We start from the raw sequence: 57,671 nt of genomic DNA, 5'->3' as shown, positions 1-57,671 counted from the left end.
TGCCTGTTCCAGCCACAGGATGTCCTGGATCAGCGTGTCGCGACGCTCGTCTTCCCAGTCGCGCCAGACCGCCGCGCCCAGCAGGCCGAGCACCAGCAGCAGCACGCTCAGCGCCGCCGTCGGCAACCAGACCACGCCGCGCGAATCGGCCAGCGAGAACGTCGGGCGCCAGCGGCGCGGTTTGTTCTTTTCAGGCTGCTGATTGCTTGCATGGGGCATGGCGAGTCCATCCGGCCGGTGGCGACAGGCTGATCCGGCGTCGCCGGAGACAGGGGGCAACGGGACGGCGTTTCAGTGATCGGGGCGGCAATTGTAGCGCGCCCGGCCGCGGCGGGCAGGGCGGCAGCGACCAGCCCGGAAGCATAATTATTATTCCATTAGGGCATTCCCTAATAGCCATCCGGTCTTGTGCACACTATGTTCCGCCCAGTGTCCGACAAAAGGACACTCGCATGACACACAACAACAACACCCTGATAGTTCTACAAATTATGGAGACAGGAATGAAACTCAAACTAGCCGCCCTGACCGTCGCGCTCGGCCTCGGTCTGTCGCAAGCCGCCGTCGCCGCCGGCGAAATCGTCATCAAGTTCAGCCACGTCGTGGCCGTGAACACCCCGAAGGGCAAGGCTGCCGAGTACTTCAAGAAGCTGGCCGAAGAACGCACCAAGGGCAAGGTCAAGGTCCAGGTCTACCCGAACAGCCAGCTGTACAAGGACAAGGAAGAGCTCGAGGCGCTGCAACTGGGCGCGGTGCAGATGCTGGCCCCGTCGCTGGCCAAGTTCGGCCCGCTGGGCGCCAAGGAGTTCGAGGTGTTCGACCTGCCGTACATCTTTGACGACTACAACGACCTGCACAAAGTGACCCAGGGCCCGATCGGCAAGCAGCTGCTGGCCAAGCTGGAACCCAAGGGCATCAAGGGCCTGGCATTCTGGGACAACGGCTTCAAGAGCTTCTCGTCCAACCGCCCGATGAAGACGCCGGCCGACATGAAGGGCCTGAAGCTGCGCATCCAGTCGTCCAAGGTGCTGGAAGAAGAAGTCCGCGCCCTCGGCGCCATGCCGCAGGTGATGGCGTTCTCCGAGGTGTACCAGGCGCTGCAGACCGGCGTGGTCGACGGCACCGAGAACCCGATCTCGAATTTCTACACCCAGAAGATGCACGAAGTGCAGAAGAACCTGACCCTGACCAACCACGGCTACCTCGGCTATGCGGTGATCGTGAACAAGAAGTTCTGGGACGGCCTGCCGGGCGACGTGCGCACCACGCTGGAAGGCGCGATGCGTGATGCCACCACCTACGCGAACCAGATCGCCGAGAAGGAAAACAACGACGACCTGGCGCGGGTCAAGGCCAGCGGCAAGACCCAGGTCTACACGCCGACGCCGGCCGAACGTGCCGCGTTCAAGAAGGCGCTGGTGCCGGTGCATCAGAAGATGTCCGACCGCATCGGTCCGGACCTGATCAAGGCGATCTACAAGGACACCGGCTTCAACCCGGCGCAGTAAGCCCCCTGCCCCGGCGCCCCGACACGAACGGCGGACGGTTTTCCGTCCCGCCGCGGGCGCCGGCGTCCTCCGATACCCGCTCTTCGCAGTGATCTGCGACCGGATACCGTCATGCTCAAATTTCTCGACCACCTTGAGGAATGGCTGATCGCCTTTCTCATGGGGGCCGCAACCCTGCTCATTTTCGTCGCGGTGGTACACCGCTACGGCATGGGTATCGATGCGTTGCAGCCCTATCTCACCCACATTCATCTCAGCTGGGCGCAGGAACTCTGCATCTACATGTTCGTGTGGATGGCCAAGTTCGGTGCCGCCTATGGCGTGCGTACCGGCATCCACGTCGGCGTCGATGTGCTGATCAACAAGCTGTCCACGCCGAACCGCAACAAATTCGTGATCTTCGGCCTGATGGCCGGTGCGCTGTTCACCGCCACCGTCGGCACGCTGGGCGCGGACTTTGTCTGGGAAATCGGCCACACCGAACAGACCTCGGCCGACCTGGAACTGCCGATGTGGATCGTCTATCTGGCCATCCCGGTCGGTTCCTACCTGATGTGCTTCCGCTTCCTGCAGGTGGCGTGGAACTTCATCCGCACCGGCGAGCTGCCGCACCATGACCACAGCCATGTCGAAGGCATGGACGACGAAGACGAAGTCAGCATCGGCGAAGCGATCCAGATCGCCGAAGAACGCGAACACGGCCATGCCGGCCTGTCCGACGAGGCGTGGGACAAGCAGCGTCGTGACGACGACAAGGAGAACAAATCGTGAGCGCGCTGATTATCTTCACCTTGCTGATCGTGCTGATGCTGACCGGCATGCCGATCTCGATTTCGCTCGGTCTGACCGTACTGACCTTCCTGTTCACCATGACCGACGTGCCGATCACGTCGGTGGCGCTGAAGCTGTTCACCGGCATCGAGAAGTTCGAAATCATGGCGATTCCGTTCTTCATCCTCGCCGGCAACTTCCTGACCCACGGCGGTGTGGCACGGCGGATGATCCGCTTCGCCACCAGCATGGTCGGCCACTGGCATGGCGGTCTGGGCCTGGCCGGCGTGCTGGCCTGCGCCCTGTTCGCCGCCGTGTCCGGCTCGTCGCCGGCAACCGTGGTCGCCATCGGCTCCATCCTGCTGCCGGCGATGATCAAGCAGGGCTTCCCGCCGCGCTTCGGTGCCGGTGTCATCACCACCTCGGGCGCGCTCGGCATCCTGATTCCGCCGTCCATCGTCATGGTGATGTATTCGGTCGCCACCAACACCTCGGTCGGACAACTGTTCATGGCCGGCGTGATCCCGGGCCTGCTGCTGGCCACGCTGCTCGGCGTGACCACCTGGTGGCGTGCCCGCAAGTTCGGCTATCCGCGCCTGGCCAAGGCGTCGGCATCGCAGCGGCTGCACGCGCTGCGCGAGTCGATCTGGGGTCTGCTGCTGATCGTGGTGGTCATCGGCGGCATCTATACCGGCATCTTCACGCCGACCGAGGCCGCGGCCATGAGTGCGGTGTACGCGTTCTTCGTCGCGGTGTTCGTGTACAAGGACATGAAGCTGAGCCAGGTGCCGAAAGTGCTGCTCGACTCGGCCAACATGTCGGCGATGCTGCTATACATCATCACCAATGCCGTGCTGTTCTCGTTCCTGATGACCAGCGAGCAGATTCCGCAGAACATGGCGGAATGGATGCTGAACCAGGGCATGGGACCGATCGCCTTCCTGCTGGTGGTGAACGTGCTGCTGCTGCTGGCGGGCAACGTGATGGAACCGTCGTCGATCGTGCTGATCATGGCGCCGATCCTGTTCCCGATGGCCATGCACCTCGGCATCGATCCGGTCCACTTCGGCATCCTGATCGTGGTCAACATGGAAGTCGGCATGTGCCACCCGCCAGTGGGGCTGAACCTCTACGTGGCGAGCGGCATCACCAAGATGGGCATCACCGAGCTGACCAAGGCGGTCTGGCCATGGCTGCTGACCATGCTCGGCTTCCTGGTGCTGATCACCTATGTGCCGGCCATCTCGCTGTGGCTGCCGAGAACGCTGGGCATGATGTCGTGATCCTGCGCTGCCCGTCCCCGCCACGGCGGGGCTGACGCACAGTCCGGCGCGCGGGCGGTCATTTTTCTGGCCGCCCGCGTGCGTTATCTTTCATGCATTTTCAATATCTGACATTTGACGTTTTTCTGGCCATCCGGTGACCGAAATCAAAATCGGTCATACCAATGGCTTGTCACGCCGCTGAATGGCTATAATGGTCGGCTCGCGGCGAACTTGTCAGACAACAATACCACCGTGTTCACAACCGAAAAGCCTCAACCAGGAGTGTCTTTCATGGACGAGCAACTGCGCCAGAGCGCCCTCGACTATCACCGTTTCCCCACTGGCGGCAAGATCCAGGTCTCGCCGACCAAGCCGCTCGCCACTCAGCGTGACCTTGCGCTCGCCTATTCCCCCGGGGTCGCCGCCGCTTGCGACGCCATCGTGGAAAACCCGGCTGAAGCCAACACCCTGACCGCGCGTGGCAACCTCGTCGCCGTGATCTCCAACGGCACGGCCGTGCTGGGCCTGGGCAATATCGGCGCACTCGCCGGCAAGCCGGTCATGGAAGGCAAGGGCGTCCTGTTCAAGAAGTTCGCCGGCATCGACGTGTTCGACATCGAAGTCGACGAGCACGATCCGGACAAGCTGGTCGACATCATCACCTCGCTGGAACCGACCTTCGGCGGCATCAACCTTGAAGACATCAAGGCGCCGGAGTGCTTCTACATCGAGAAGAAGTGTCGCGAGAAGATGAACATTCCGGTGTTCCACGACGACCAGCACGGTACCGCGATCATCACCACTGCTGCCGTGCTCAACGGCCTGCGCGTGGTCGGCAAGGACATCGGCTCGGTACGCCTGGTGGTGTCCGGCGCCGGTGCCGCCGCCATTGCCTGCCTCGACCTGCTGGTGGCCCTCGGCCTGCAGCCGAAGAACATCATCGCCTGCGACTCGAAGGGCGTGATCTTCAAGGGTCGTGACGAGAAGCTCGATCCGTCCAAGGCCCGCTTCGCCATCGACGACAACGGCATGCGCAAGCTGGCCGACGCGATGGTCGATGCCGACATCTTCCTCGGCCTGTCCGGCCCGAGACTGGTGTCGCCGGAAATGGTCAAGACCATGGCCGCGCATCCGCTGATCCTGGCCCTGGCCAACCCGGAACCGGAAATCCTGCCGCCGCTGGCGAAGGAAGCCCGCCCGGACGCCATCATCTGCACCGGCCGTTCGGACTTCCCGAACCAGGTCAACAACGTACTCTGCTTCCCGTTCATCTTCCGCGGCGCGCTCGACGTCGGCGCGACGACGATCAACGAGGAAATGAAGCTCGCCTGCGTGCGTGCCATTGCCGATCTGGCCATGGCCGAGCAGAACGACGTGGTCGCCAGCGCCTACGAAAACCAGGAACTGAGCTTCGGCCCGGAATACCTGATTCCGAAGCCGTTCGACCCGCGCCTGATCATCAAGATCGCGCCGGCCGTCGCCCAGGCCGCCATGGATTCCGGTGTCGCCACCCGTCCGATCGAGGACATGGATGCGTACATCGAGAAGCTGACCCAGTTCGTCTACAAGACGAACCTGTTCATGAAGCCGGTGTTCGCCGCGGCCAAGAAGGACAAGAAGCGCGTCGTGCTGTGCGAGGGTGAAGACGAACGCATCCTGCACGCCACCCAGGAAATCGTGTCGACCGGCCTCGCCTTCCCGATCCTGATCGGCCGGCCGTCGGTGGTCGAACAGCGCATCGAGAAGCTGGGCCTGAAGCTGCGCCCGGGCATCGACTTCGAGCTGGTCAACAACGAAAACGATCCGCGCTTCAAGGAATACTGGAGCGAGTACTACGAGATCATGAAGCGCCAGGGCGTGTCGCACGAGCTGGCCCGTCGCGAAGTGTCGCGCAAGACCACGCTGATCGGCGCGCTGATGGTTCGCCGCGGCGAAGCCGACGCGATGGTGTGCGGTACCTTCGGCACCTACCCGATGCACCTCGAGCTGATCCGTCAGGTGATCCCGATGGCCGATGACTGCCCGACGCTGGGCGCGATGAACGCGCTGCTGCTGCCGACCGGCAACATCTTCGTCACCGACACCTACGTGAACCCGGCCCCGAGCGCGGAGCAGATCGCCGACATCACCCGCATGGCCACCCAGGCAATGCACCGCTTCGGCATCGCACCGAAGGTGGCCCTGCTGTCGCATTCGAGCTTCGGCAGCGGCACCCTGTGCTCGGCCCAGACCATGCGCGACGCGCTGGACCTGATCCGCGAACGCCAGCCGGACCTGGAAGTCGACGGCGAAATGCAGGGTGATGCCGCTCTGGTCGAGCACATCCGTGCCCAGGCCATGCCGGACAGCCCGCTGAAGGGCAGCGCCAACCTGCTGGTGATGCCGAACGTCGAGTCCGCCAACATCAGCTACAACCTGCTGCGCGTGTCGGCTTCCGACGGCGTGACCATCGGCCCGATCCTGATGGGTCTGTCGAAGTCGGTCCACATCGTGACGCCGATCTCGTCGGTCCGCCGCATCCTGAACATGGTGGCCATCGCCGCCGTCGGGGCGATCGAACAGGCGTAATCCTCGCCGGCCGGCACCAGGGCTATACTGAACGGGCAACCCCTTGCGGGTTGCCCGTTTTTCTTTGGTTCAAACTGCCTGGAGCCGTCATGAGCGCCGATTTCAATCCGTCCGATCCGTTTGCCTTCCTGCGCCAGTTCTGGCCGCAGGGCGGCAGCCCGATGCAGCCGTTCATGCCCCCGCTGAGCGAGGAGGAAATCGAACGCAAGATCGGTGAACTGCGCGTGATCGAAAACTGGCTGACCATGAGCATGGGCATGCTGTCGATGCAGATCAAGGCGCTGGAAATGCAGAAGGCGGCAATGGCGGCGCTGAAGCCCAGGGACGACGCCCCGCCGCGCTGACGCTCAGCCCAGTTGCTGCTTTGCCAGCTCGCCAACCCGCGCCAGCGCGGCGCTGTAGCGGGCGTCGAGCGGATAGCAGCACGACAGCCGCATCGCATTCGCGTAGCGGCCGGACGGCGAGTACATCGTGCCCGGCATGACGCTGATGCGTTCGGCCAGCGCCGCGTGGCACAGCGCCACGGTATCCACCTGCTCCGGCAGCGCCACCCACACCAGAAAACCGCCGCTCGGCGACGTGGCCCGCGTGCCGGCCGGGAAGAATTCGCCGACCATGCCACGCAGCCGCTCGACCTGATCGGCGTAGCGCCGGCGCAGATTGCGCAGGTGATGGTCGTAGCCGCCGGACTCCAGAAACAGTCCGATCGTTTCCGCCAGCACGGCCGGTTCCGCGACCGACGAGCTGAACTTGAGCCGGCGGATGTCGGCAGCGAAACGCCCGCCCTCGACCCAGCCCACCCGGAAATCCGGCGCCAGCGTCTTGGTATAGCTGGCGCAGACAATGATCCAGCCATTGCGGTCGAACGCCTTGGCCGCCGGGGCCAGCGCCGGCGCGAACTGCAGCTCGGCATACAGCGCATCCTCGATCAGCGGCACCCGGTAGTCGTTGACCAGCCGCGCCAGCCGCTGCTTGGCCGCCAGCGACATGCTGAAGCCGAGCGGGTTGTGCACGTTCGGCATGGCCACCACCGCATCCAGCCGCTTTTCCGACAGCAGCAGCTCCAGCACATCCAGTGACATGCCGTGTTGCGGATCGGTTGGAATCTCCACCGCCTTCAGTCCGAGACTGGCCAGCAACGGCAGCAGATTGAAATAGGTGGGCGACTCCAGCCCGACCGTCCCGCCCGGCCGGGTCACGGCGCGCAACGCCAGTTGCAGTCCTTCCATGCAGCCATGCGTCAGCACGATATCGTCCGGAGCCAGCGTCATGCCGAGGTCGAGCCCGCGCCGGGCAATCTGCTGCCGCAGGCGTTCCGACCCCGGCGGCATCGAATAGGTGCTGATCAGTTCCGGCTGCCGGCGCAGCAGGCCGGACAGGATGCGGGCGAGCTTGCCGCCCGGGTAGAAATCGCCGCCGCGCGGACAGGCCAGCGCCAGATCGATAAAGTCCGGCCGCTGCTGCGCGCCCAGTACCGCCCCGATCAGGTCGAGCACGTCGCCCGAGGTGGCCCGGGCCGGTTCGGCCACCGGCGAGCCGAGCGCGCCACGCGGCGACGGCAGCCGGGCACGCACGTAGTAGCCGGACTGCGGACGCGCCTCGACCAGCCCGCGATCCTCCAGCGTGCGGTAGGCAGCCACCACCGTGTTCAGGCTCAACTGCCGGCTTTGCGACGCCTGTCGCACCGATGGCAGACGGCTGCCCGGCGCCAGCGTCCCGCGCAGGATGGCATCGCCGAGTTCGTCGGCAACGCGCAGGTAGTACGGCAGGTCGGGGGTGGCGGTCGTATTCATGGTGACAATCCGGTGGCAAAACACGGGTTACAGTTGAAAACAAATGCAATTGGCACCAATACAATACGTTATTACTGGATCTGTAACCATCCGGCGGGGCCTTTTACCATGGTGTCCATCTACCAAAGGATCCCTGCCATGCTGGATTTCGCCCTGTTGAGCTATGTCGCGGTGATGTCGATCACCCCCGGCCCGAACAACCTGATGCTGGCCACCTCGGGAGTCAATTTCGGCTTCCAGCGTACCCTGCCGCACGTCTTCGGCGTCAGCATCGGCCATGCGGTGCAGGTCACGCTGACCGCCACGCTGCTGGTCTTCATCCTGGCCGGCATGGATTCGGTCCGCCTGCCGCTGGCGGTCGCCGGCTGTGTCTACCTGCTGTGGCTGTCATGGCAGATCCTGCGCGCCGGCAGCCCGGAAGCGCGCGACAGCGCCCGGCCGATGAGCCTGTTCGGCGCCGCCCTGTTCCAGTGGGTGAACCCGAAAGCCTGGATCATGGTGCTGAACGCCGCCATCCTGTTCATGCCGCGCGACGGCCACGACCCGGCGACGGCACTGTGGCTGGGCCTGGTCTGCGCGGCGATCAACCTGCCGTGCATCGCGGTATGGGCGCTGGCCGGCGACCGGATGCGCCACTGGCTGTCCAGCCCGGCCGCCCTGCGCGTGTTCAATACGGTAATGGCGACGCTGATGGCGGCAACGGCACTGTGGCTGCTGGTGGACGAGTTGCCGGCACTGGCCTAACCGGGCTGGCGGGACATGGCCGCCAGCACGCGCAGAATCTCCTCGGCGGTTCCCTGCGGCAGCTCCAGCGGAAACAGGTGACTGCCGGGCACCGGTTCGACGCGCATGCCGAACCGGCGCTCGACGAAGCGCAGATCGGCCGGGCCGATGACATCGGATGCGGCACCGGCCAGATACACCGCCGGCATGGCCAGCGGACGGGCGATGCGCGGGAAAATATGCGGCAGCGTGCAGTACACCTTGTGTTCGACCTCCGGGCGGAAGGTCAGCCGGACACCGTCGCCACTCGGTTCGCTGCCGAAGCGGACATAGTCGTCCAGCACCTCGGGGTCGAAGCGGGCGAACAGCGGCTTTCTGGCGAAGTGGGCATGCATTGCCTCGACGCTGTCGAACTGGTCGCGCCGCCCCAGCGCGATATGGGCCGGCGTGACCCGCTCGATCCGGCCCAGCCGCTTGGCCAGCCACAGTCCGCGCGAGCGCCAGCCCGACAGGATGGGCGAATCGAGGATCACCACGCCCGCGAACAACTCAGGCCGCTTCAGCGCAGCCAGCACGGTCAGGGCGCCGCCCAGCGAGTGACCCACGCCATAGACCGGCCGCCCCAGGCGTTCGACCGACTGGATCAGTTCGTCGGTCAGATGCGGCCAGTTGTCACTGACCGGAAAGCGCGGGTCGTGGCCGATGCGCTCGATACAGGCGATATCGTACTGGTGGCCCAGCGTCTCCAGCAGCTTGCGGTAGCAGCCGGCCGGGTAGCTGTTGGCATGGGCAAAATGGATCAGTTCACGCATGAATTCAAACAATCGTTCAATTATTGTCTGACAGTCTAGCACCCGGAATCCGGGGTCCGGCATGCCGGACCCGAAAAAACGGTCGCGCCGGTCCGGACAAACGGAATTAACCATTGAGCCGCTCTCCGGCTTTTGTCATGATCCGCGTGTCTTGGTCCTGTCGGAAGCCGTACCTGCATGGGCCCCCTGAAAAAGAACCTGCCACGCGACAGACCCGAACGTCCCCGTCTCGGCGAAGCCTTGCGGACACTGCCCACGCGCTACTGGCTGCTGGCCGGCGCAGTCTGGCTGGTCATGGAACTGGTGACCGGCATCGGCTGGTACAAGCTCGAACACCAGCGCCTGCAGCGCAAGTTCGTCCAGGACACGGAAGAGCTGTACCTGCAGCTGTCGCAACGCTTCGACCGCAACGAAGGCGTGCTCAATGGCCTGTCGGCGCTGTTCGGCACCTTCGACCGGCTGTCGTTCGAACAGGTCCGGCGCTTTTCCGCCGCCATGCTGCGGCTGAATCCGCACCTGTACACCATCGAGCTGCTGCGCCGGGTCGACGGCAAGGAACGGGCGCGCTTCGAGGCCGACATGAGCGCCGAAATCGGCCGGCCGTTCCATATCCGCGACTTTGCCGGCAAGCGGCCGTCACCACTGCGTGACGCACCGCCACGCGACCTGTACTACCCGATCACCCTGATTGAGCCGGACATCATTGCCGCCCGCCCGATCATCGGACTGGATGCCTATCACGACAGCGCGCTGCGCGATTCGATCACGGCCGCCCTGACCTCCGGCGTGATGGTGCCGTCACAGGGCTTCACCCAGATAGAAGGCGGCCGCAGCTACGCGTTCAGCAAGATCATCGAGACCCACGGCATCCCGCATTACTCGTCCAGCGGATCGGACAGCCTGCTGATGCTGCTGGTCAACACCGAGCGGCTGCTGGCCACGCTCGGCCTCGACCGCAACCAGGACCACATTGCGCTGTGGCATCACCAGCTGCCGAAAAGCCACCCCGGCGCCCTGCTGTACGACAACGGACGCCTGGCGCCGCCGGGACCGATGATTTCGCTGTTCACGCTGAAGTACAGCCGCAATCTGTCCAGCCGCCACCAGCCGTTCGAGCTGACCGTCAGCCGCACCATCACCCCGGTGCAGCTGAACATGCTGCCGTTCGCGCTGCTGACGCTGACCAATCTGACTGCCGTATTCCTTGGCGTGCTGTTTCTGCTGCAGCGTGCCGAGCACCGCCGCGTCGCCCGCCAGGCCACCGCCGAGCTGTTCAAGAGCCGCGAGCGGGCCAGCGTCACGCTGCAGGCGATCAACGATGGCGTGATCACCTTCGGCATCGACCGGCGCATCGAATATGTGAACCCGATGGCCTCGGCGCTGAGCGGGGTGATCGAGGCCGAGGCGGTCGGTCGCCTGGTCGATGACGTGGTGCGGCTGCGCTACGACTTTGCCCAGGCCATTCCGGCCAATCCGTTCACCCTCAGCCTGTCGACCGGCCATGCCATCGATCTGGCCGACAACAGCCTGATGATCAAGGCCAATGGCGAGGAATTGCTGCTGGAAGGCAATGTGTCGCCGCTGTTCGATCCGGCCGGCAATGTCACCGGCGCCGTGTTCGCCTTCCGCAATATGGGCCCGGTCCGCCTGCGCGCCCGCGCCGCGCTGGAAGAAAGCCAGCGCCGCCTGCGCGAACACGAAACCCATCTGGCCCATGTTGCCCGGCTGCATACCATGGGAGAAATGGCGAGCGGCATCGCCCATGAAATCAACCAGCCACTGACGGCCATCGTCAACTACAATCAAGCGGCACTGCGATTGCTGGCGGACGAGGAACCGGAGTTCGACACCATCCGCCATGCGATCCGCGCGACGGCCAACCAGGCACAGCGTGCCGGGGAAATCATCAAGCGGCTGCGGGCCTTTGTTTCGCGCCAGTCCACCCAGCGGGCAACACTGGACCTGAACCGCCTGATCAGCGACGTGCTGGCGCTGGCCGATTTCGACCTGCGCAGCGCGGCCGTCACCATCGATACCGACCTGACCGAGCCGCTGCCGCTGGTCGAGGCCGATTCGATCCAGATGGAGCAAGTCGTGCTGAACCTGCTGCGCAACGCACTGGACGCGATCAAGCCAATCGAGCCCTGGGGACGAATTTTCATCCGAACCCGAGCCAGCGCAAAGCATGTGCAACTGGAAGTCGGCGACAATGGCACCGGGCTCAACACGGAAACGCTGGAAAGCCTGTTCCATCCGTTCTTTACCACCAAATCGTCGGGGATGGGCCTGGGCCTGACCATCTGCCAGTCCATCGTCGAATCGTTCGAAGGTTCCATCAGGGCCAGCAACCGCAGCGCCGGTGGCGCCCTGTTCACCATTGAAATCCCGGTCGCCAGCCGACCATCAGCCGATTCCAGCCCGAATGCTCAGTCCAGCCTCCCCTACTCCACGTGATCCGACCATCCACGTCGTCGACGACGACCCCGCCGTCCTCGACTCGGTCACCCTGCTGTTGCGTTCCCACGGCCTGCAGGCCGTGCCGTATGCATCGGCGCGCCAGTTCCTCGATGCCTACCAGCCCGGCCAGATCGGCTGCCTGGTACTCGACCTGCGCATGCCCGGCATGGGCGGGCTGGAACTCCAGCAGGCACTGAACGAGGAAGGCATCGACGTGCCGGTGGTGTTTCTGACCGGTCATGGCGATGTCCAGCAATGCAGTCGCGCGTTCAAGGCCGGCGCCATCGACTTTCTGACCAAGCCGATCGACGAGCTGGCCCTGGTCAATGCCGTGCGGCGCGGCATCCAGAGCAGCATCGACCGCCACGTCAAGCTGACCCAGACCCGCGAAATCGAGGAGCAGCTGACCCGGCTGACCCGGCGCGAACTGGAAATCCTGCGCTATATCGTCGATGGCCGCTCCAGCCGCGAGATCGCGCTGATTCTCGACCTGTCGCCGCGCACGGTGGAGGCGCACCGCGCCAACGTCTACAGCAAACTCGAAGTGCTGACCCTGGCCGATCTGGTGCGGCTGTACCTGATGGCGCTGTCCGACCAGCGACTGGCCGAACGACTGGCCAGCGGCCCGGCTTGAGCCGGACCGTGCCGGACCGCGGCCGGCGCGTATAATGGCCCGTTTTGCCCCTGACTTTGCCGCCGATGTCCCGCGAACTGCTCGACCCGATCGACCGACTGATAGCCGATTGCACCGCCCGCGACCGCCAGGCGCTGACCCGTCGTCGCCGTGAACTCGCCGACCGGCTGAAGGCCGGCAAGCCCGCCGAACGCCTGGCCGCGCAGCTGCAGGCCGAGGCCGGACGCTCGGCCGCCCGCGTCGCCGAACGCCGTGCCCGGCTGCCGGAACCCGAGTTCGACCCGATCCTGCCGGTCAACCAGAAGAAGGACACGCTGCTTGCCGCCATCGACAAGCACCAGGTGGTCATCGTCTGCGGCGAAACCGGCTCCGGCAAGACCACGCAGATTCCCAAGCTGTGCCTGGCACTCGGCCGCGGCACGCGCGGGCTGATCGGCCATACCCAGCCACGGCGCCTGGCCGCACGCGCCGTTGCCAGCCGCATCGCCGACGAACTTCACTCCAGCATCGGCGAGCTGGTCGGCTTCAAGGTCCGCTTCACCGACCGCACCTCGGACGCCAGCTTCATCAAGCTGATGACCGACGGCATCCTGCTGGCCGAAACCCAGACCGACCGCTTCCTGTCCGCCTATGACACCATCATCATCGACGAAGCGCACGAGCGCTCGCTGAACATCGACTTCCTGCTCGGTTTCCTCAAGCAGTTGCTGCCGCGTCGCCCGGACCTGAAAGTGATCATCACCTCGGCCACCATCGACGCCGACCGCTTCAGCCGCCATTTCAATGGCGCCCCGGTCATCGAGGTGTCCGGCCGCACCTATCCGGTCGAGATCCGCTACCGGCCGCTGACCCAGCGCGACGAGGAAGATCGCGAACGCGAGATGGAGGACGCCATCGTCGACGCCGTCGACGAGATCGCCCGCCTCGGCGCCGGCGACATTCTGGTGTTCCTGCCCGGCGAGCGCGAAATCCGCGATACCGCCGAGGCGCTGCGCAAGGCGCGCATCACTACCCGCTACGACGTGCTGCCGCTGTTCGCCCGCCTCAGCAACGAAGAACAGAACCGCATTTTCAAGCCCGGCGGTGGCCGTCGCATCGTGCTGGCCACCAATGTGGCGGAAACCTCGCTGACCGTGCCCGGCATCAAGTACGTGATCGACACCGGTCTGGCGCGGGTCAAGCGCTATACCCCGCGCGCCAAGGTCGAACAGCTGCTGGTCGAAAAAATCTCGCAGGCCGCGGCCCGCCAGCGCGCCGGTCGCTGCGGCCGGGTAGAGGCCGGGGTGGCGGTGCGGCTGTACGACGAGGACGACTTCAACGCCCGCCCGGCATTCACCGACCCGGAAATCATCCGCTCGAACCTGGCGGCAGTCATTCTGCGCATGGCCGCGCTGCGACTCGGCGCGGTGGCCGACTTCCCGTTCCTGGAACCGCCGTCGTCGCGACTGATCGCCGATGGTTACGACATGCTGCACGAGCTGGGGGCGGTGACCGAACAGGGCGAGCTGACCCCGCTGGGCAAGGAACTGGCACGCATCCCGGTCGACCCGAAGATCGGCCGCATGCTGCTGGCTGCGCGCGACTTCCACTGCCTGCGCGAAATGCTGATCCTGGTCAGCGCGCTGTCGATCCAGGACCCGCGCGAGCGGCCGTTCGACGCCCGCGACGCCGCCGAGCGCGCGCAGGCCCGCTTTGCCGACGACAAGTCCGATTTCCAGAGCTATCTGGCGCTGTGGGACTTCTTCGACGACGCCCTGAAACACAAGAAATCGAACAAGCAGCTGGTACAGCTGTGCCATGACCACTTCCTGTCGCATCTGCGCATGCGCGAATGGCGCGAGCTGCACGGCCAGCTGTCGCAGATCGCCGGCGATCTCGACCTGCGCGCCAACGATACCCCGGCCACCTTCGAGCAGTTGCACAAGGCGCTGCTGACCGGCCTGCTCGGCAATATCGGCATGAAATCCATGGACGGCGACGATTACCTCGGCGCCCGTGGCATCCACTTTCACATTTTCCCCGGTTCCGGCCTGCGCAAGGCCAGGCCGAAATGGCTGATCGCCGGCGAACTGACCGAAACCAGCCGCCTGTATGCGCGCTCGGTCGCCGTGATCCAGCCGGAATGGGTCGAATCACTGGCCCTGCACCTGGTCAAGCGCCACTACTTCGAGCCGCACTGGGAAAAAACCCGCGGCGAAGTGGTCGCCAGCGAACGCGTGACCCTGTACGGCCTCAATATCGTGCCGCGCCGCATGGTCAGCTATGGCCGCATCGACCCGGCCGAAGCCCGGCAGATCTTTATCCGCGAAGCACTGGCCAATGGCCAGTTGAACAGCAATGCGCCGTTCTTCCGCCACAACCAGCGCCTGATCCGCGAGGTCGAGCAACTGGAGCACAAGGCGCGCCGCCAGGATGTGCTGGTCGACGAGGACACGCTGGTCGCGTTCTACGACGAACGGCTGCCGGCCGAACTGTGCGACACGCGCAGCTTCGATGCCTGGCGCGAAAGTGCCGAGCGCGACGACCCGCAGGTTCTGTTCCTGACCCGCGAATACCTGATGCAGCACGCGGCGGAGAACATTACCGAAGAACAGTTTCCGCCGACGCTGGACAGCGACGACGGCCCGCTGAAGCTCAAGTACCGCTTCGAGCCCAACCACCCGCTCGACGGCGTGACCGTCGACGTGCCGCTGGCGGTGCTGAACCGGCTGCCCGGCGCACGGCTGGAATGGCTGGTGCCGGGCATGATCCGCGAAAAACTCACGCTGCTGATCAAGTCACTGCCGAAGCAGAGCCGCCGTGCCTGCGTGCCGGTGCCGGACTTCGTCACCCGCTTCCTTGCTTCTCAGCCGGATCAGGACGCCCCGATCCTGCCGCAACTGGCGGCCTTTGTCCGCAAGGCGACCGGCCTGACACTGGAAGCGACCGACTTCGATCCGTCCGCGCTGCCGACGTACTGCCAGATGAATATCCGCGTGCTCGACGACGGTCGTCAGGAGCTGGGGCTGGGCCGCGATCTGCTGGCGCTGCAGAAGCAGTTCGGCGCGGCAGCGCAACTGACCTTCCGTGACTCGTCGGCCGAGTTCGAGCGCGACGACGTCCAGGCCTGGGATGTCGGCGATCTGCCGGAAAGCATCAAGTTCGCCCGAGGTCGCCAGCAACTGGAAGGCTTCCCGGCGCTGTGCTGCGAGGACGAGCGCATTGCCCTGCGCCTGTTCGACACCGCGCAGGCCGCCGAGAGCGCCCATCGGCGCGGCGTGATCTGCCTGCTGCAGCGTGAGCTGAAAGAGCACATGAAGCAGATGCAGAAGGGACTGCCCGGCTTCACCCAGATTGCCCTGCAACTGCGTGGCGTCGCCAATGCCGATGCGCTGCTGGATGATGCGATCCAGTGCATCTGTGACCGCGCCTTTATCGGCGAGGATGCGCTGCCGCGCAGCAAGAAGGCCTTCGACGAGCAGAAGAAGCGCGCCCGCACCCGGCTGCCGGCCGTGACCCAGGCGGTCACGCAGATGCTGAATGCCATTGCCGCCGAGTATCCAAAGACGGTACAGATGGCCGAACGGCACAAGCTCGGTCCGAAACTGGCCATCGAGCTGCGGGAACTGGTCTACCCGGGTTTCCTGCTGGCGACACCGTGGTCGCAACTGCCGCAGCTGCCGCGCTATCTGAAGGCCAAGCAGTTGCGCATGGAGAAGTATGCCGCCAACAGCCAGCGCGACGGCCAGCGCGGCGCGGAAGTCACCGGCCTGTGGAACCGCTGGGCCGACAAGGTCGCCGAGCTCGATGCGCGCGACGGCGCGCCGGAGCGGCTGCGCGACTACCGCTGGCAGATCGAGGAGCTGCGCGTGTCGCTGTTCGCCCAGGAGCTGAAAACGCCGTACCCGGTATCGGTCAAGCGGCTGGAGAAAAGCTGGCAGGAACTGAAACTCGGCAGCTGACACAGAAATGGCATGGCTTGCGCCATGCCATTTTTTCATGCGACTAACGGATTTCATCAAATGAAAACCGTAATCCATTGCTGGATGATCAGCCCTGTTACATGAAGGTTAAGAAGGGAAGTAAAAAATCCCAGCTGTTCAACCGTGCCACCACGAATTAACCCAAACATCCCACGGGTCCATTTTGACCTCCCGGCCTGAAAGATTAAGAAAACCCTGATCAGGGCTTTAATCATCAGCAACGACGGGCTTGAAGTCAATCCGCAACACAGTCAGATAATTCTGATTTATTAAACAGAATTATCCAGACCTGCATCTGCAATACTGTCCTGCATTGCAGACCATTTCCGATTTTCAGGCTGCCTGCCAGTAATCCACAAACAACTGCAATACCTGTTCTCCGCGCCATTCATTCGCATTGAGCTGGAATACCGCCTCGATCCGTTCCGGCAGCCAGTCACACTGGTTGAACAGCATGGCCTCGAACTCGGCGCCATCCTTGCCCAGCGTCAGCTTCAGGTGTTTTTCGCCGACAATGCGCTGGCCAAGCACGCGGAAGTGATCGCGGAAACTCGGCGCCGGAAAACCCTGGCCCCAGGCGGTCGACGCCAGCTGCAGCGCCGTTTCCAGCCGCATGTCGCAGGCGGCGATGGCGCCGTCGGTTTCAATGCGCCGGGTCAGCATGCTGGCGTCCAGCCACTCGCGTGCCACTTGCTCGAAAGCGGTGACGAAGCGGGAAAAATCGGCCTCGTCCAGCGTCACCCCGGCCGCCATGGCATGGCCGCCGAATTTTTTCAGCACCCCCGGTTCCCGCTTGCTGACCAGATCCAGCGCATCGCGCAGGTGGAAGCCGGGAATCGAACGGCCCGAGCCCTTGATCTCGCCGCTGTCACCGGGTGCGAACACCAGTGCCGGACGATGGAAACGCTCCTTCAGCCTGGAGGCGACAATGCCGACCACGCCCTGGTGCCAGTCGTCACGGTACAGCGAGATGGTGTAGTGCTCGGCCGGATCGACTTCGGCCAGTTTGGCCAGTGCCTCGTCCTGCATGCCGTGTTCGATCTGCCGCCGCTCCTTGTTCAGCCGGTCGAGCTCGCGCGCCAGTCGCAGTGCCTGTTCTTCATCGTCGCTGAGCAGGCATTCGATGCCGAGCCGCATGTCGTCGAGCCGGCCGGCCGCGTTCAGCCGCGGCCCGAGCATGAAGCCAAGGTCGAAGCTGGATGCCTTGTGGATCGGCCGGCCACTGGCCGTGAACAGTGCACGGATGCCGGGTGAGGCGCGTCCGGCGCGCATGCGCTTGAGCCCCTGCTCGACCAGAATGCGGTTGTTGTCATCCAGTCGCACCACGTCCGCCACCGTGCCGAGCGCCACCAGGTCCAGCAGCGGCGCCAGATTGGGCTGCCCGGCCGGATCGCCCCAGACTCCCCGCTCGCGCATCTCGGCACGCAGCGCCATCAGCACGTAGAACATCACGCCGCAACCGGCCAGGTTGCGCGACGGGAACGGACAGCCGGGCTGGTTCGGGTTGACGATCAGCGCATCCGGCAGTGTGTCGCCGGGCAGGTGATGGTCGGTCACCAGCACTTCAATGCCGCGCGCCCGTGCCGCATCGACCCCGGCCACGCTGGCGATGCCGTTGTCGACGGTGATGATCAGGTCCGGCTCGCGCGTCGCCGCCAGGTCGACGATTTCCGGCGTCAGCCCGTAACCGTATTCGAAGCGGTTGGGCACAATGAACTCGACCACCCCGCCCAGCAGGCGCAGGCCCTTGACCGCGATCGCACAGGCGGTGGCCCCGTCGGCGTCGTAGTCGGCCACGATCAGCATGCGCTGCCGCCTGGCGATGGCATCGGCCAGCCGGGCGGCCATGCGGGTGGCGTTCTTCAGTTGCCGGAACGGCAGCAGCCGGGTCAGGGTGTAGTCGAGCTGGATGGCGTCGTCGACACCGCGTGACGCATACAGCCGCGCCATCAGCGGGGACAGGCCCTGCCCGGCCAGGTGGCTGGCCAGTTGTTCGGGTACGGGACGGGTAACGATCAGGGACATAGGCTTTGCAGGCGCGCCACGCCGCCACGGAAGCGGACGGCGATGGCTCGCGGAAGAATTACAACAATCGGGCCAGCGTACGCGGCCGTTTCCAGCATTGCCAGCGCGCGGCCGGCGTCAGTGTAGCGCTGAAACCGCGCGGACCCGGCACCAGGATGCGCAGATGACCGGGCCGGCCGGCCCGCAGCGCGGCAGCCAGCGGCACGAACCAGTCGCGCTCCAGTGCCTGCAGCGCCTCACGCCAGCCCCAGGCATCGCGATACTGCGCCGCGCCCTCCAGCCGGTCGATCAGCACCAGCGTATCGCCGTCCATCGCTCCGGCCGGCAGTCCGGCAAAGGCAAAGGGCGCCGTACCGCTTTCGACTCCGGACAGCGAAGCCAGTCCGCGCAGCAGCGGCGCATCCGCCAGCACCTGCCGGTAGCGGGAGGTCGGCGTGACCGACGGCCAGTCGCCCTCGCCCCAGAACCAGACGCTGTTGATGACCGGCTCACCGGCGCTTTCGCGTTCGGCATTGACCGGCTCGGCAAACAGCAGCATCTGCACTTCGTTCAGCCAGCGGTGCCACTGCATCGCTTCGGCGCCACGCGGCAGGTGACGGTCGATATTGTCACCGATCACCGACTCCAGCCGGGTGAAGCTGGCGCCAAACGGCGATGGCCGCTCGACATACCAGCGATCCGGCGCCGGAGCATGAAAGACCAGCCCGTCCCCGACGAAGAAACGGTTCAGTGCCGCGACCAGTGCATCGGCCTCGCGCTGTTCGATATGCATGATCCCGCTGTCGGCCAGCACCAGTGCATCGCGTTCCGGCCGCAGGAACACCGGATCGGCCCGCAGCCAGTGCCCCTGCCGGGTGTCGAGACCGTCAGCCAGGCCGCCGATCCGCGCCACCGGTGCCTGTTCGAGCCCGAACAGGCCGGCGGCCACCTCCTCGAATGCCGTTGTCGCGTGCGGCGACAGCGTCGCCCGCGACAGCAGCCAGCCCAGTGCCGGCAGGTCGAGGTCGCGGGTGACGTCGCTGACATTGTCGGCCGGCCACGCCAGCCCGGGCAGCAGCAGGTCCAGCGTCATTGCTGCCCGTACGGCTGGCCGTTGTTCATGCTCGGATTCGGCGCAATGGCGCTGAAGTGGAACACGATGCCGAACACCACCAGCGGACCGGCGGTACGCTGCCAGCGCATGACGTAGCGCGGAATGCCGCCGCCCTTTTCAGGCGGAATGCGCTCGATTTCCGGCGCCGCCAGCGGCGGATGGCCGGCAGCCGGCGGCGGCGGGGCGAAGCGCTTCTCCAGCGCCGGCACCGTATCGCCGGCCACGACCGCCTGCTCGAACTGCTGCCGCATGACACCTGCTTCGTCATAGAACGGTTTTACGTAGGTGAAATAGGTCCAGCCGATGCCGAACAGCACCACCCAACCGGATGCGGTGACAAACAGGGCGACCAGTTTGCCGAGAAAAAGCAGGAGTTCTTTCATGGGATCCATCGACGCCGCAGACCGCGCGGCACAAGGGTTGATCCCCGCCACACGGGGTGCGGAGCGGGGTGGAGGGCAGGCCATTCTGGCCGCCGGCATATCGACAAGCACTTGATTTATGTAATTTTCATTGCAAAAATCCGGTTCACCATGCCTGCGATTTCTTATAGAATCGTGCGCTGTTTCGACCCCTACTCGACGGGTCCCGGCAAGCAGGGAGCGGCCGGGGCTCCCGGTCACCGAACCTTGGGCGCGTGCGGAGAGGCATGCAACCAAGCTAAAGACCAGCACAATGGATTATCGCAAACTGCTCAGATTCCCGCAAAACCACGAATACAACTTCCATCTGGCGCATGCCGGCTGGCTCGCCGTTGCGGCCATGCCGCTGCTGCTCGGCGTCGCCACCGCATTCGCCGTGGCGCCGGGCAATGCCAGCCTCGACGTGCAGGTGGAAACCGTTACCCAGTCGCTGGCCCTGCCGCGCTTCGAGATGCCGGCGTCCAGCGGCACGCGCTACTGGCGCGCCGACACCATCTCGCGCGGCGATACACTGTCCGGCGTCATGCAGCGCATGGGCGTCAGTGCCAGCGAAGCCATGGGGTTCATCAAGCAAAGCCGCGTCGGCCAGGGCCTGCTGCGCCTGCCGGCAGGCGAAACGCTGCATATCCAGACCGATGACGCCGGCGAGCTGTTTGCCGTCCGTTATCTGAAGGATGACCAGAACGGCGAAAAGAACCTCATCAACATCCGCAAGACCGCATCGGGCGAATGGGCGGTCAATGCCGATGCCATCGAGGCGGTGGCCATCGACACGCCGTCGTCGGTCCGCGTGCTGAAGTCGTTTGCCAGTTCGGCGGCCAGCAGTGGCTTGCCGAAGGATGTCCGCGCCCAGCTCGATGAAATTTTCTCCGACCAGATCGACCTCGACTCGCTGCAGCGCGGCGACGAAGTCAACCTGGTCTACCAGACCCTGTACTACGACGGCGAAACCATCGGCGCCGGCCGCGTGCTGGCCGCCGAGGTCAAGCGCGGCAACCGTACCTGGCATGCGTACTACGCGGCACACGACGACGAGTCGGGCAGCTATTACGACAGCAACGGCCAGCCGCTGCAGAAGGGCTTCGATGCCCGCCCGGTCGACAATGCACGCGTCAGTTCCGGCTTCGGCTACCGGCGCCACCCGGTGCTCGGCGGTCTGCGCCTGCACCAGGGCATCGACTACGCCGCGCCGTCCGGTACCCCGATCCGCGCGGCAGCCGACGGGACGGTCGCCAACGCCGGCACCGAATCGGGCTACGGCAATGTGGTGCGCCTGCGCCACAACAACCGCTATGAAACCGTCTATGCGCACATGAGCCGGTTCGGCAACTACCGCAGTGGCCAGACGGTAAAGGCCGGCGACATCATCGGCTATGTCGGCTCGACCGGGCGGTCGACCGGCGCCCACCTGCACTTCGAGGTCCGGGTTGGCGGCACGCCGGTCGATCCGACGGTGAATGCCGTGCCGGCGCCCCGTCTGACCGCCAGCGCGCTCAGTGCATTCCGCAAGGCCAATGTCGCGCTGAACCAGCAGATCGACGTCGTCGCCAGCGCGCCGAACACCATCACGCTGGCGCGGCTGGACTGACTCCGGCGGCCGGCAACCGCTACAATCACCCCGTTGCCAACGCGCGGGGTTTTTCATGTCCGGTCCTTCCGAATACTTTATCGGCCTGATGTCCGGCACCAGCATGGACGGCGTCGATGCCGTGCTGGCCGACTTCGCCGGCGGGCACCCCCGGGTGGTCGGCGATGCCCACCGGCCGTATCCGCCCGGACTGGCGCCGCGCCTGCTGGCGCTGCAGGCGCCGGGCGGCGATGGCGACGCGCTGGACGAAAGCCTGCGCCTGTCACTGATGCTGGGCGCGCTGTATGCCGACGCCGTCGACGCCGTGCTGGCACGCTGCGACATGCCGGCGACGGCGATCCGTGCGGTCGGCTGCCATGGCCAGACCGTGCGCCACGCACCACAGCACGGCTATACCCTGCAACTGAACGCGCCCGCCCTGCTGGCGGAGCGCTGTGCCATCGACGTTGTCGCCGATTTCCGCAGCCGCGATCTGGCGGCCGGCGGCCAGGGCGCGCCGCTGGTACCGGCCGTCCATGCCGGGCTGTTTGCCACCAGTGGCGAGTCCCGTGTCATTCTCAATCTTGGCGGAATTGCCAATCTGACCCGGCTCGATCCGGCCCGGCCGGTCATCGGCTTCGATACCGGCCCGGCCAACATGCTGCTGGACGCCTGGTGCCAGCGCCACACTGGCCGCAGCTACGACCAGAATGGCGACTGGGCCGCCAGTGGCCGGGTCGACGGCGCGCTGCTGCAATGGCTGCTGGCCGACCCGTATTTCGCCGCGCCGGCACCGAAGAGCACCGGCCGCGATCTGTTCTCGCCCGGCTGGCTTGATGCCCGCTTGTCCGGCACCGAAGCGCCGGCTGATGTGCAGGCCACGCTGGCAGAACTGACCGCTGCCAGCGTGGCCGACGCGATTCTCGCCTGCAGCCCGGACGTCGACGCGGTCTTCGTCTGCGGTGGTGGCGCCTTCAACCGCGATCTGATGGACCGGCTTGCACGCCGGCTGACGCCACGCGTGCGGCTCGAACACACCGGCCGGCTCGGCGTGCCACCCCAGCAGGTAGAGGCACTGGCCTTCGCCTGGCTGGCGCGCGCCTGCCTCCGCCGCGAGCCCGGCAATCTGCCCGGCGTTACCGGCGCGGCCGGCCCGCGCGTGCTCGGCGCGATTTATCCTGCCATGTAGTCTGGGTGCTGACGGATCGAGTGGCGCCGGTACAGGCCCGGCTGATTACGCTGGCTGCAGGGCACGGCAGGATCCTGATTCACCCCCACTCTCCCCGCTCTCGCCGCCGCGAGAGAGCCTCGCTTCGCTCGTCCGTTCTTCGTGGCATGCCTGCTGCGCAGTCCTGGGTGCTGACGGATCGAGTGGCGCCGGTACAGGCCCGGCTGATTGCGCTGGCTGCAGGGCACGGCAGGATCCCTGATTCACCCCCACTCTCCCCGCTCTCGCCGCCGCGAGAGAGCCTCGCTTCGCTCGTCCGCACGTCGTCATTGTCATACTGTGCAGGTTTGGGCGCAGGAGGGGCGCCGGGATTCCTCGCCGGCCTGCAGGGACTGGCGGCAAGCGTCGCGCTTTCGCATATAATCCGGGGGTTTTTTCCAGTCGGACCAGCATGCGCTTCTTCAAACGCAAGGCCGTCGTCAAAAATGCGCCGACCCCCTTACCCCCCCAGATTGCAGGCCTCCTGCAGGAAGCCTGGTGGCTGGCGATGGTCGCGTTCGGCGTCTATCTGGTACTGATTCTGGCCAGCTACTCGCCCAGCGATCCGTCGTGGTCACACAGTGCCAGCGGCCAGCTGGCGGCGACCAACTGGGGCGGGCAGTTCGGTGCCTATTTCTCGGATCTGCTGCTGTACATCTTCGGCCTGTCGGCCTGGTGGCTGGTGGTGTTCTTCGGCAGCGCCATCGTCTGGGGCTATCGCAAGATCCGCCGGCTGTCGCCGGCGCTCGACCGGGTGACGGCCATTACCTGCAGCGGCTTCCTGCTGGTCCTGATTGCCTCCAGCGGGCTGGAGGCATTGCGGCTGAACGGCGTGCATCTGGACCTGCCGCTGGCGCCGGGCGGCATGCTCGGCCACTTTGTCGGTTTTGGCCTGCGTACCCTGACCGGCCCGATGGGTGCCCTGCTGATCCTGCTGCTCGGCTGGGCAGTCGGCGTGTCGCTGTTTACCGGGCTGTCGTGGCTTGATGTCATGGAGCGGGTCGGCGGCGCGATCGAAGACGGCCTGCTGAAGCTGAAAAATGCGTGGGAAGCCCGCCAGGACCGCAAGATCGGTCGTGAAACGGCACAGCAGCGCGACGTCACCATCAAGCAGGAAAAGAAACGCCAGGAAGACAAGGCGCCGGTGCGGATCGAACCGCCGGTGCTGGAGATTCCGGTATCGGCCAAGGCCGTCCGCCAGGAGGAAAAGCGCCGTGCGCCGCAGCAGCAGGCACTGTTCGACCCGCCGGTGCACGATACCGGTTCCGGCGCGCTGCCATCGCTGTCGCTGCTGGCGCCCCCGCCGGCGGTGCAGGAGACCGTCAGCCCGGACACCATCGAATACACATCGCGGCTGATCGAACGCAAGCTGGCCGACTTCGGCGTCGATGTGAAGGTCATTGCGGCCTACCCGGGCCCGGTCATCACCCGCTATGAGATCGAACCGGCGGTCGGCGTCAAGGGCGCGCAGATCGTCAGCCTGATGAAGGACCTGTCGCGCGCACTGTCGCTGGTGTCGATCCGCGTGGTCGAAACCATTCCCGGCAAGACCTACATGGGTCTGGAGTTGCCGAATGCGAAGCGCCAGATCGTCCGCCTGTCGGAAATCGTCGGCGCCGACGCCTACCAGAGCGCCAGCAGCAAGCTGACGCTGGTGCTCGGCAAGGACATCGCCGGCAAGCCGGTAGTGGCCGACCTGGCAAAAATGCCACACGTGCTGGTGGCCGGCACCACCGGTTCCGGCAAGTCGGTCGCCATCAACGCCATGATCCTGTCGCTGCTGTACCGGGCCACGCCGGAAGAAGTGCGCCTGATCATGGTCGACCCGAAAATGCTGGAAATGTCGATCTACGAAGGCATTCCGCATCTGCTGGCGCCGGTGGTGACCGACATGAAGCAGGCGGCCAATGCGCTGAACTGGTGCGTGGCCGAGATGGAGCGCCGCTACCGGCTGATGTCCAAACTCGGTGTGCGCAACCTGGCCGGCTACAACCAGAAGATCCGCGACGCAGCCAAAAACGGCGAGTCTATTCCGAATCCGTTCAGCCTGACGCCGGAGCAGCCGGAGCCGCTGGATGTCGAACCGATGATCGTGGTGCTGATCGACGAACTGGCCGACCTGATGATGGTCGCCGGCAAGAAGATCGAAGAGCTGATCGCCCGGCTGGCGCAGAAGGCGCGTGCAGCCGGCATCCATCTGATCCTCGCCACCCAGCGCCCGTCGGTCGACGTGATCACCGGCCTGATCAAGGCCAATATCCCGACCCGGGTCGCGTTCCAGGTGTCGAGCAAGGTCGACAGTCGCACCATTCTCGACCAGATGGGGGCGGAAGCGCTGCTCGGCATGGGCGACATGCTGTTCCTGCCGCCGGGCACCGGCTATCCGCAGCGCGTGCATGGCGCCTTCGTCGCCGACGACGAGGTGCATCATGTGGTCGAATTCCTGAAAACCACCGGCGAACCCAACTATATCGAGGGCATCCTGACCGGTGAGGCGGCGATGGACACCGCGTCCGCCGTCGGCGACATTCCCGGCTTTGCCGCGACCGACGGCGACGAGGATGGCGAGAACGACCCGATGTACGATCAGGCAGTCGCCATTGTGCTGAAGACACGCAAGGCGTCGATTTCGTCGGTCCAGCGCCACCTGCGCATCGGCTACAACCGTGCGGCAAGACTGGTCGAGCAGATGGAAACGGCCGGTCTGGTCTCGGCGGCCGAGCACAATGGCAACCGCACCGTGCTCGCGCCGGCCCCGCAGGAATAAACAGCCCGATCATCATCCGGCGGGCTTTTTACCGGCAAATCAACTAGCATCGGGGCTTTGCCGCCCCTTCCCTTTCGTCATGAGCCAAGCGACCGAAACTTCCCGTTCCGCCGACAAGATCGGTGTGCTGCTGGTCAACCTCGGCACCCCGACGGCACCGACCGCCGCTGCGGTCAAACCCTACCTGCGTGAATTCCTGTCCGACCGGCGCGTGGTCGAACTGCCGGCGCTGCTGTGGCAGCCGATCCTGAACGGCATCATCCTGAACACCCGACCCAGGGCATCGGCGGAGAAATACGCGTCCATCTGGCTGGCCGACGGCTCGCCACTGGACGTCTACACCCGCGAGCAGACCCGCCTGCTGGCCGGGGCGCTGGCCACACGCGGTCATGACGGGCTGGTGGTCGACTATGCGATGCGCTATGGCGAGCCGGCAATCCGTTCCACCATTGCCCGCCTGCAGGCACAGGGCGTCGACCGGCTGCTGGTGCTGCCGCTGTATCCGCAGTACTGCGCGGCCACCACGGCGACGGTATGGGATGAGGTGTGCCGGCTGATGCTGACCCTGCGCGACATCCCGGCGCTGCGGCTGGTCAAGCACTATGGCGACGACCCTGGCTATATCGACGCGCTGGCACACGGCATCGATGCCTACTGGAGCGAGCACGGCCGCCCGGACGTGCTGGTCACCAGCTTCCACGGCATGCCGCGCCGCACGCGCGAACTGGGCGACCCGTATTACGACGAGTGCCAGGACACCGCCCGCCGGCTGGCCACGGCGCTGGGACTGGCCGACGACCAGTGGCGCTGCACCTTCCAGTCCCGCTTCGGCCGTGCCGAGTGGCTGCAGCCGTATACCGCGGCAACACTGGAACAGCTTGGCCGCGACGGCGTCGGCCGGGTGGATGTCGCCTGCCCCGGCTTTGTCGCCGACTGCGTGGAAACGCTGGAAGAAATCGGCATCGAGGGCAAGCAGATCTTCCTCGACGCCGGCGGCAAGGTGTTCCACGCCATCCCGTGCCTGAACGACAGCCCGGCATGGATCGCCGCACTGGCCGACCTGACCACTCGCGAACTGGGCGGCTGGTTGCCCGCCGCCTGAGTTCACACCACTGGCGAGTGCTCCGGCCGGCACGAGCGGGTCTGGGTCACGCGCCCGTCCGGATCGACGCTTTCCAGCCGTACATCAAAGCCCCACAGCCGGGCGACGTGTTTCAGCACCTCGTCCGCACTGTCGGTCAGCGGCCGGCGATTGTGCTCGAAGTGACGCAGCGTCAGGCTGCGATCGCCGCGCACATTGACCGACCAGACCTGGATGTTCGGCTCATGGGTGCTGATGTCGTACTGATCGGCCAGCGTCTGCCGCACCTTGCGATAACCATCCGCATCATGGATGGCCGGCACGTACAGTGATTCCTCGCTGTCGTCGTCGCGCACGGCAAAGAAACGGAACTCGCGAATCAGCGCCGGCGACAGGTACTGGGCAATGAAGCTTTCATCCTTGAAGTTGCGCATCGCAAAATCGAGCGTCTCCCGCCATGGCGTGCCGGCGATATCCGGGAACCATTCGCGATCCTCGTCGGTCGGGTGTTCGCAGATGCGCCGGATGTCGCGGTACATGGCAAAACCCAGCGCATACGGATTGATGCCGTTGTAGTAGCGGCTGGTCACCGGCGGCTGGTACACGACATTGGTGTGCGACTGCAGGAACTCCATCATCGCGCCATCGGTCAGCAGGCCCTTGTCGTACAGGCGATTGAGAATGGTGTAGTGCCAGAACGTCGCCCAGCCCTCGTTCATTACCTGCGTCTGCCGCTGCGGATAAAAATACTGCGCGACCTTGCGCACGATGCGCACGATTTCGCGCTGCCACGGCTCCAGCAGCGGGGCGGATTTCTCGATGAAGTACAGCAGGTTTTCCTGCGGCTCGGCCGGAAAGCGCACTGCCTCGCTGGCACCATCCGCGCTGGCGCGGCGCGGAATGGTGCGCCACAGGTCGTTGACCTGCGACTGCAGGTAGGACTCGCGCTCGGACTGGCGCGCCCGCTCCTTGGCCATCGACAGCCGCGCCGGCCGCTTGTAGCGGTCGACGCCGTAGTTCATCAGTGCATGGCAGGAGTCGAGCAGTTCCTCGACCGCCTCGACGCCATAGCGTTCCTCGCACTCGCTGATGTAGTGCCGCGCAAACACCAGGTAGTCGATGATCGCCGAGGCATCGGTCCAGGTGCGGAACAGGTAATTGTTCTTGAAGAAGCTGTTGTGCCCGTAGGCGGCATGAGCGATGACCAGGACCTGCATGGTCATCGAGTTTTCTTCCATCAGGTAGGCGATGCACGGATTGGAGTTGATGACGATCTCGTACGCCAGTCCCATCTGCCCGCGCTTGTAGCTCTTTTCGGTCGAGACGAAGTGCTTGCCGAAGCTCCAGTGGTGATAATTGACCGGCATGCCCACCGACGAGTAGGCATCCATCATCTGTTCAGCGGTAATGACTTCCAGCTGCACCGGGTAGATGTCGAGGCCGAATTCGTCGCACGCCACGCGCCGGATCTCGCGATCGTAGTCCTCGATCAGCGGGAAGGTCCATTCCGATCCCGTCGAGACGGGCCTTGTGTTGTCGTTCATGCGACCCCCTGTGACAGCGCTACTTGGTCCGCTGCGACTGCTTCTTGAACAGTTCGCGGAACACCGGATAGATGTCGCCTGCAGTGCGGATCTTCTGCATGGCGAAGTGCTTGTGGTGCTCGGTCACGCGCAGGTACTCGTACCACAGGTTCTGCGGTTCGCCCTCGGTAATCTCGATGTAGGCGAAGTACTGGACCAGCGGCAGGATCGCCTCGTCGAGCAGGCGGCCGCAGGTGGACGAGTCACTGTCCCAGTTGTCGCCGTCCGAGGCCTGTGCACAGTAGATGTTCCAGTCCTGGGTCGGAAAACGCTGGACGATGATGTTGCGCATCAGGTTCAGCGCCGACGACACCACGGTGCCGCCCGATTCGCGCGAATGGAAGAATTCGTGCTCGTCGACCTCGACCGCGCTGGTGTGGTGACGGATGAACACCAGTTCGATCTTCTCGTACTGCCGCTGCAGAAACAGGTACAGCAGGATGAAGAAGCGCTTGGCGACATCCTTTTTCTGCTCGTCCATCGAACCCGACACGTCCATGATGCAGAACATCACCGCCTGGCTGGTCGGCTGCGGACGCTTGATGCGGTTGTTGTAGCGCAGGTCGAACGGATCGAGGAACGGGATGCGGTGGAAGCGCTGGCGCAGGCTGTGTACCTCGTCACGCAGGCTCTTGACCAGGATGACGTCCTCGTCGTCGTCCTCGATCGCCTGGTCGAGCCGCTCCTCGGCGTCGGCCAGCCGGGCCAGCGTCGGCGCGCCCATGGCGATGCGCCGCGACAGTGCGCCGCGCAGCGAACGGACGATATTGATGTTGGCCGGCGTACCGTCATTGGTGAAGCCGGCGCGCACGCTCTTCATTTCCTCGGTACCGAGCAACTGGGTCTTGACCAGGTTCGGCAGGGCGAGGTCGTCGAAGAACACGTTGAGGAACTCCTCGCGCGACAGCTGGAACACGAAGTCATCCTCGCCGCCGCCGTCGTTGCTGGCCTTCCCGCCACCGCCGCCGGCCCCGCCGCCGCCCGGCGGGCGCGGAATGTGGTCACCGCGGACAAACTCTTCATTGCCGGGATGCACGACCTCGCGCACGCCGCCCGACCCATGCCGGAACGACGGCTCGGAGATGTCCTTGACCGGAATGCTGACCTGCTCGCCGTTTTCGATATCGGTGATCGAGCGCCCCTTGATGGCGCGCGACACCGACTCCTTGATCTGGCTCTTGAAACGGCGCAGAAACCGTTCGCGGTTGACCGCGGACTTGTTCTTGCCGTTCAGGCGCCGGTCGATGAGGTGCGACATGTTCTCTCTCCTGTGGCTGGCCGGCGTTGTCGCCGCCGGTCCTGCACCTGTACGCGCGCGGTGCCTGCGAGCCCCCGGACCGTCTCCCTGCCTCGCCACGATGAGCGGGCGAGCGCAGCGGGGTTCCCTCGCGGTGGCGAGGCCGGAGGGCGTCGGGGCGGATCAGGCGGACTGCGCGCCCACAAATCCCGCTATCAGTCGGGCATGTACCGACGCCACGGCCACCGTCGGTACCCCTCCATGAGCAGTCCGGGGCGGCAATTGCCGCCGCCCGCGCGTCAAGACGACTTGCGCACGCGCAGATACCATTCGCACAGCAGACGCACCTGCTTCGGCGTATAGCCCTTGGTCACCATCCGGTTGACGAAGTCTTCGTGCTTCTGGGCATCATCCGCACTGGCCTTCGCATTGAAGCTGATGACCGGCAGCAGTTCCTCGGTATTGGAGAACATCTTCTTCTCGATCACCGTCCTGAGCTTCTCGTAACTGGTCCAGTGCGGGTTCTTGCCGGCATTGTTCGCCTTCGCGCGCAGCACGAAGTTGACGATCTCGTTGCGGAAGTCCTTCGGGTTCGAGATCCCGGCCGGCTTTTCGATCTTTTCCAGTTCGTTGTTCAGCGCATTGCGGTCGAACGACTCGCCGGTATCCTGGTCGCGGTACTCCTGGTCCTGGATCCAGAAGTCGGCGAAGGTCACGTAACGATCGAAGATGTTCTGCCCGTACTCCGAATAGCTTTCAAGATAGGCGGTCTGGATTTCCTTGCCGATGAATTCGACGTACTTCGGCGCCAGATACTCCTTGATGAACGTCATGTAGTGCTGCTCGATCTCCTGCGAAAACTGCTCGCGCTCGATCTGCTGCTCCAGCACATACAGCAGGTGGACCGGATTGGCTGCGACCTCGCTGTGATCGAAGTTGAACACCTTGGACAGGATCTTGTACGCAAAGCGGGTCGACAGCCCGGACATGCCCTCGTCGACGCCGGCAAAATCGCGGTATTCCTGGATCGATTTGGCCTTCGGATCGGTATCCTTCAGGTTCTCGCCGTCATAGACCTGCATCTTCGAATAGATGCTGGAATTCTCCGGTTCCTTGAGCCGGGACAGCACGGCGAACTGCGCCATCATCTTCAGCGTGCCGGGGGCGCAGGGTGCATGGCCCAGCGACGAGTTGCGCACCAGCTTCTCGTAGATCTTCACCTCGTCGGACACGCGCAGGCAATACGGCACCTTGACGATATAGATGCGGTCGAGGAAGGCTTCGTTGTTCTTGTTGTTCTTGAACTGCTTCCACTCCGACTCGTTCGAGTGGGCCAGGATGATGCCCTCGAACGGAATCGCGCCAAAGCCCTCGGTGCCCTTGAAGTTGCCTTCCTGGGTCGCGGTCAGCAGCGGGTGCAGCACCTTGATCGGTGCCTTGAACATTTCGACAAATTCGAGCAGTCCCTGGTTGGACAGGCACAGGCCGCCGGAGTAGCTGTACGCATCCGGATCGTCCTGCGCATACTTCTCCAGCTTGCGGATGTCGACCTTGCCGACCAGCGAGCTGATGTCCTGGTTGTTTTCATCGCCCGGCTCGGTCTTGGAGATGCCGATCTGGCGCAGCACCGACGGATAGCGGCGCACGACGCGGAACTGGTTGATGTCGCCGTTGAACTCGTGCAGGCGCTTGACCGCCCACGGGCTGGGGATATTGCGCAGGTAGCGGCGCGGAATGCCGTACTGTTCCTCGAGGATCGGCCCGTCCTCGTCGATGTTGAACAGGCCCAGCGGCGACTCGTTGACCGGGCTGCCCTTGATCGCATAGAACGGCACCCGTTCCATCAGCTCCTTGAGCTTCTCGGCGATCGAACTCTTGCCGCCGCCGACCGGCCCCAGCAGATAGAGAATCTGCTTCTTTTCCTCCAGCCCCTGCGCGGCATGGCGGAAATAGGCGACGACCTGCTCGATCGCCTCCTCGGCCCCGTAGAAGTCACGGAACGCCGGGTAGACCCGGATCACCTTGTTCATGAAGATGCGCGACAGCCGCGAGTCCGAGCGGGTATCGGTCAGTTCCGGTTCACCGATCGCCAGCAGCATGCGCTCGGCCGCAGACGCGTAGGCACCCGCGTCCTGCTTGCACAGATCCAGGTACTCGCTGAGGGAAAACTCCTCTTCCCGGGTGCGGTCGTAGCGAGAGGCGAAACGTTCGAAGATGTCGGTGTTCATGGCCTGGCTCCTGTGCTTATGGGCGTTTCGGCACCGGAACCCACCCTGACGGGCAGGCCGTTCATTCCGGTACCGGTCGGCATCCTTTTGTGATTGGAGTGTGGAACGTCGCGATAGTTCTCACTTGGGATATAGCACAGCGTGGCGCCCGGCAAATTCGCTTTTCACGCATCCGGCACGGCCGCGACGGAAAATCGGAATCATCCTGCATGGTGCCGGGCGTCAGCCATGCCGTTCAACGATGCGGAAACCGATCTCGTACAGCCCGCCGCCGACCGAATTGCAGCGCCGGACCTCGGCCTTGACCCGCAGCGGTGCACTGGGCTGGCCGCCGACGTCCGGCGCCTGGATGGCGATGACGATATGCTCGCCGGCCCGCGGCACATAATCGCTGCGCAGGGCCAGCCCGTCGGAACCGAGATCGATGCACAGCGCGTCGATGTCGCCGTCCAGCGTCTCCATCCGCGCCGGCAGCGAGACTGGCAGGCGCCGCCCCAGCCGCCGGTCGCGCCGGCGATCAAACGGCACGTTCACGCGCCAGCGTCCCGTCGAGGAACTGCTCGAACCAGTACAGGCCGGTCAGGGTCTTGCTGTCGCACAGCTCGCCACTGGCCGCCAGGCGCCGGACTTCTTCCAGGGCCAGTGGCAGCACGTCGAGAAATTCGCCCTGGTCCAGCTCCCGCGCCCCCAGGCTCAGGCCCTCGGCGACGAAATAGACGATGCGTTCATTCGAATAGCCGATGCACGGATAGGCAACTGGCAATTGCCACCAGTCGCTGGCGGTATAGCCGGTTTCTTCCTTCAGCTCGCGGCGGGCGGTGGCCAGCGGCGACTCGTCCGGATCGATCTTGCCGGCCGGGATTTCCAGCAGCGCCCGACCGACCGGATAGCGGTACTGGCGCTCGAACACCAGACGGCCATCGGGCAGTACGGCAAACACGGCGACCGCGCCGGGGTGGGTCACGTACTCGCGCTGCGAGGTGGCCCCGTCCGGCAGGCGCACGGTGTCCTTCATCACATTGAAGAAATGACCCCGATAGGCCAGCGACGATTCAAGCTTCCGTTCAGTCAGATCCACGTTCCCGTATCCGTTTCTTCCATGCCTGTACCACGTACCACCGCCAGCCCCAGTCGGTCAACAGATACCCGAGCACGGCCAGCGTCAGCGCCAGCGCAACCAGTCCGACCGCCAGTGACGGCCCCAGCGACAGGGCCCAGCGGCCCAGCGCCTCCATCCATGCCCAGATCCCGTCCGGCCCGAGTTCGGGCGCCGGCACCACCTCGCCACCGCGCGCGCCGGTCAGCAGCTTGCCGTATTCGTATGCCAGCAGATACAGCGGCACGATGGTGAACGGATTGGTATACAGCGTGGTGGCCAGCGCCACCGGCAGGTTACAGCGCAACCACAGTGCCAGCAGGCCGGCCGACAGCATTTGTGTCGGGCCCGGCATCAGTCCGCAGAACAGGCCGACTGCCACCGCGCGCGCCACGCTGCGCCGGTGCAGATGCCACAGATCGGGCCGGCGCAATGCCGGTCCCAGCCACGACAGCCAGCGATTGGCGGCAATCTCTTCCGGACCGGGCAGATATTTCTTGAACCATTTGCGCGCCATGCGAATCCTTAGGCTGAAGGGGGCCGGACATCATGCGCCCGATGTCCAAACACCTGTTTGAAATCAGCTTGCGCCATTTCAAACGCTCGTTTAATCTATGTCCATGGTCTTGAGGAGACTGCAGTTCCGCCGGCGCCGGCGCACACTTGGCCGCCCGGCAAGGTCAGAATCAGAGAAGCAAAGAACCGAAGAGAGAACCGGTGCCCCACCCACCGGACGATTCTACCCTCCCGCTCAACGTAAAGACGTCGACCACGTGATCGCGTCAACATCCACCGTATCCGGAGAAACGACATGCCTGCCTACAAAGCGCCGCTGCGAGATTTCGACTTCGTGCTGAACGAGCTGATCGAGGTGCAGAACATCATCCCGACCCTGCCGGGCTATGAAGAAGCCACCGCCGACGTGTTTGCCTCGTATCTGGAAGCGGGAGCCAAGTTCTGCGAAAACGAGCTGTCGCCGATCAACCGCGCCGCCGACGAGGAAGGCTGCCTGTTCGACGCCGCCACCCACAGCGTGAAGACGCCGGCCGGCTTCAAGGAAGCCTACCAGCAGTTCTGCGAACTGGGCTTCACCGGTCTGGATTGCGATCCGGAATACGGCGGTCAGGGCATGCCGAAGGTGCTGGGCTTTCCGATCATGGAAATGCAGTGCTCGGCCAACGTCGCCTGGTCGATGTACCCGGGCCTGTCGCATGGCGCGTACTCGGCCATCCACGCCCACGGCACCGACGAACAGAAGGCCACCTATCTGCCGCATATCGTTGCCGGCGACTGGACCGGCACCATGTGTCTGACCGAGCCGCATTGCGGCACCGACCTCGGCCTGCTGAAGACCCGTGCCGAGCCGAACGATGACGGCAGCGTCAGCATCACCGGCACCAAGATCTTTATCTCGGCCGGCGAACATGACATGAGCGACAACATCATTCACTTGGTGCTGGCCCGCCTGCCGGATTCGCCGAAGGACGTGAAGGGCATCTCGCTGTTCATCGTGCCGAAGTTCCTGATCAACGCAGACGGTTCGCTTGGCGAACGCAATACCGTGTTCTGCGGCTCGCTCGAACACAAGATGGGCATCAAGGCCAATGCCACGGCCGTCATCAATCTGGATGGCGCGCGCGGCTACCTGATCGGCGAGAAGAACAAGGGCCTAGCCTGCATGTTCACCATGATGAACGCAGCCCGCCTCGGCTGCGGCATGCAGGGCCTGGGCCTCGGCGAGGCCGCATTCCAGGGCGCGCTGGCCTATGCCAGGGAACGCCTGCAGATGCGTTCGCTGAACGGCCCGGTCGCTCCGGAAAAGCCGGCCGACCCGATCATCGTCCACCCGGACGTCCGCCGCATGCTGCTGACGCAGAAGGCGTACACCGAGGCCGGCCGTGCACTGACCGCCTTCCTGGCGCTGCAACTGGACATCGAGGAAAAGTCGACCGACGACGCCGCCCGCCAGGACGCCGCCGACCTGGTCGCGCTGCTGACCCCGGTCGCCAAGGCGTTCATGACCGACAACGGCTACACCGCCACCAATATGGGCATGCAGGTGCTCGGCGGCCACGGTTTCATCCGCGAATGGGGCATGGAACAGCTGGTGCGCGACTGCCGCATCTCGCAGATCTATGAAGGCACCAACGGCATCCAGGCCATCGACCTGCTCGGCCGCAAGGTGCTGATGGATCAGGGCCAGAAGCTGCGCAAGTTCACCAAGATGGTGCACAAGTTCTGCGAAGCCAACGCCGGCGATGCGCAGCTGAAGGAATTCGTCGAACCGCTGTCGGCGCTGAACAAGCAGATCGCCGAGATCACCATGAACATCGGCATGGCCGCGATGATGAACAAGGACGAGGCCGGCGCCGCCGCCACCGACTACCTGCGCCTGATCGGTCACCTGACCTACGGCTACTTCTGGGCCTGGATGGCCAGGGTTGCCGCCGGCAAGGCGGAAGGCTCGGCCGAAGCCGCGTTCTACAACGCCAAGATCAGCACCGCGCGCTTCTACTTCAGCAAGCTGTTCCCGGAAACCCAGTCGCTGATCGTCACGCTGAAGGCTGGCGCCAAGCCGCTGATGGCCCTCGACGCGGAAGACTTCGCCTTCTGAGGCGGCAAGCCGGTCCGGACCGCGGCGACAGTGCCGCTGTCCGGCCGACTGACGGGTTTCACCGCCGTCGCGACGATGGCGGACCGGTTCTCTCTGATGGCACCTTCGGGTGCCTTTTTTCATGCTGGCGTCAGGTAACACTTGTTTACAGAAAACTCTTTTGCTTAACCGTTTCGCATCATCCGTGCAGGCAGAATCCGTACCGTATCCAGCGCGCAGTGCGCCGCACGAAAGGACCCATGATGCAACTGTTCGACAAGATCCCCAATCCGCGTCTTCTCCGCCACCAGCTCGGCCTCAACCAGGAAGCATTCTGGGGCAGCGTCGGCGTGACCCAGTCCGGTGGATCGCGCTACGAGTCCGGTCGGGACATGCCGAAGGCGGTCCGCGAGCTGGTGCGTCTGGTTCATGTCGAAGGCCTCGACCTGTCGCGCATCCGCAATGACGACTTCGCCATCGTCGAGTATCTGCAGCAGGCGCACCCGGACCTGTACAAGCATCTGCATGGTGCCGTGCAGGCGGCGCGGGCGGCCCGGCAGATCTCGCCGCTCGACACGCCCGAATCCGGCACATCCCGCCAGCGGTAACATCCATTTACAAGTAGGTGTGGCGATTTCGCGAATACATACAAATACGGATGTATGATTTCCGTGTCGTCACTACCCCGTTGCGAAAGCCGCCGATGCCCAACTTCACCAAGATCAACAATCCGCGGGAAATCCGCCGCCGCCTTGGCCTGAACCAGCAAACATTCTGGGGCCGGGTCGGCGTGACCCAGTCCGGTGGCTCGCGCTACGAATCCGGACGGGAAATGCCGAAGCCGGTGCGCGAGCTGCTGCGTCTGGTCCATATCGAGCAGATCGATCTGTCCCGGGTCCGCCGCAACGACCTGGAAGTGGTCGACTACCTGCGCAGCACTCACCCGGATCTGTACAAGAGCCTGAAGAAAGCCATCAGCGCCCAGCACCGGCAGGAAGCGGCTGCCCCCGGCTACTGATCCCCCCGCTTCATGCACGGCGTGCAAGCCGGCGATCAATCTCGGCATAAAGGGTAAGGGACCCTCCCCCAATTGGTGCGCCAGGGCATACACTGTCAGCCCGTTTCATGACCTGACGATATGCCGCCATGCCAGCCCCTACCCTGTCCCGCTGCTTATTGACCCTGTCCCTGCTCGCGGCCGCACCGGCCATGGGCAGCACGCTGATCTACTGCTCCGAGGGCAGTCCGGAAGGCTTCGATCCCGGCCAGTACACGTCCGGCATCACCTTTCAGGCGCTGTCCGGTACCGTGTACAACCGGCTGATCGAATTCGAATCGGGTTCGACCCGCATTCGCCCCGGTCTGGCGGAAAGCTGGACCGTGTCACCCGACGGCAAGGTGTACACCTTCCACCTGCGTCGTGGCGTCAAGTTCCACACCACGCCGTATTTCAAGCCGACGCGCGATTTCAATGCCGACGACGTCGTGTTTACCTGGACGCGCTACGCCGACGCGAACCAGCCGTTCCGCAAGGCCTACCCGACCGAATTCCCGTATTACGCCGACCTGGGCCTGGACAAGATGCTCGACCGGGTGGAAAAGGTCGACGACCATACCGTCCGCTTCGTGCTGAAACAGCCGAACGCCGCCTTCCTGCAGGATACCGCGACCGATTTCGCCGGCATCCTGTCGGCCGAGTACGCCGGCCAGCTGCTGAAACGCGGCACGCCGCAGGACATCAACCAGAAACCGGTCGGTACCGGTCCGTTCCAGTTTCGCAGCTACCAGAAGGATGCCAGCATCCGCTTCACGAAAAACCCGGCCTACTGGCGCGGCAAGGACGTGAAGATCGACAATCTGGTCTATGCGATCACGCCGGATTCGGCCGTGCGCGCACAGAAGCTCAAGTCCGGCGAATGTCATGTCACCGCCTACCTGAAACCGGCCGACATCGAGACGCTGAAGCGCGATCCGCACATCCGCATGCAATCGCTGCCGGGGCTGAATATCGGCTATCTGGCGTTCAATACCAAAAAGAAATGGCTGGACCGCACCGACGTGCGCCGCGCGCTGGACATGGCCATCGACAAGCAGGCCATCCTCAAGGGACTGTATGGCGAAACCGGCATCCTGGCCGATCACCCGATGCCGCCGACGCAGTGGGGCTACGATGCCAGACTGAAGGGCCAGGGGCATGACCCGAAACAGGCGGCCGCCTTGCTGAAGAAGGCCGGTGTGCCGGCCGGTCTGGACATTGCGCTGTGGGCGATGCCGGTCCAGCGCCCGTACAACCCGAACGCCAAGCGCATGGCCGAGATGATCCAGGCCGACTGGGCCCGGGTCGGTGTCAGGAGCCATATCGTCAGCTATGAGTGGGGCGAGTACAACAAGCGCGCCAAGCGTGGCGAGCATGATGCAGTGCTGTATGGCTGGTCGGGCGACAACGGCGATCCGGACAACTGGCTCGGCGCATTGCTGGCCTGCGATTCGATCGGCGGCAGCAACTACGCCCAGTGGTGCAATCCGCAGTTCGACAAGCTGGTGACCGACGCCAAACTGAACAGTGACCCGAAGGTGCGGACCCAGCTGTACTCGAAGGCCCAGGCCGTGTTCATGAAGGAACTGCCGTTCAGCCCGATCGCGCACTCGATCGTCTACAAGCCGACCCGCAAGGAAGTGCAGAACTTCCGCATCAGCCCGCTGATGCTGCTGTGGGAAGGCACGTCGATCCGCAACTGACGGCAGGCCGCCGGAAGCCCGACCCGGCTTCCGGCGGCCCGTGGCTTACACCGTAAAGCGGCGGATGGCACCTTTCAGCGTGCCGGACAGGGTTTCCAGCCGCGCCGACGCCGTCGAGCTTTCCTGGCTGGCGGCGCTGTTCTCCTCGGCCATCTGGGCAATGCTTTCCACGTAGCGGGCGATATCGGCGCTGGCGACCTTCTGCTCCTGCACCGAACTCGCTACCTGACTGACCCCGACCCCGACCTGGCGCACCGAGCTGCTGGCCTGTTCCAGCGATGCGGTCACGGTCTGCACGCACTGCCGGCTGGTTTCCAGTGCGCCCAGCCCCACGGAAATGCTTTTCACCACCTGCTCGGACTGGCTGTTCAGCACCTGCGTTACCGAGGCAATTTCGCCAGCCGACAGCGCGGAACGCTCGGCCAGTTTGCGCACTTCGTCCGCCACCACCGCGAACCCCCGTCCCTGCTCGCCGGCACGCGCAGCTTCGATCGCCGCATTCAGCGCCAGCAGATTGGTCTGGTCGGCAATTTCGCGCACCTGCTGCGTCATGTTGCTGATTGCATTGGTATTGCCGATGAACGACTCGATCTCGCTGGCGATGGATTCGACCGAAGCCTTGACATGATCGATCTCGCCCTGCAGCAGCAGAATGCTCTGCCCGCTCTTGTCCGCGTTGTCGAGACTGGTACTGGTCAGTACCCGCACCTCGTCACTGGTATCGGCGATCGAGGCCACACTGACCGTCAGCTGTTCGACCGCCGCCGCGACAGACGATGCCGAGTCCGCCTGCGAGCTGGAACTCAGCGCCACCTGCTGCGCCGTCGACGCCAGCTGGCTGCTGGCCGCGGTCAGTTCGTCAGCGCCGTCGTGAACCTGGCGCACGATCTGCTGCACTTCACCGACAAACTCGTTCACGCCGGTGGCAATCTGCGCGAGTTCATCGCGGGATGCGATCGGCAGCCGTTCATGCAAATGGCCTTCCTTCAGCGGCTTCAGCTTGTCGAGCATGTGCCGCAGATTGCGCTGCAGCGACCACGACAGCACCAGCACGAAGCCGACGATGACCACCGCCGCCAGCGCCAGCAGGGCGACCGTGATCATGTAAGCGCGATCGAACGCGGCCATGGCCGACGCGCTGCCTTTCCTGGCTTCGTCGGAACGTGCAGCGATAAATGCGTTCAGTGCTTCGCCGAGCGGTTTGAACTGCGCGTTGTACAGCGGCACGAGGCGGGCATTGGCCGCTGCCGCGTCCGTTTTGGCAAGCTGGATCAGCGCCTGGCTGTCTTGGTCGTATTTCTGCCAGGCATCGAGGATCTTCTGCAACTCGGCACGCACCTGCGGACGCTTGATCGCCGCCAGGATCCTGCCCTGCCGGTCGACGATGGTCTTTTCCGCATCCGTCATGACCGCTGCGGTTTCCGGCAATGACGGATCGAGCATGATGGTCGACAGGGCGCTGGCCTTGATCTCCACCAGCTCGCGGGTATACAGGTCACGCCGTCCTGCCGTTTCCAGTTCGTCCTTCGCCTTGCCCAGCTCAAGAAAAACCGTCAGCAGCACGATGCCGAGCATGCCGCAGGTCACGACGGCGAAAATCCTGAGTTTGTTTACGATGGTCATGCAGCCTCCCGGAAATGGTGTCGCCGGCCAGCGACAGGGGCGAGTCTTCTGTGGCCACACCACAGGCGCCGCCCATAATAGTCCAGCATCATAACAATGATGCGATGGAATGCACGTCCCCGCCACAGTGCATTAAGGCATGAATGGTAATGAAATGTTGCACCGGCATCGTGCACTGGCTGTGCAGCTCGTCGCCTGCCCCGTCAACGGGCCATGTCATCGGCTAGAACGGGAAGCGGAGCCGCCCGGCTCCGGCGTCGTTCAGACCAGGAGACATCATGATGCATATCCAGCCCTATCTGTTTTTCAATGGCCGCTGCGAAGAAGCCCTCGCGTTCTATCAGGGCGCGCTGGGTGCCGAGCTCACCCAGCTGATGCGGATGAAGGAAAGCCCAGAGCCACCTCCACCCGGCATGATGCCTCCCGGCTCGGAAGACAAGATCATGCATGCCAGCCTGCGCATCGGCGACACCACGCTGATGGCCTCGGATGGCAACTGTCAGGGGCAGGCCAGCTTCCAGGGCTTCTCACTGTCGCTGACGCCGGCCGACCCGGCCGAAGCCGGGCGGCTGTTCACGGCACTGGGCGATGGCGGCAAGGTGCAGATGCCGCTGGCCAGGACCTTTTTCTCACCGTGTTTCGGCATGGTCGAGGACCGCTTCGGCGTGTCGTGGATGATTTACGTCGCGGATTGAGCGGCGTATCCGGCCAAGTCTCAAGGCATCCATGTGCCATCGGCAATGTGCTGGAGAACAGGTTTCCGGATCAAGCGCACAGCATCGTTCCAACCATCGTGCGACCGCCACTTCGACGGTCTGCCCGACACGATCTGCCTGCCGAGACCGCAGATTCCGGACGACTCAGTCGATCTCGACCTGCGAGCCCTTCAGCCACGCCTTGCCGCCGATACGGTCCTCGTCGATCACCAGCCGCCGATGGCCGATGCGGATTTCGACGCCGACGTGAAAGCGCTTGCCCGCCACCACCGTGGCGCCGCCCGACAGCGTCATCCGCTGTTCGAGGTCGGCCAGCCTGAAGCCGATCTCGGCCAGTTCGCCCTTCATCTGCCCGATACTGCGCTGGATTTTCTCCAGCATCTCCGGGGTGGACTTGTCGCGGTGCTGCTCCATGAAGATCAGCACCTGCAGCAGTTTGCCCAGCTCATCCAGCTTGTGCTTGCGCGCCTGCTCGGCTTCCTGGTGCGCGGCCTGCACGCCGGGATGGAAACCGGCCTGCAGCACGGTCGGCAGACCGGACGGCTGTCCAAGGACGGCGGCCTGAATGCGCTGCAATGCACAGGTCTTGCCACCGCTGATGCCGCCCGATTCGACCAGCACGCTGTCGCCGGCATTCACCTCGGCCTGGCGGATGCCGCGTTCGGCACGCACGCAGCCGCCAGCGTCGATCCGCGCGCTCTCGATAAAGCGCGCGACCACGCTGCCTTCGCAACGGATGACGGCGGTGTCGGCTCCGCCGGATTTGCCGATGATGCCGCCCTTGACCGACACATTGCCGCCGGCGACCACTTCGGCCGCCTCGATGGTGCCGGTGACGACAATGTCGCCACCGACGTGAACGGTCATGCCGGCACGGATATCGCCCTTCACATTCAGCGTGCCGTCAAAATCGATATTGCCGGAAGTCAGGCCGACCTCGGCCACATCGACCACCTGGGTGACATTGACCCCCTTGTCCAGGAACGACGGCGAGCCGGCCACGGTCGCCACCAGCAGGTCGGGATCGGCCGGGTCCGGCGCCACGCCGACCAGGCTGCTGGCGAAAGGCAGGTCCATGACCGGGCTGGCCGGCACCGGCATGCCCAGCACGTCCTTGCCCGGCAGGCCCTGCCGCGCCGGCTTGCGCCGCATCAGCGGGGTACCGACGCCGACCAGTACCAGCACGCCCATGCTGCGGTAGTCGACCGAAGTGGATTCGTCGTCATCGCCCGGCGTCGCCGGTGCTTCCAGCACACTGGTAAAACGGGTCGGCTGGCCGGAGGTCGGCGGCTCGCCGCGGGCGATCACCTTGCGGTCACAACTGCCGGCCACCAGGGCTGCGCGCAGCGTATCCATCTGCACACCATGTACGATGCGCCGGGCGCGAATGGCATCGCGCACTTCTTCCGGCGTGACCGGTTTGCCACCGGCCGGCGGCACGATGGTCAGCCAGGCACTCATCGAGTCTTCGGCGACGCTGACTTCGCAGACGCCGTCCTTCACCTCGCCGATCGCGGCGGCGATCACGCCCTTTTCGGTCTGGCAGCGATTGACGAAGGCTTTCAGCGCCACATCGTCCAGTGCCGCATCCTTCCAGCCCTTGGCCAGCAGCCCGTCCAGCACGCGGTTCCGGTCCGGCGGTACCGACGGTGGATCCTCGACCGGCTCGTAACGGACCAGAATCTGACTGCTCTTCGCCTTCTGCTCGCCACCAAGCTCAAAATGGATGCTCACACCGTCGCCTCATGTAATTTTCATTCATTCTGCCGTTCGTCAGACAATGCCTCAAGTCATAGCTCAAGACTTCTGATCTACGGCAAGCCGCAACACCATTGGCATGAATGAACAATGCCCGGCGCGTACCGGGCATTGTCGTGGCTAAACATGGCTTAGCCAAGCAATAGCGCATCGTCGGCCAGCACTTCGCCGCGCGTACGCTCGAACAGCGCCAGCAGATCGGGCACGTCCATCTTTGCCCGCTGCTCGCCACTGACGTCCAGCACCACCCGACCCTGATGCAGCATCACCGTCCGGTCGCCGTGGTCGAGTGCCTGGCGCATCGAGTGGGTGACCATCAGTGTGGTCAGCTGGTTCGACTTCACGATCTGGTCGGTCAGTTCCAGCACGAAGGCGGCGGTCTTCGGATCGAGCGCCGCGGTGTGCTCGTCGAGCAGCAGGATGCGCGACGGCTTCAGCGACGCCATCAACAGGCTGACCGCCTGGCGCTGGCCGCCGGACAGCAGGCCCATGCGGTCGGTCAGACGGTTTTCCAGCCCGAGCTTCAGAATGGACAGCTTGTCGCGGAAAATCTCGCGCAGCGCCGGCGTCACCGCGCGGCCCAGACCGCGGCGTTCGCCGCGCTGCCAGGCCAGCGACAGGTTTTCCTCGATGCTGAGCCCTTCGCAGGTACCGGCCATCGGGTCCTGGAACACGCGGGCAACCAGTCCGGCACGCTGCCAGGCATTCAGCCGGGTCACGTCCCTGTCGTCGATGGACAGCGTGCCCTCATCGACGATCAGGTCGCCGCTGATGGCATTCAGGAAGGTCGACTTGCCGGCACCGTTGCTGCCGATGACAGTGACGAACTGGCCGGCCGGGATCGACAGGTCCAGCCCGCGCAGCGCCCGGTTTTCGATCGGCGTGCCGGGATTGAAAGTTTTGGTCAGTCCAGTGGCCTGCATCATTTTCCGCGCCCTCCGAGGGATTTCCGTACCCGCGATTTCAGCGTCGGCAGCACCAGGGCAAAGCCGACCAGCACGGCAGTAATCAGGTTCAGGTCCTGTGCCTGCAGACCGATGAAGTCGGCCGTCAGCGCCACGGCGATAAACAGCCGGTACAGGATGGCGCCGATCACGGCCGCCAGCGTCACCACCCACAGCGAGCGGCTCGGAATCAGCGTCTCGCCGATGATGACCGCCGCCAGACCGACGACGATGGTGCCGATGCCCATCGAGATGTCCGAACCGCCCTGGGTCTGCACATACAGTGCCCCGGCCAGCGCGATCAGCGCGTTGGAGATGGCCATGCCGAGCAGCGTGGCGCGGTCGGTCGAAATGCCCTGCGAGCGGGCCATGCGCGGGTTGGCGCCGGTGGCACGCATGGCCAGACCGGCCTGCGACGCAAAGAACGCATCCAGCGCCAGCTTGGCAATGACCACCACGCAGGCCAGCACCAGCGGCTGAATCCAGTAGGCGCTTTCGCTGCCTTCGGTCACGAACGGGGCGAACACGGTCGGTTCGCCGATCAGCGGCACGTTCGGCGCCCCCATGATGCGCAGGTTGATCGAGTACAGCGCGATCATCACCAGGATGCTGGCCAGCAGCTGCAGGATATTCAGCCGCACATTGAGCCAGCCGGTGACAAAGCCGGCGCCGGCGCCGGCCAGGGTGCCCAGGCCGGTCGCCAGCCACGGGTCATGCCCGCCGGCGATCAGGGTCGCCGCCACGGCGCCGCCGAGCGGAAAGCTGCCGTCGGCGGTCAGGTCGGGGAAATTCAGGATACGGAAGGAAATCAACACGCCAAGTGCGACCAGCGCAAAAATCAGGCCGATTTCCAGCGCACCCATGACGGAAATGAACGACATGCAAACCTCGAATCAAACAACAAAGCCGGACCGCTGCGGGCCGGGCACTACGGAAGCTGCGACGGGGGCGGAAGGCGGCCAGGCCGGCTTCCGCCCGGCCGGTCTTACTTCACCACGTCCTTGGCTTCCTTCAGCAGGGCCGGCGACAGCGTCGCCCCCTGCTTCTGCGCCGCGGCCGGATTGACCATCAGCGCGGTCTTGCTGCCCTTCTCCGGCGCAATGCTGCCAGCCTTCTCGCCCTTCAGCAGACGAACGACGATCTTGCCGGTCTGGCGACCCATGTCGTAGTAGTTCATGCCCAGCGCCGCGACGGCACCACGCTTGACCGAATCGGTGTCGGCGGCGATCAGCGGGATCTTGGCATCGCTGGCGACGCGCACCAGCGACTCATAGGTCGACACCACATTGTTGTCGGTCGAGGTGTAGATCACGTCGACCTTGCCGATCAGGCTCTTGGCCGCCGGTGCGACGTCGACGGTGCGGGCCGCAGCGGCCTCGACCAGCGTCATGCCGCGCTTGGCCAGGGCGGCCTTCAGTTCCTTGGCCACGATGACCGAGTTCACTTCGCCCGGGCTATAGACCATGCCGACGCGCTTCGCGCCCGGCTTGACCTTCAGGATCAGGTCGATCTGCGGTTCCAGCGGCAGCATGTCGGACACGCCGGTCACGTTGGTGCCGCTGGGCTTCCAGCCCGGCACCAGCTTGGCTGCGACCGGATCGGTCACGGCAGTGAACACCACCGGGATGGTCTTGGTCGCGGCAGCGGCGGCCTGTGCGCTCGGCGTGGCAATGGCGACGATCACGTCGGCCTTGTCGCCGATGAATTTGCGCGCGATCTGCGCCGCGGTCGCCGTGTTGCCCTGGGCGCTCTGGTACTGGTACTTGATCTGCTTGTTCGGTTCGAAGCCGGCGGCTTTCAGTTCGTCCTCGACCCCCTTGCGGGCGGCATCCAGCGCCGGGTGGTCGACGATGGACGTCACCGCGACGGATTTCTGTTCAGCCGCCATGGCGGGAAGCGTAAACGCGGCCAGCACGCCGGCGGCCAGACAACTCAGGGCAATACGACGGGACACAGGGATCATGATCGTTTCCGGGTAATGGGTTCACAAGGGACGCCCCTCACAGGGTGTGTGACGGTGTGCCCCGTTGGGGAAATACGCGCAATGGCATATGCACATTAAATCGCGGGCAATTTTATTGCAAAACCCGTACACGGTTTGCGCCCTTCTCCGGACTTAATTGCCTCCGGTACGCAAAAAAGGCTATTTCGTTGCAGTCGCCTTGCTGCAAGCCGGAAAACCCGGCTCAAAACCCGTCATTGCTGGATGATCATGCTGAAATCGAGGTCAAAAATAATCATGAATCACTTCATGCAGCACGATGTGTGTCATTAACGGCATCCGGTACAAAGATTCACCGTTTTTCACCCGCCTACCGGCAGGATATGCGGTCAACCTGCCTGCCGGCTAGCGATGATGCACACCCGGAATATGGCTGTGGTCGCCATCGGCAGCCGGTGAGGCCGGTGTCTCGCCGGCACGATTGAGTTGCTGCAGGATCCCGCAGTCGCGCGCGGCACTGGCGGTCCGGCATGCCTGGCGCAGCGATTCGAGCTGTCCGCGCAGACGGTCGAGCTCGGCAATCCGCGCTTCGACATGCGCCAGATGCGCATCCAGCAACCGGTTGACCGTCTCGCAATCGGCCTCCGGGCTGTCCAGCGCCGCCAGCAGTACGCGAATCTCGTCCTGGGTCATGTCCAGCGCCCGGCAGCGGCGGATAAACAACAGCCGCTCCAGGTGGGTGTGGTCGTAGACGCGGTAATTGTTGCCTTCGCTGCGGTTTGCCAGCGGCAGCAGCCCCTCGCGTTCGTAATAGCGCACGGTTTCGACCGGGCAGCCGGCCTGGCGGGCAAGTTCGCCGATTCTCATGATGAACGCTCCGGGATGAGAACGAAGTGCAATACCGGGCTTGACCCTGTAGCCACTTCACGGTGTGGAATAGGATCATCTTAGCGGTCACACCGGACTTCGTCATGGCACAACACACCTCACATCGGCACGACGGGCAGGATCATCACCACGATCATGACCATGATCGTCACCACGGACACGATCATGGACACGAGCACGGCCCTGCACACGATCACGCCCCGGCGCCGACGGCCTGCTGCGGCAGTTGCGGCAGCGATGCCCCGGCCGTCATCACCGTGGCGGACGAGCCGGTTCCCCCGGGCATGGTGATCACCGCAGTCCGTATCGGCGAAATGGACTGTCCGACCGAGGAAGCCCTGATCCGCAAGGCGCTCGGCGCGCATCCGGCCGTCGGCTGGCTGCGCTTCAACCTGATGCAGCGCGTGCTGACCCTGGCTCACCAGCCGCAGGCGCTGGACGACCTGCTGGCACTGGTGCGCGGGCTCGGCCTGACGCCGGAACCGCTCGATGCCGCCCCGCAGGCTGCGCCCGGCCCGGTCCGGCGCGGTCTGCCGCTGGCGCTGGCCGGCGTATTTGCCGCCGCCGCCGAGGCGGTCGAATTCAGCCGGGGCGGCCCCGACTGGCTGATCGCCGCCCTGGCGGTGGCGGCCATCCTGCTGGCCGGGCTCGGCACCTATCGCAAGGGCTGGATCGCCATCCGCCATCTGACTCTGAATATCAATGCCCTGATGAGCATCGCCGTGACCGGCGCCATGCTGATCGGCCAGTGGCCGGAAGCCGCCATGGTCATGGTGCTGTTCACACTGGCCGAGTGGATCGAGGCGCGCTCGCTGGACCGGGCCCGCAATGCGGTCAGTGGCCTGCTGGCGCTGTCGCCGCCGACCGCCAGCGTCGAAACCGCCGACGGCTGGGCCGAGTGTGACGCCGCGCAGGTGCCGGTCGGCGCCCGGGTCCGGGTTCGCCCCGGCGAGCGCGTCGCACTGGATGGCGAGGTGGAAAGCGGCCAGTCCGCCGTCGACCAGGCCGCCATCACCGGCGAAAGCCTGCCGGTGGAAAAAGGCATCGGCGACACGCTGTTTGCCGGCACGGTCAACACCTCGGGCGAACTGGTGTACCGGGTGACGGCGACCGGCGGCAACAGCACGCTGGCGCGCATCATCCATGCCATCGAGGAAGCCCAGGGGGCACGGGCGCCAACCCAGCGCTTTGTCGACCGCTTCGCGGCCATCTATACGCCGGCGGTACTGGTGTTCGCCATCCTGGTGGCCCTGCTGCCGCCGCTGCTGTCCGGCGGCGCCTGGCTGGAATGGAGTTATCGCGCGCTGGTGCTGCTGGTCATCGCCTGCCCGTGCGCCCTGGTCATTTCCACCCCGGTGACCATTGTCAGCGGGCTGGCGCTGGCCGCGCGACGCGGCATCCTGATCAAGGGCGGGACCTATCTGGAACAGGGTCGCCGCCTGGGCTGGATCGCGCTGGACAAGACCGGCACGCTGACGGCCGGCCGGCCGGTGCGTACCGACTTCGCCCCGCAGGGGAATACCCCGCCGGCCCATGCCGAGCGGCTGGCCGTCTCGCTGGCCACCCGGTCGGACCACCCGGTTTCGCAGGCAATTGCCGATGGCCGCAGCGAACTGGCCGCCCCGGTAGACGGGTTTACCGCCCTGCCCGGCCGCGGCGTGCACGGCACCATCGACGGACAGACATACTGGCTGGGCAATCACCGGCTGATCGAGGAACGCGGCGTGTGCTCACCGGCCATCGAGGCACAGTTGCAGGCCTTCGAGACCGCCGGCAAGAGCACGGTGCTGCTGGCCAGCGAACACGAAGTGCTCGGCCTGTTCGCGGTCGCCGACACGCTGCGGCCGGAAAGCCGCGAGGCGATTGCCCAGTTGCATGCGCTGGGTGTGCGCACGCTGATGCTGTCCGGCGACAACCAGCATACCGTGACCGCCATTGCCGGCCAGGTCGGCATCGACGAGGCACGCGGCAACCAGTTGCCCGCCGACAAGCTGGCCGCCATCGAGTCGCTGCTGGCCCGGGATGCATCGGTCGGCATGGTCGGTGACGGCATCAACGATGCGCCGGCGCTGGCCCGCGCCGACATCGGCTTCGCCATGGGCGCGGCCGGCAGCGACACCGCCATCGAGACCGCCGACGTGGCGCTGATGAACGATGACCTGCGCAAATTGCCGGCTTTTGTCCGCCTGTCGCGCGCCACTCACAACATTCTGGTGCAGAACATAAGCGTGGCTTTAGGTATCAAGGCGATATTCCTGGTATTGACGCTGTCCGGCATGGGCACCATGTGGATGGCCGTGTTCGCCGATGTCGGCGCCAGCCTGCTGGTGGTCGGCAACGGCCTGCGGCTGCTCCGCCACCGCTGAGCCCCGGCAGCGTCCCCCTGTTTTCACACAAGGAATGCCATCATGAAATGTCCCGTCTGCCCGGATGCCACCCTGGTCATGAGCGATCGCCAGGGCGTGGAGATCGACTATTGCCCGCAGTGTCGTGGCGTATGGCTCGATCGCGGCGAGCTCGACAAGATCATCGAGCGCTCGCAGCAGCAACTGTCCGCCGCCAGCGCGCCGCAAATGGCACCGCCGCCACCACAACCGTCACACCATGCCCAACCGCAGCAGGGCTACCCACAACAGCAAGGCTACCCGCAACACGGTTATGACAAGCATGGCGACAAGCAGTATGGCAAACGTCGCAAGTCGTTCTGGGAAGAGATTTTCGACTGAAAGAGCGGCTGAACTGCAGGGGTACCAGCAAACATCCCCGCTGAACGGGGGACTGCCGGAGACGGCAGTCCCCCGTTTTATTTGCAGCAGGCCACCGGGGCGGGCGGGCCCGGTTCGGAACACAGCTTGTTCATATAGGGTGCCAGGGTATATAGTCCACTCATACACATACCCCACAGGGCTATGCAATGAGCACTTCGACAGTCTTTCCCATCAGCGGCATGAGCTGCGCTGCCTGCGCCATCCGCATCGAGAAGCGGCTGAATGCGCTCGACGGTGTCAGCGCACAGGTCAACTTCGCCACCGAAAGCGCCGTGGTCACCCGTGACGACAGCGTGCCGCTGGCTACCGTGGTCGACACCATACGCAAAACCGGCTTCGACATCGTGCCCGAGCGCGTGGAGCTGGCCTTGTCCGGCATGACCTGCGCTGCCTGCGCCCAGCGCATCGAGACGGTGCTGAACCGCCTGCCCGGCGTCAGCGCCAGCGTGAACTTCGCCACCGAAACCGCTCGCGTCGACATGCTGCCCGGCACCGCCGACGTGAACGCACTGGTCGCCGCCGTCACCCGGGCCGGTTATGAAGCCAGACCGCTAGCCGGCGATGACCGCGCCGCACGCAAGGCGGAGAAACAGCTCGCCTACCGGCAGGAGTTGCGCCAGTTCGCCATCGCCGCGCTGTTTACGCTGCCGCTGTGGCTGGAAATGGTGTCCATGTTCGGTGGCAGTCACGAAGGCCTGCTGCCGCGCTGGCTGCAGCTGCTGCTGGCGACACCGGTGCAGTTCTGGGCCGGCTGGCGCTTCTATCGCGGCGCCTGGCATGCCCTGCGTGGCGGTGGCGCCAATATGGACGTACTGATTGCGTCCGGCACCACCGTTGCCTACGCAATGAGCGCCGTCATTACCGTGCTGGGGCTTGAACACCAGCATGTGTATTTCGAGGCCAGCGCCTCGGTCATCACTCTGGTCATTCTCGGCAAGCTGCTGGAGGCACGTGCCAAGGGCCGCACGTCGGCCGCCATCGAGACCCTGCTCGGCATGCAGCCCAAAACCGCACGGGTCGAGCGTGATGGCCAGTTGACCGAGGTGCCGATCGCCAGCCTGCAGCCCGGCGACATCGTGGTGGTCCGCTACGGCGAAGCACTGCCGGTCGATGGCGAAGTCAGCGACGGCACGGCGGCTGTGGATGAAAGCATGCTGTCCGGCGAGAGCATGCCGGTCAACAAGGCGGTCGGCAGCCCGGTCTATGCCGGCACCCGCACCGTCGAGGGCATGCTGAAGGTCCGTGCCGGCAGTGTCGGCGAGCGGACCCGGCTGGCCGAGATCGTTCGCCTGGTCAGCGAGGCGCAAGGCTCGAAAGCGCCGATCCAGCAACTGGCCGACCGCATTTCCGGGGTGTTCGTGCCGGTGGTGATGGCGATCGCGGTGCTGACCTTCGTCGTCACGCTGCTGCTGACCGGCGACGGTGTCACCAGCCTGATGCATGCGGTCGCGGTGCTGGTCATTGCCTGCCCGTGCGCACTGGGCCTGGCCACGCCGACTGCCATCATGGTCGGCATCGGCCGCGGCGCGACAGCCGGTCTGCTGTTCCGCAATGCGTCGGCGCTGGAACGCGCCGAACACATCAATACACTGGTCGTGGACAAGACCGGCACGCTGACCCGCGGTCAGCCGGTCGTCACCGATGTCGAGGCCCTTGCCGGCCATGACCGCGCCAGCGTGCTGCAGCTCGCCGCCAGCGTGGAACAGGGGTCCGAACACCCGCTGGCGCGTGCGGTGCTCGATGCCGCCGCGGCCGATGGCCTGGCGCTGGCGGCAGTGGACGATTTCAGGGTCGAGGCCGGACATGGTGTCGCCGCCCGCCTGCGTGGCGGTCAGGCGCTGCGCCTCGGCACCCCGGACTGGATCGGCGCCGACGAGGCGCTGTGCGAACAGGCCACCCGGCTGGCTGCTGCCGGTCGCACGGTGGTGGTGCTTGAGGTCGACGGCCGGCCCGCCGGGCTGATCGGCATGGCCGACGCCCTGCGCGAGACATCGCCCGCCGCTGTCCGCCGCTTGCGGCAGATGGGCGTCGACGTGATCATGCTGACCGGCGACAACGCCGCCACCGCCCGTGCCATTGCCGCGCAGGCCGGCATCGAACGCTTCGAGGCGCAGGTGCTGCCGGCCGACAAGGCACGCATCGTCGAGGGACTGCGCCGCGAAGGTCGCGTGGTTGCCATGGCCGGCGATGGCGTCAACGATGCCCCGGCCCTGGCCTGCGCGGATGTCGGCTTTGCCATGGGCGCCGGCAGCGATGTCGCCATCGAGACGGCCGAGATCACGCTGATGCAGAGCGATCTGTCGTCGGTAGCCGATGCGATCGACCTGTCGCGGAAAACCATGAAGAAAATCCGCCAGAACCTGTTCTTCGCCTTTATCTACAACGTCCTGGGCATTCCGCTGGCCGCCATCGGCCTGCTGAGTCCGGTCATTGCCGGCGCGGCCATGGCCGCCAGTTCGGTGTCGGTGGTCAGCAATTCCCTGCTGCTTCGGCGCTGGACCCGTCAGCCACGCTGATTGCCACCCTGTCCTTTAACCCCACTTGCCCAACCAAGGAGCAGACCATGAACACCATCGAACTCACGATTTCCGGCATGACGTGCCAGGGATGCGTCAAGAGCGTCACCCGGGTGCTGGAAGCCCTGCCCGGCGTCAAGCACACCGACGTCGCCATCGGCCGCGCCACGGTCGAATTCGACCCGGCGGCACAGAACGCCGATACGCTGCGCAGCGCCATCGAGGATGCCGGCTTTGACGTCGCATGAAGGGTGCCACCCGGTCACGGACAAGACGGTCGTCCGCGCTGACAAGCAGAAGCTGATCCACCGCCTGAACCGCATCGAGGGCCAGGTGCGCGGGATCAGCGGCATGATCGACGACGACCGCTACTGTGTCGATGTGCTGACGCAGATCGCCTCGGTCAAGTCGGCGCTGGACGGGCTGGCGATGCAGCTGCTGGAAAGCCACGCCAAGGGCTGTGTGTCGCGCGCGATCGAAGGCGGCGAAGGCGATGCGGCGATCGAGGAACTGATGGGCGTGTTCCGCAAGCTAACCCGGTCCTGAGCCGTATTTTGCGTCGCACAATGCCATTGTCCTTGAGTGCAGGCGGGTTTCAGGCTATCTGTAAGGGGTAGCCTGAAATCTTACGGAGAAAAGTGCATGTCACGACATCGCCACCTGCTGCTGACCACCCTGCTTGTCACCCTGACCCCCGTCGCCTTTGCCGCTCAGCCGCTGCCGGCCTTCAATGGCGATGCGGCGCAGTCTTCGGTATCCGGACTGTCGTCCGGCGCCTTCATGGCTTTCCAGTACCTGGTCGCCAACTCGGCTTCGGTCAAGGGCGCCGGCGTGGTCGCCGGCGGTCCGTACTATTGCGCGGTGGGCAATCTGCCGACCGCGCTCAGTTGCATGAACGGGCTGACGCCGGCACCGGCGGCGCTGCTCGCCTCGGCGGAAACCTTCGAGCTGATGGGGCAGATCGATGCACTGTCCCATCTGGCCAAACGCCGCGCCTACCTGTTCAGCGGCACGAGTGACAGCGTGGTGCAGCCGGCGGCGGTGGAAGCCGGTGATGCCTTCCTGCGCCTGGCCGGCATGCCGGACGCACAGCGCCGCTATGTGGGCACGCTGCCGGCCGGCCATGCGCTGATCACGCCCGCCTTCGGCAATGCGTGCGATGCCAACAAGACGCCCTATATCAGTCACTGCGCGGTGGACGACAACGGCTATGACCAGGCAGGCGCCATCCTCACCCAGATCGATCCCGAGCTGAAACCGCCATCGGCCGACATCCCGGCCGGCCGTCTGGTCGCCTTCGACCAGAAGCCGTTCACCAGCTGGCGGGCGCGGATGGCCAGCGAAGGCCATGTCTACGTGCCGCGTGCCTGCGAACGGGGCGAACCCTGCCGCGTGCATATTGCGCTGCATGGCTGCAAGCAGTCGTCAAAGACGATCGGGGATCTGTTCTACACCCGCACCGGCTACAACCGCTGGGCCGACAGCAACAATCTGCTGATTCTGTACCCGCAAGTGGACCCGACGCCGATGGTCAATCCGTCCGGCTGCTGGGACTGGTGGGGCTATAGCGGTGCGGACTACGCGTGGAAGGGCGGCGCACAGATAACGGCCATCAAGGCGATGGCCGATCATCTGGTATCGGCGCCGCTGCCGTCGCCGGCAACGGACGCCGCCGCAATCAGACAGCGGGGTGCGGGTTTGCCATGACGCCGGACCGCGCCGGCGCGACAGTGCGGGCGCCGTAGCGGGCGACCGACAGCCCGTCGGCCGAGATATCCGGCGTGCGGCCGGTAATCTGGTCGGCGAGCAATTTGCCCGAGCCGGCGCTCATGGTCCAGCCGAGCGTACCGTGGCCGGTGTTCAGCGACAGGTTGGCGAAACGGGTCGCGCCGATGATCGGCGTGCCGTCCGGCGTCATCGGCCGCAGGCCGGTCCAGAACGTGGCGGCCGGAATGTCGCCGCCCTCGGCAAACAGGTCGCCGACACACATTTCCAGCGTGGCGCGGCGTTTCGGGTTCAGGCTCAGGTCGAAGCCGGCGATTTCGGCCATGCCGCCGACGCGGATGCGGTTGTCGAAGCGGGTGATGGCGATCTTGTAGGTTTCGTCCATCACGGTCGAGATCGGTGCCATGTCCGGGTTGGTGATCGGAACGGTCAGCGAATAGCCTTTCAGCGGATAGACCGGGATGTCGATGCCCAGCGGCTTCAGGAACGCAGTCGAATAGCTGCCGAAGGCGACGACGTAATGGTCGCCCTCGATCACCTCGCTGCCCGATTTCACGCCGCGGATGCGCTTGCCGTCGGTCAGCAGGCTGTCGACCGGGGTGTTCCAGCGGAAGTTGACACCGAGCTCGGCCGCCAGACGGGCCAGCTCGATGGTGAACAGATTGCAGTCACCGGTTTCGTCGTTCGGCAGTTGCAGCGCGGCGACCAGCTTGTCCTTGACCCGTGCCAGCGCCGGTTCGACGGCGGCAATGCCGTCGCGGTCATAGACCTTGTACGGCACGCCGCACTCTTCCAGCACGGCAATATCCTTCTGCATCGCATCGACCTGCTGCTGGGTGCGGAACACCTGCAGCGTGCCGAGCTGGCGACCTTCGTAGTGAATACCGGTGTCTTCCCGCAGCGCCTTGATACAATCACGGCTATATTCGGCCAGCCGCATCATGCGCGCCTTGTTGACCGCATAGCGCGCCGAGGTGCAGTTGACCAGCATCTGCTTCATCCACTTGAGCTGGGCCAGCGTGCCGTCCGGGCGGATGGCCAGCGGCGCATGCTGCTGGAACAGCCACTTGGCCGCTTTCAGCGGGATGCCGGGCGCCGCCCACGGGGCCGAATATCCCGGGGAGATCTGTCCTGCGTTGCCGAAGCTGGTTTCCAGCGCCGGGCCGGACTCGCGTTCGACCACGGTCACGTCACAGCCGCTGCGTGCCAGATAATACGCGGTGGAAATCCCGATAACGCCCCCGCCGAGAACGACGACTTTCATCTTGCTGCCCTCTATGCTTGTGCAGAATATGTTCTTGTATAACCCTGCCGGAATCGGCAGTGATTTCCTATAGTATATTGGCCACCTTGCAGGTATTTTCACCGTTCTACGCGAATTGGCTATAGTAGTTGCAGGCTCAATTGGAAATTTTCAGGACTTATCATGAGAACTCGCTATCAGGGCGTCAAAGAGCTTGATCGCATGGACCGGCGCATTCTTGACGTGCTGCAGCGCGATGGTCGCATCGCCATGACCGAGCTGGCCGAACGGGTCGGTCTGACCACCACGCCCTGTACCGAACGGGTGCGCAGACTGGAGAAGGAAGGGGTCATCGAGGGCTACGCGGCGCGGGTCAATCCGAAGGCGCTCGGCCTGCCGCTGCTGGTGTTCGTCGAGATCCGGCTGTCGACCAAATCGGGAGAGATTTTCGAGGCGTTCCGGCGCGAGGTGGTCACGCTGCCGCATGTACTCGACTGCCACCTGGTCTCGGGCGACTTCGACTATCTGATCAAGGCGCGGATTCCCGACATGTCGCTGTACCGTTCCCTGCTCGGCGACATCCTGCTGAAGCTGCCGTGTGCGAACGAATCGCGCAGCTATGTGGTAATGGAAGAAGTGAAGGAAACGCTGGCGCTGCCGATCGATGGCTGACCGGACCGGCGGCGCCGGCGTCTGGCGCGCGACTCAGCCGTCGAGGCCGAGCTTTTCCTTCATCGCGTCGCGCATCATGTATTTCTGGATCTTGCCGGTGATGGTCATCGGAAAGCTGTCGACGAATTCGATATAGCGCGGGATCTTGTAGTGGGCGATCTGGCCGCGGCAGAAGTCGCGGATATCGTCCTCGCTGATCGTCTGCGCCGGCCGCAGCTTGATCCAGGCGCACAGCTCCTCGCCCAGCCGCGCATCCGGCACGCCGATCACCTGCACATCCTGCACCGCCGGATGGCGGTAGAGAAACTCCTCGATCTCGCGCGGATAGATGTTCTCGCCGCCCCGGATCACCATGTCCTTGACCCGGCCGACGATGGTGCAGTAGCCCTCGTCGTCGATCACTGCCAGGTCACCGGTATGCATCCAGCCGGCGACATCGATCGCCTCGCGCGTCTTCGCCTCGTCGCCCCAGTAGCCGAGCATGACCGAATAGCCGCGCGTCAGCAGCTCGCCGGTTTCGCCGCGCGGCACGATGCCGCCGTCACCATCGACGATCTTCACTTCGACATGCGGATGCACCAGTCCGACCGTGGACACGCGTCGCGCCTCCGGGGTATCGGTCTGGCTCTGGAAGCTGCCCGGGCTGGTTTCGGTCATGCCGTAGACAATGGTGACCTCGCGCATGTGCATGTCGTCGACCACCCGCCGCATGACTTCGGTCGGGCACGGACTGCCGGCCATGATGCCGGTACGCAGGCTGGCCAGGTCGTACTCGTCGAATTCGGGATGATCGAGGATGCCGATAAACATGGTCGGCACGCCATGCAGCGCCGTGCAGCGTTCGCGCTCGACCGTTTCCAGCACGGCCAGCGGATCGAATCCTTCGGACGGATACACCATCGCCGCGCCATGGGTCAGGCAGGCCAGATTGCCAAGCACCATGCCGAAGCAGTGGTACAGCGGCACCGGGATGCACAGCCGGTCATCCGCCGTCAGTCGCATGGCCTCGGCGACGAAAAACCCGTTGTTGAGGATATTGTGATGCGACAGCGTCGCCCCTTTCGGGCTGCCGGTGGTGCCGGATGTGAACTGGATATTGACCGGGTCGTCGAACTGGATCCGCTCGTTCAGCGTCTCCAGAGCCTCGCGCTCGCCATCTGCCGGCCCGGTCAGCAGCGCGGAGAAATTCAGCATGCCGCGGCTGGTGCTGTCGCCGAGCCGGATCACCAGCCGCACGCTCGGCAGCCGCGCCGACGACAGCCGCCCCGGGGTGCCGTTCTTCCACTCCGGCGCCAGGTCGTACAGCATGTCCAGATAGTCGCTGCTCTTGAAGCCCGGCGACACGATCAGCGCCGCGCAGCCGACCTTGTTCAGCGCGTACTCCAGCTCGGCACGGCGATAGGCCGGGTTGATATTGACCAGCACCAGCCCGGCACGCGCGGTGGCGAACTGCGCCAGCACCCACTCGCTGTTGTTCTGCGACCAGATGCCGACCCGCTCGCCCGGCTGCAGCCCGAGCCGGATCAGCGAGCAGGCCAGCCGGTCGACCTGTTCGGCCAGCTCGGCATACGTCCAGCGCACGTGCTGATAGGGCACGATCAGGGCCGGCCGGTCGGCGTAGCGGCGGCAGGCGTCGGCAAAATAGCGGCCGATCGGCAAGCCGATCAGCGGAATGGCGCTGGCGCCATGGACATAACTGGGGTGCGGCATCGGATGGCGTCTCCTCCATCGGTGAGTGAAACGGGCGTCCCTGACCGCGGCTTTCCGCCTGTCTGGTCAGTATATCGATGGCCGCCCGGCTGAATTAACCATTACGTTAACGTAAACTAAAGTCAAGCCACAAGCATGGCGAATTGCAATAGGATTTCGATAGCGCCACGCACTTGACGTTAACGTAAGCGTAATTCATATTCTGCACACCACGAAGCCGCCCCCCCCAAGGAGACCCCGATGAGCCTGAACCGACTGCCCGACCTGCTCGGACAAGACCTCGACCTGCTGCGCGACAGCGTGCGCGCCTTTGCCGACAAGGAGATTGCCCCGCGTGCGGCCGACATCGACCGCGACAATCTGTTCCCGGCCGAACTGTGGCGCCGTTTCGGCGATCTCGGCCTGCTCGGCGTCACCGTCGACGAAGAACATGGCGGCGCCGGCCTCGGCTATCTGGCGCACATGGTGGCACTGGAAGAAATCAGCCGCGCCAGCGCATCGGTCGGGCTGTCATATGGCGCCCACTCGAATCTGTGCGTGAACCAGATCCACCGCAACGGCAATGACGAACAGAAACACCTCTTTCTGCCCCGTCTGCTCAGTGGCGAGCATGTCGGCGCACTGGCGATGAGCGAACCGAACGCCGGCAGTGACGTGGTCGGCATGAAACTGCGCGCAGAGCGCCGCGGCGACCGCTTCGTGCTCAACGGCAGCAAGATGTGGATCACCAATGGCGGCGATGCCGACGTGCTGGTGGTCTATGCGCGCACCGACCCCGACGCCGGCCCGCGCGGCATTACCGCCTTCGTGGTCGAAAAGGGGTTCAAGGGCTTCAGTGCCGGCAACAAGCTCGACAAACTCGGCATGCGCGGCTCGAATACCTATCCGATTTTCTTCGATGACGTGGAAGTGCCGGTCGAGAACGTGCTGGGCGAGATTGGCGGCGGCGTCAATGTGCTGATGAGCGGGCTCGACTACGAACGCGCGGTGCTGGCCGCCGGGCCGCTCGGCATCATGCAGGCCTGCCTCGACGTG

At 64.7% G+C, this 57,671-nt stretch carries 46 protein-coding genes (2 of these 46 cut by a window edge); 26 read left to right on the top strand and 20 right to left on the bottom strand.

The features are described 5' to 3' along the window. On the bottom strand, window positions 1-219 hold the 5' end (the start) of the coding sequence (locus Q352_RS0104100) for a PAS domain-containing sensor histidine kinase (protein ID WP_051528667.1). It extends 2,142 nt beyond the left edge of the window; only the first 219 of its 2,361 coding nucleotides appear in the window; its start codon is at window positions 217-219; the stop codon falls past the left edge of the window. Between the two features lie 284 nt (window positions 220-503). Here Q352_RS0104100 and Q352_RS0104095 point away from each other — a divergent pair, with 284 nt between their 5' ends. The 5 genes from Q352_RS0104095 (at window position 504) to Q352_RS0104075 (ending at window position 6,456) form a co-directional block, all read left to right on the top strand. Beyond that, on the top strand, window positions 504-1,508 hold the full coding sequence (locus Q352_RS0104095; protein ID WP_028498248.1) for a TRAP transporter substrate-binding protein: 1,005 nt from the start codon (window positions 504-506) through the stop codon (window positions 1,506-1,508). Window positions 1,509-1,619: 111 nt separating this feature from the next. Continuing rightward, the gene (locus Q352_RS0104090; RefSeq protein ID WP_028498247.1) at window positions 1,620-2,279 is read left to right on the top strand and encodes a TRAP transporter small permease; all 660 of its coding nucleotides are present in this window, start codon (window positions 1,620-1,622) and stop codon (window positions 2,277-2,279) included. Beyond that, window positions 2,276-3,562, top strand: coding sequence for a TRAP transporter large permease (locus Q352_RS0104085; protein ID WP_028498246.1), 1,287 nt, complete (start codon window positions 2,276-2,278; stop codon window positions 3,560-3,562). The genes Q352_RS0104090 and Q352_RS0104085 overlap by 4 nt, the downstream gene beginning before the upstream one ends. 273 nt (window positions 3,563-3,835) lie before the next feature. Further along, window positions 3,836-6,112, top strand: coding sequence for an NADP-dependent malic enzyme (locus Q352_RS0104080; protein WP_028498245.1), 2,277 nt, complete (start codon window positions 3,836-3,838; stop codon window positions 6,110-6,112). Between the two features lie 89 nt (window positions 6,113-6,201). Next, window positions 6,202-6,456, top strand: coding sequence for a PhaM family polyhydroxyalkanoate granule multifunctional regulatory protein (locus Q352_RS0104075; RefSeq protein WP_028498244.1), 255 nt, complete (start codon window positions 6,202-6,204; stop codon window positions 6,454-6,456). 3 nt (window positions 6,457-6,459) lie between these two features. Here Q352_RS0104075 and Q352_RS0104070 read toward each other — a convergent pair whose 3' ends face one another. Next, a complete protein-coding gene (locus Q352_RS0104070; protein WP_028498243.1) occupies window positions 6,460-7,905 on the bottom strand; it encodes an aminotransferase-like domain-containing protein in 1,446 nt (481 codons plus the stop codon). 138 nt (window positions 7,906-8,043) lie between these two features. Between Q352_RS0104070 and Q352_RS0104065 the strand changes: the two genes are divergently transcribed. Then, on the top strand, window positions 8,044-8,649 hold the full coding sequence (locus tag Q352_RS0104065) for a LysE family translocator (RefSeq protein ID WP_028498242.1): 606 nt from the start codon (window positions 8,044-8,046) through the stop codon (window positions 8,647-8,649). Here the strand turns inward: Q352_RS0104065 and Q352_RS0104060 are convergent. Beyond that, window positions 8,646-9,440 carry an alpha/beta fold hydrolase gene (locus Q352_RS0104060; protein ID WP_028498241.1) on the bottom strand — a complete coding sequence of 265 codons (795 nt, stop codon included), beginning with the start codon at window positions 9,438-9,440 and terminating at the stop codon, window positions 8,646-8,648. The genes Q352_RS0104065 and Q352_RS0104060 overlap by 4 nt on opposite strands. Window positions 9,441-9,617: 177 nt before the next feature. On the opposite strand from Q352_RS0104060, the gene Q352_RS19710 reads away from it, so the two are divergent. The 3 genes from Q352_RS19710 (at window position 9,618) to hrpA (ending at window position 16,472) form a co-directional block, all read left to right on the top strand. Beyond that, window positions 9,618-11,894, top strand: coding sequence for an ATP-binding protein (locus Q352_RS19710; RefSeq protein WP_051528666.1), 2,277 nt, complete (start codon window positions 9,618-9,620; stop codon window positions 11,892-11,894). Next, on the top strand, window positions 11,863-12,531 hold the full coding sequence (locus Q352_RS0104050; protein ID WP_028498240.1) for a response regulator transcription factor: 669 nt from the start codon (window positions 11,863-11,865) through the stop codon (window positions 12,529-12,531). The genes Q352_RS19710 and Q352_RS0104050 overlap by 32 nt, the downstream gene beginning before the upstream one ends. A gap of 65 nt (window positions 12,532-12,596) precedes the next feature. Further along, complete coding sequence (hrpA, locus tag Q352_RS0104045) at window positions 12,597-16,472, top strand: ATP-dependent RNA helicase HrpA (protein ID WP_028498239.1); 3,876 nt, start codon at window positions 12,597-12,599, stop codon at window positions 16,470-16,472. A gap of 354 nt (window positions 16,473-16,826) precedes the next feature. On the opposite strand, the gene recJ is transcribed toward hrpA, so the two are convergent. Genes recJ through Q352_RS0104025 form a run of 3 tightly spaced genes read right to left on the bottom strand, consistent with a single transcriptional unit; the run spans window position 16,827 to window position 19,994 of the window. Then, window positions 16,827-18,518: a single-stranded-DNA-specific exonuclease RecJ gene (recJ, locus tag Q352_RS0104035; protein ID WP_028498237.1), complete on the bottom strand. Its 1,692-nt coding sequence runs from the start codon at window positions 18,516-18,518 to the stop codon at window positions 16,827-16,829. 58 nt (window positions 18,519-18,576) lie between these two features. Further along, on the bottom strand, window positions 18,577-19,590 hold the full coding sequence (locus Q352_RS0104030; RefSeq protein ID WP_028498236.1) for a hypothetical protein: 1,014 nt from the start codon (window positions 19,588-19,590) through the stop codon (window positions 18,577-18,579). After that, window positions 19,587-19,994 (bottom strand): hypothetical protein, encoded by a 408-nt coding sequence (locus tag Q352_RS0104025; RefSeq protein WP_028498235.1) that lies wholly within the window; start codon window positions 19,992-19,994, stop codon window positions 19,587-19,589. The genes Q352_RS0104030 and Q352_RS0104025 overlap by 4 nt, the downstream gene beginning before the upstream one ends. Window positions 19,995-20,286: 292 nt before the next feature. On the opposite strand from Q352_RS0104025, the gene Q352_RS0104020 reads away from it, so the two are divergent. From Q352_RS0104020 to hemH, 4 genes are all read left to right on the top strand, one after another. Further along, window positions 20,287-21,621 carry a M23 family metallopeptidase gene (locus Q352_RS0104020; RefSeq protein ID WP_028498234.1) on the top strand — a complete coding sequence of 445 codons (1,335 nt, stop codon included), beginning with the start codon at window positions 20,287-20,289 and terminating at the stop codon, window positions 21,619-21,621. 55 nt (window positions 21,622-21,676) lie between these two features. Further along, window positions 21,677-22,789 carry an anhydro-N-acetylmuramic acid kinase gene (locus tag Q352_RS0104015; RefSeq protein WP_028498233.1) on the top strand — a complete coding sequence of 371 codons (1,113 nt, stop codon included), beginning with the start codon at window positions 21,677-21,679 and terminating at the stop codon, window positions 22,787-22,789. A gap of 430 nt (window positions 22,790-23,219) precedes the next feature. Then, complete coding sequence (locus tag Q352_RS0104010) at window positions 23,220-25,574, top strand: DNA translocase FtsK (RefSeq protein WP_028498232.1); 2,355 nt, start codon at window positions 23,220-23,222, stop codon at window positions 25,572-25,574. Between the two features lie 79 nt (window positions 25,575-25,653). Continuing rightward, window positions 25,654-26,676 (top strand): ferrochelatase, encoded by a 1,023-nt coding sequence (hemH, locus tag Q352_RS19705; protein ID WP_051528665.1) that lies wholly within the window; start codon window positions 25,654-25,656, stop codon window positions 26,674-26,676. A gap of 2 nt (window positions 26,677-26,678) precedes the next feature. Here hemH and Q352_RS19700 read toward each other — a convergent pair whose 3' ends face one another. From Q352_RS19700 to Q352_RS0103975, 6 genes are all read right to left on the bottom strand, one after another. Next, window positions 26,679-28,199 (bottom strand): SpoVR family protein, encoded by a 1,521-nt coding sequence (locus Q352_RS19700; RefSeq protein ID WP_036385223.1) that lies wholly within the window; start codon window positions 28,197-28,199, stop codon window positions 26,679-26,681. A 19-nt stretch (window positions 28,200-28,218) separates the two neighbouring features. After that, entirely contained in the window at window positions 28,219-29,496 is a 1,278-nt protein-coding gene (locus Q352_RS0103995; protein WP_028498231.1) for a YeaH/YhbH family protein, read from the bottom strand. A gap of 278 nt (window positions 29,497-29,774) precedes the next feature. Then, window positions 29,775-31,703, bottom strand: a complete 1,929-nt coding sequence (locus Q352_RS0103990) for a PrkA family serine protein kinase (RefSeq protein ID WP_028498230.1) — start codon at window positions 31,701-31,703, stop codon at window positions 29,775-29,777. A 222-nt stretch (window positions 31,704-31,925) separates the two neighbouring features. Continuing rightward, complete coding sequence (locus Q352_RS0103985) at window positions 31,926-32,237, bottom strand: PilZ domain-containing protein (RefSeq protein WP_028498229.1); 312 nt, start codon at window positions 32,235-32,237, stop codon at window positions 31,926-31,928. After that, window positions 32,221-32,781 (bottom strand): NUDIX domain-containing protein, encoded by a 561-nt coding sequence (locus tag Q352_RS0103980; protein WP_028498228.1) that lies wholly within the window; start codon window positions 32,779-32,781, stop codon window positions 32,221-32,223. The genes Q352_RS0103985 and Q352_RS0103980 overlap by 17 nt, the downstream gene beginning before the upstream one ends. Further along, window positions 32,768-33,316, bottom strand: coding sequence for a DUF2062 domain-containing protein (locus tag Q352_RS0103975; RefSeq protein ID WP_028498454.1), 549 nt, complete (start codon window positions 33,314-33,316; stop codon window positions 32,768-32,770). The genes Q352_RS0103980 and Q352_RS0103975 overlap by 14 nt, the downstream gene beginning before the upstream one ends. 294 nt (window positions 33,317-33,610) lie before the next feature. Here Q352_RS0103975 and Q352_RS0103970 point away from each other — a divergent pair, with 294 nt between their 5' ends. From Q352_RS0103970 to Q352_RS0103955, 4 genes are all read left to right on the top strand, one after another. Then, on the top strand, window positions 33,611-35,413 hold the full coding sequence (locus tag Q352_RS0103970) for an acyl-CoA dehydrogenase C-terminal domain-containing protein (RefSeq protein ID WP_028498227.1): 1,803 nt from the start codon (window positions 33,611-33,613) through the stop codon (window positions 35,411-35,413). 242 nt (window positions 35,414-35,655) lie between these two features. Then, complete coding sequence (locus Q352_RS0103965; RefSeq protein WP_028498226.1) at window positions 35,656-36,000, top strand: helix-turn-helix domain-containing protein; 345 nt, start codon at window positions 35,656-35,658, stop codon at window positions 35,998-36,000. Window positions 36,001-36,095: 95 nt separating this feature from the next. Continuing rightward, window positions 36,096-36,410 carry a helix-turn-helix domain-containing protein gene (locus tag Q352_RS0103960; RefSeq protein ID WP_028498225.1) on the top strand — a complete coding sequence of 105 codons (315 nt, stop codon included), beginning with the start codon at window positions 36,096-36,098 and terminating at the stop codon, window positions 36,408-36,410. Between the two features lie 128 nt (window positions 36,411-36,538). Beyond that, window positions 36,539-38,131 carry an ABC transporter substrate-binding protein gene (locus tag Q352_RS0103955; protein WP_036385221.1) on the top strand — a complete coding sequence of 531 codons (1,593 nt, stop codon included), beginning with the start codon at window positions 36,539-36,541 and terminating at the stop codon, window positions 38,129-38,131. Between the two features lie 45 nt (window positions 38,132-38,176). Here Q352_RS0103955 and Q352_RS22150 read toward each other — a convergent pair whose 3' ends face one another. Then, on the bottom strand, window positions 38,177-39,754 hold the full coding sequence (locus tag Q352_RS22150) for a methyl-accepting chemotaxis protein (protein WP_051528664.1): 1,578 nt from the start codon (window positions 39,752-39,754) through the stop codon (window positions 38,177-38,179). Window positions 39,755-40,032: 278 nt separating this feature from the next. Here Q352_RS22150 and Q352_RS0103945 point away from each other — a divergent pair, with 278 nt between their 5' ends. After that, window positions 40,033-40,449, top strand: a complete 417-nt coding sequence (locus tag Q352_RS0103945) for a VOC family protein (RefSeq protein ID WP_233495199.1) — start codon at window positions 40,033-40,035, stop codon at window positions 40,447-40,449. 165 nt (window positions 40,450-40,614) lie between these two features. On the opposite strand, the gene Q352_RS19690 is transcribed toward Q352_RS0103945, so the two are convergent. From Q352_RS19690 to cadR, 5 genes are all read right to left on the bottom strand, one after another. Beyond that, on the bottom strand, window positions 40,615-42,204 hold the full coding sequence (locus Q352_RS19690) for a flagellar assembly protein A (protein ID WP_051528663.1): 1,590 nt from the start codon (window positions 42,202-42,204) through the stop codon (window positions 40,615-40,617). Window positions 42,205-42,359: 155 nt separating this feature from the next. Next, window positions 42,360-43,154 (bottom strand): ABC transporter ATP-binding protein, encoded by a 795-nt coding sequence (locus Q352_RS0103935; RefSeq protein ID WP_028498222.1) that lies wholly within the window; start codon window positions 43,152-43,154, stop codon window positions 42,360-42,362. Next, window positions 43,151-44,053, bottom strand: a complete 903-nt coding sequence (locus Q352_RS0103930; protein WP_028498221.1) for an ABC transporter permease — start codon at window positions 44,051-44,053, stop codon at window positions 43,151-43,153. The genes Q352_RS0103935 and Q352_RS0103930 overlap by 4 nt, the downstream gene beginning before the upstream one ends. 104 nt (window positions 44,054-44,157) lie before the next feature. Then, on the bottom strand, window positions 44,158-45,135 hold the full coding sequence (locus tag Q352_RS0103925) for an ABC transporter substrate-binding protein (RefSeq protein WP_028498220.1): 978 nt from the start codon (window positions 45,133-45,135) through the stop codon (window positions 44,158-44,160). Window positions 45,136-45,519: 384 nt separating this feature from the next. Beyond that, a complete protein-coding gene (gene cadR / locus Q352_RS0103920) occupies window positions 45,520-45,981 on the bottom strand; it encodes a Cd(II)/Pb(II)-responsive transcriptional regulator (RefSeq protein ID WP_028498219.1) in 462 nt (153 codons plus the stop codon). A gap of 104 nt (window positions 45,982-46,085) precedes the next feature. Here cadR and Q352_RS0103905 point away from each other — a divergent pair, with 104 nt between their 5' ends. The 6 genes from Q352_RS0103905 to Q352_RS19685 all read left to right on the top strand — a co-directional run bounded on the left by Q352_RS0103905 (window position 46,086) and on the right by Q352_RS19685 (window position 52,993). Beyond that, window positions 46,086-48,368 (top strand): heavy metal translocating P-type ATPase, encoded by a 2,283-nt coding sequence (locus tag Q352_RS0103905; protein ID WP_084299820.1) that lies wholly within the window; start codon window positions 46,086-46,088, stop codon window positions 48,366-48,368. 42 nt (window positions 48,369-48,410) lie between these two features. Next, window positions 48,411-48,728: a TFIIB-type zinc ribbon-containing protein gene (locus tag Q352_RS0103900; protein ID WP_028498217.1), complete on the top strand. Its 318-nt coding sequence runs from the start codon at window positions 48,411-48,413 to the stop codon at window positions 48,726-48,728. A gap of 188 nt (window positions 48,729-48,916) precedes the next feature. After that, entirely contained in the window at window positions 48,917-51,286 is a 2,370-nt protein-coding gene (locus tag Q352_RS0103895; RefSeq protein WP_028498216.1) for a heavy metal translocating P-type ATPase, read from the top strand. Between the two features lie 47 nt (window positions 51,287-51,333). Further along, a complete protein-coding gene (locus Q352_RS0103890) occupies window positions 51,334-51,534 on the top strand; it encodes a heavy-metal-associated domain-containing protein (RefSeq protein ID WP_028498215.1) in 201 nt (66 codons plus the stop codon). Then, window positions 51,521-51,832, top strand: a complete 312-nt coding sequence (locus Q352_RS0103885; protein WP_315383672.1) for a metal-sensitive transcriptional regulator — start codon at window positions 51,521-51,523, stop codon at window positions 51,830-51,832. The genes Q352_RS0103890 and Q352_RS0103885 overlap by 14 nt, the downstream gene beginning before the upstream one ends. Before the next feature lie 96 nt (window positions 51,833-51,928). Continuing rightward, on the top strand, window positions 51,929-52,993 hold the full coding sequence (locus Q352_RS19685) for an extracellular catalytic domain type 2 short-chain-length polyhydroxyalkanoate depolymerase (protein WP_051528662.1): 1,065 nt from the start codon (window positions 51,929-51,931) through the stop codon (window positions 52,991-52,993). Here Q352_RS19685 and Q352_RS0103875 read toward each other — a convergent pair. After that, window positions 52,965-54,275 (bottom strand): D-amino acid dehydrogenase, encoded by a 1,311-nt coding sequence (locus tag Q352_RS0103875; protein WP_028498213.1) that lies wholly within the window; start codon window positions 54,273-54,275, stop codon window positions 52,965-52,967. The two genes, Q352_RS19685 and Q352_RS0103875, sit on opposite strands and share 29 nt — an antisense overlap. Window positions 54,276-54,437: 162 nt before the next feature. Here Q352_RS0103875 and Q352_RS0103870 point away from each other — a divergent pair, with 162 nt between their 5' ends. Then, window positions 54,438-54,926 (top strand): Lrp/AsnC ligand binding domain-containing protein, encoded by a 489-nt coding sequence (locus tag Q352_RS0103870; RefSeq protein ID WP_028498212.1) that lies wholly within the window; start codon window positions 54,438-54,440, stop codon window positions 54,924-54,926. A gap of 33 nt (window positions 54,927-54,959) precedes the next feature. On the opposite strand, the gene Q352_RS0103865 is transcribed toward Q352_RS0103870, so the two are convergent. Then, window positions 54,960-56,636: an AMP-binding protein gene (locus tag Q352_RS0103865; RefSeq protein WP_028498211.1), complete on the bottom strand. Its 1,677-nt coding sequence runs from the start codon at window positions 56,634-56,636 to the stop codon at window positions 54,960-54,962. 240 nt (window positions 56,637-56,876) lie between these two features. Here Q352_RS0103865 and Q352_RS0103860 point away from each other — a divergent pair, with 240 nt between their 5' ends. Beyond that, window positions 56,877-57,671 carry the 5' portion of an isovaleryl-CoA dehydrogenase gene (locus Q352_RS0103860; protein ID WP_028498210.1) on the top strand. It continues 381 nt past the right edge of the window, so the window shows 795 of its 1,176 coding nt (coding positions 1-795); its start codon is at window positions 56,877-56,879; its stop codon lies off the right edge, out of view.

It is taken from the genome of Microvirgula aerodenitrificans DSM 15089, assembly GCF_000620105.1.
Classification (GTDB): domain Bacteria; phylum Pseudomonadota; class Gammaproteobacteria; order Burkholderiales; family Aquaspirillaceae; genus Microvirgula; species Microvirgula aerodenitrificans.
The sequence above is the reverse complement of the archived record's forward strand: the minus strand, read 5'-3'. Positions and strand labels throughout refer to the sequence as shown.

Excerpts from the sequence above, each read along its gene's own strand:
- Q352_RS0103935 (WP_028498222.1), bottom strand. The coding sequence starts at position 43,154 with ATGATGCAGGCCACTGGACTGACCAAAACTTTCAATCCCGGCACGCCG.
- Q352_RS0103990 (WP_028498230.1), bottom strand. The coding sequence starts at position 31,703 with ATGAACACCGACATCTTCGAACGTTTCGCCTCTCGCTACGACCGCACC.
- Q352_RS0103905 (WP_084299820.1), top strand. The coding sequence starts at position 46,086 with ATGGCACAACACACCTCACATCGGCACGACGGGCAGGATCATCACCAC.
- Q352_RS0103945 (WP_233495199.1), top strand. The coding sequence starts at position 40,033 with ATGATGCATATCCAGCCCTATCTGTTTTTCAATGGCCGCTGCGAAGAA.
- Q352_RS0103925 (WP_028498220.1), bottom strand. The coding sequence starts at position 45,135 with ATGATCCCTGTGTCCCGTCGTATTGCCCTGAGTTGTCTGGCCGCCGGC.
- Q352_RS0104015 (WP_028498233.1), top strand. The coding sequence starts at position 21,677 with ATGTCCGGTCCTTCCGAATACTTTATCGGCCTGATGTCCGGCACCAGC.
- Q352_RS0104030 (WP_028498236.1), bottom strand. The coding sequence starts at position 19,590 with ATGACGCTGGACCTGCTGCTGCCCGGGCTGGCGTGGCCGGCCGACAAT.
- Q352_RS0104050 (WP_028498240.1), top strand. The coding sequence starts at position 11,863 with ATGCTCAGTCCAGCCTCCCCTACTCCACGTGATCCGACCATCCACGTC.
- Q352_RS19710 (WP_051528666.1), top strand. The coding sequence starts at position 9,618 with ATGGGCCCCCTGAAAAAGAACCTGCCACGCGACAGACCCGAACGTCCC.
- Q352_RS0103865 (WP_028498211.1), bottom strand. The coding sequence starts at position 56,636 with ATGCCGCACCCCAGTTATGTCCATGGCGCCAGCGCCATTCCGCTGATC.
- Q352_RS0104070 (WP_028498243.1), bottom strand. The coding sequence starts at position 7,905 with ATGAATACGACCGCCACCCCCGACCTGCCGTACTACCTGCGCGTTGCC.
- Q352_RS0104020 (WP_028498234.1), top strand. The coding sequence starts at position 20,287 with ATGGATTATCGCAAACTGCTCAGATTCCCGCAAAACCACGAATACAAC.
- Q352_RS0104010 (WP_028498232.1), top strand. The coding sequence starts at position 23,220 with ATGCGCTTCTTCAAACGCAAGGCCGTCGTCAAAAATGCGCCGACCCCC.
- Q352_RS0103895 (WP_028498216.1), top strand. The coding sequence starts at position 48,917 with ATGAGCACTTCGACAGTCTTTCCCATCAGCGGCATGAGCTGCGCTGCC.
- Q352_RS0103875 (WP_028498213.1), bottom strand. The coding sequence starts at position 54,275 with ATGAAAGTCGTCGTTCTCGGCGGGGGCGTTATCGGGATTTCCACCGCG.
- Q352_RS0103965 (WP_028498226.1), top strand. The coding sequence starts at position 35,656 with ATGCAACTGTTCGACAAGATCCCCAATCCGCGTCTTCTCCGCCACCAG.
- Q352_RS0103930 (WP_028498221.1), bottom strand. The coding sequence starts at position 44,053 with ATGTCGTTCATTTCCGTCATGGGTGCGCTGGAAATCGGCCTGATTTTT.
- hemH (WP_051528665.1), top strand. The coding sequence starts at position 25,654 with ATGAGCCAAGCGACCGAAACTTCCCGTTCCGCCGACAAGATCGGTGTG.
- Q352_RS0104075 (WP_028498244.1), top strand. The coding sequence starts at position 6,202 with ATGAGCGCCGATTTCAATCCGTCCGATCCGTTTGCCTTCCTGCGCCAG.
- Q352_RS0103995 (WP_028498231.1), bottom strand. The coding sequence starts at position 29,496 with ATGTCGCACCTCATCGACCGGCGCCTGAACGGCAAGAACAAGTCCGCG.
- Q352_RS19700 (WP_036385223.1), bottom strand. The coding sequence starts at position 28,199 with ATGAACGACAACACAAGGCCCGTCTCGACGGGATCGGAATGGACCTTC.
- Q352_RS0104025 (WP_028498235.1), bottom strand. The coding sequence starts at position 19,994 with ATGAAAGAACTCCTGCTTTTTCTCGGCAAACTGGTCGCCCTGTTTGTC.
- Q352_RS0103955 (WP_036385221.1), top strand. The coding sequence starts at position 36,539 with ATGCCAGCCCCTACCCTGTCCCGCTGCTTATTGACCCTGTCCCTGCTC.
- Q352_RS0103960 (WP_028498225.1), top strand. The coding sequence starts at position 36,096 with ATGCCCAACTTCACCAAGATCAACAATCCGCGGGAAATCCGCCGCCGC.
- Q352_RS0103890 (WP_028498215.1), top strand. The coding sequence starts at position 51,334 with ATGAACACCATCGAACTCACGATTTCCGGCATGACGTGCCAGGGATGC.
- Q352_RS0103975 (WP_028498454.1), bottom strand. The coding sequence starts at position 33,316 with ATGGCGCGCAAATGGTTCAAGAAATATCTGCCCGGTCCGGAAGAGATT.
- Q352_RS0104095 (WP_028498248.1), top strand. The coding sequence starts at position 504 with ATGAAACTCAAACTAGCCGCCCTGACCGTCGCGCTCGGCCTCGGTCTG.
- Q352_RS0104060 (WP_028498241.1), bottom strand. The coding sequence starts at position 9,440 with ATGCGTGAACTGATCCATTTTGCCCATGCCAACAGCTACCCGGCCGGC.
- Q352_RS19685 (WP_051528662.1), top strand. The coding sequence starts at position 51,929 with ATGTCACGACATCGCCACCTGCTGCTGACCACCCTGCTTGTCACCCTG.
- Q352_RS0103870 (WP_028498212.1), top strand. The coding sequence starts at position 54,438 with ATGAGAACTCGCTATCAGGGCGTCAAAGAGCTTGATCGCATGGACCGG.
- recJ (WP_028498237.1), bottom strand. The coding sequence starts at position 18,518 with ATGTCCCTGATCGTTACCCGTCCCGTACCCGAACAACTGGCCAGCCAC.
- Q352_RS0103970 (WP_028498227.1), top strand. The coding sequence starts at position 33,611 with ATGCCTGCCTACAAAGCGCCGCTGCGAGATTTCGACTTCGTGCTGAAC.
- cadR (WP_028498219.1), bottom strand. The coding sequence starts at position 45,981 with ATGAGAATCGGCGAACTTGCCCGCCAGGCCGGCTGCCCGGTCGAAACC.
- Q352_RS0104090 (WP_028498247.1), top strand. The coding sequence starts at position 1,620 with ATGCTCAAATTTCTCGACCACCTTGAGGAATGGCTGATCGCCTTTCTC.
- Q352_RS0104065 (WP_028498242.1), top strand. The coding sequence starts at position 8,044 with ATGCTGGATTTCGCCCTGTTGAGCTATGTCGCGGTGATGTCGATCACC.
- hrpA (WP_028498239.1), top strand. The coding sequence starts at position 12,597 with ATGTCCCGCGAACTGCTCGACCCGATCGACCGACTGATAGCCGATTGC.
- Q352_RS22150 (WP_051528664.1), bottom strand. The coding sequence starts at position 39,754 with ATGACCATCGTAAACAAACTCAGGATTTTCGCCGTCGTGACCTGCGGC.
- Q352_RS0104080 (WP_028498245.1), top strand. The coding sequence starts at position 3,836 with ATGGACGAGCAACTGCGCCAGAGCGCCCTCGACTATCACCGTTTCCCC.
- Q352_RS0103900 (WP_028498217.1), top strand. The coding sequence starts at position 48,411 with ATGAAATGTCCCGTCTGCCCGGATGCCACCCTGGTCATGAGCGATCGC.